Genomic DNA, 51,924 nt, shown 5'->3' on the forward strand with positions numbered 1-51,924 from the left:
GGTCTTGCCGTCTACGACACCTACCAGGCCAGCGGCTGGAACGAGTACGGCGGCACCAGCGCCTCCTCACCCTTCATCGCCGGCGTCTACGCCCTTGCGGGCACCCCGGCCGCTGGCGACGTCCCAGCCTCCTACCCCTATGCCCACCCGGACAAGCTGAACGACGTCACCGACGGAACCAACGGCTCCTGCAACGACTACCAGTGCAAGGCCGGCAAGGGCTACGACGGCCCGACGGGCCTCGGCACCCCGAACGGCGTCGCGGCCTTCACCAAGTAGACCCGGCAGGAAACAACACCACTGCGGTGCCAAGCCGGAGCGGCTTCGGCTTCGGCACCGCAGTGCTTCAACCTGCCCGCGCCGGCGGCCGGTCACGCGGCGCGCGCCTGACGCTCGGGGGCCAGGAGAGGACGGGAGGCGTTCGCGCTCGGTCGGTGGCTGCGCAGCGTCCGTCGCCGTCGAAGCTGAGGTCGAGGGACTACGTCGCGGTGGCCGACTGCTGATTCCGCCGCTTGTGCACGAGGCTGTTGATCTCAGCTGTCCGAGATCTCGGTGACGTGGAAACGACCGGGGGGCCGGGGCGAGCTGAGCCTCTCTATTGCTGGACCGAAGTCGCTATGCGAGGGCCATAAACCCACACCACATTGAGGTGGCCACAAGAGGCAGGAGGTAGACGACCACCACTTTGCGTCAGCGAAGTTGTTTGCTCCCTTTCCTCAGGTAGCGGTTTTCGGTACCGCCTCGTCGTACCACGCTTTGAAGAACGGAATGGTAGTCGCCGCCGTCCGACGGCGTTGATGTCAACCGTGGACGTCAGAACATGCTGGTACACACGGATCCGGAGGGCGATTCAGTACGGAGCGTATGCGCAGGTCACTGACTTCTCAGTGCATCGCAGGGCGAGACTCGTCCGCAAATAGTCTACGTTCTCGGCCGTGACGAGCTGGCGAGGATCAGCCGTCAGCTGTGGCGTTTTGTGCCCACGGTTCATTCGCCTTGCGGCGGTTCTCCTCGCAGCGCTTGAAGAGGTAGTAGCCGACCGTTTCCCCCTTGATCGCGACGTTCTGACCGGAGGACATGAACTTGTCGCGGCTCTGTTGCCCCTGCTCGACAAACACGAACGAGCCGTTGACCAGTTCCCACCCCTCATGGCAGACCGCGTTGAGGACGACCACCGGATCGCTGGTCCTCTGCGCTGTGGTGCTGCCAACCATGGCGACGATGATGGCTTGTTGACTCATTACGTCTATTGAGCACTGGAACACAAGATCCCCGCGCTCGAACGACTGGCGAGCCTGCCCCACCGGCGTGCTCATGAACGCCTGTCGTTCGCGTTCAAGCTGATCAGCGCGCCGTTTGTCTTCGGCCTCTTGCTGCTTCCGTGCCTTCTCCGCGGCTGCTTGAGCTTGCTGCTCAGGACTCTTCTTCGAGATCAGTGCCACGCCTACCCCCAGAGTGTGATGACAGTCACACTATCGCTCAAAGGCATGCCGCCCGAACCGCTCTATGGCCCAGCCCGACGGCTCACCGCTGTTATCACCCAGGTCAGGCATGCAGAGTCCCCCTCGTCGAGACATCCCGTCCTAACTGTGTGACACATACATGAAGCGTCAACAAGGGCGCGGATCCGGCCATGCGGCGCGAAGGGGCCTGCTGGGGTCTACTGAGAGGCTTGGGCTGAGGGCTTAGAAGGCGCCTAGCGAGATCAATGACGCATCCTCTCTGACCTGGCGCTTCTCGGAGGCAAAGCGTGAAATCTCGACGCCTCTGACACGCATTCGACAGGGGGCGGGCAGCACGGGTCGGCTGAAGCCGCCCGCCCGGGGTATCCGCCTGGACATGCTTGCCTTAATCGCCTACCGCTCATACCACGGCGCAACGACCGTGTGGGCCTTCGTCGTTGCCATTCTCGTCGTGCTGGTGGCGGGTTGGTACATCCGGCATCGCAGGTAGGTGCTACGCCCGCTTTAGGAGCGAGGTGAGCAGTGTGCGACTCTGACCTGCGAGACGTCGGCGTGGACGGACAACGGATTAGGCAACCGCCGGCCACCGCCGTTCCCCGTGATTCCCCGCTAGATCTGGCACCGATGTGGCACGGGAAAGTCGGCGGGCGGGTCTGCGGCTCCACCCGCTCGGTCCGTGGTGACCGAGCCGCGCACCTGATCTATCTATCTCCTTCTCGTGCGATTTTGAAGATTGCCATCGGGAAGCGAATCGCCCAGCGGTTGCCGCTGTCGCCAGTGCCTGCGTACAGGGCAAGTCCCTTACCTTGCAGCTCGCTCAGGAGTTCGTCGATACCTCGCTGAGCGTCGCGGACCCCTGCTCTCGACACTTCCACGTCTTCGGAGATCTCCAGCCAGTCTGTGAACGTCTGGATCACACTGTCTATGAGGTCTTGCTCGTCCCGGGTGCAGTCGTCCGGCTCGTCGGCCGGCATCCAGGCTTGAGAGATGGAGAGGATCGGCCACAGGGCACGCCCCGACTTGATGTGACTTAGCATCACCACTTGCGCCGAGTTTGGTTTGGGTTGTGCTTCATCGAAGATGACGTCGATGATCCTCTCAATGCCCCTCTGAGGGAACTTGCAGATCTCTTCGGCCAGGATCTTTAGGCTCCATACCTCGATCGTGATATCGCGGTGAGCAGGGCGAAGTTCATTGTCAATGAACTGGTCAACTTCACCCGGTAGCGTGTCGTTGGTGAGGAAGCGCCACACCTTGACGTCGCGGTGCTCCCTGAGACAGCCGTCTAAGTCACTCCGGATCTTCGACTTGGTCTTGTCCATCCGTTCGCCGCGCGTTGCGTGGGCTGCGAAGAACACCCGCGCCTTCGGGCAGTAGCCATCGTTCTTCGTGTCGCCCTTTGGGCCAGCGGCGCGAACGGGCTGGTAGTCGCCCGGGTGGAGGGCCTGGCCGAGTCGATCCATGCAGTCCTGGAAGGCGTTGCCCTCGAGGCGGAGGAGCTGGCCTTCGACGAGCTTGCGCAGCGAGTTGTGATCCACAGAAGCCATTACGGCACAGCTCAAGTGCCCCGTACAGCTAGGTGGCTCGGATCAAATGCCCTTTTCCCGTGCGGAGTTAGTCAAGGCGGTGGCGCGTTCATGCTGGACATCCGTACGAGCGTTGTGTCCTCAACTTACCTTCAGGGATTGGCGCCTGCGACGGTACCCAGCGTGCCCTCACTGAGCAGGCGGAGAGCGGTCTGCAACTGTCGTCATTGGCTGCCCTCGGACGGCCCCGGCCGCACAGTGCGCCAATTGCGCTAGCTCCGTTGCCGGACGCGGGCCAGGTACCGGTTGGCCCACCCTCGCCGTCTTGGACTCGGAGGTGTGTGTATCTCTTGGCGAGCGGCACTGAAGAACTCTGTGCGTGCTTCATCGGCTCGGTCTCGCAGCTCGTCCAGCTCCTCGATGGCGGCCTCGTTCAATGGGAAATGAACCCGACGAACCCTTTGGACTACCGCCTCCGCAGTATCGGCGAGGGTGGCACACGCGGCATCGACGGTGTCGGGGCCCAATAGCTGTACCCGCTCAAGGTGCTGTTTGAGGTCCTCCTTGATCTGGAGGGACTCGTTCCAGATCTTCTCTTCCATGGCCTCGACTGGATCTCCCTGGTATGTGGCCTCCAGGTGAGCCCAGTATTCTCCATCCGGGGGCAGATCGACGAGCTTCAAGACGCTCGCGTCCCAGGCAGCGAGAAGCGCTGTATACGCCTCCCGCCGTTGTCCTCGGAGCCACTGCTCGTGCTCCACTACCGCCTCGGCCCGAACTTGCCAACGCCCGATGTAGACGCCGGCAAGGCCACCCACGACACCTATAAAGGCGGCGACCACAGTCGCCTGCTCGGCAGTCATGCCTGAAGTGTGCCGGGCGCTCAGTAGATGGGTGGAACTTCTGAGACTCGCCCTGCGGGTTCTCGTCCGCGCAAGGTTCATGACCCCGGAGACGCGCCGCTTGAGTCGCTGCCGCGTTAGGTGCGTGGCGGTCACCACGAACGCAGCTTGGAAGATCGCGTATGCGGATGTCGGCCTACCTGCAGAGACGTTGAACTGCGCGTTTTCCGGGTCCAAGCCGATGCTCCCCGTTCTTCCCTGTCACTCCCCGCCCGTACGGGTACGTGCAGGGCATGTCGTTACGGCTTCGGCTCGATGTGTGTCAACAGGGTGCATCCAAGGCCGTGTTAAGCTCTGCGGTGGACAGTGTGGCGAGCCCAGGTGGCTTGCCCCGTCCCCCACCTGAGGGGACTCGGCCAGGCGTCGAGTCAATCAGGATGGTGGTCCCATAGCGCTGTAACCGACAGTGATCAGTTCTTTGATGGGAACAACCACCAGACAAGGAAGGGTGTGCTCCCCGGAGGAGCAACATCATAAGCTTGAGGAGTTTGGGCTCCTCGTACTGCTCAACGCGCGTTGTTGAGTGCGATCAAACGCAGGTCTTCGCGATCTGCTGCTGAGCCCCCGACTGTCGGGCAGGGACTCGGCTCTAACCATGTTGGTACGTGGTTGAGCTGAGCCTGCCTACGACCGGTCCGGTTCAACCACCTTCAGAGAGGTGATTGAGCCGGTGGCGCTCATCTTCATCATTGGGATCCTCGTCTCCATGGTTGTTGGTCTTGGAGCCGTCATCCTGGAAGCGACTGATGTACCCGTAGCTCCTGCCATTCGGACTTGCTCGGCGGCCTTTGGTGCCTCGATGCTGATCTGGATTGCAGCGATGGGTCTCTGGAGCGGTCACTGACGTCCTGGATCTTCCACGCGGTGATGCCACGTCTGTGTACGGTCGGCGGAGTCTCGAATGGGCGCGCAAGTGCGATCAGTAGCCGAAGAAGTGAAAGGCCGGGTCCCTGACCTGCGGCTGTGTAATCGATCAACGCTGCGACCTGCGGCTTGGCTGTCGATGGTTGTCAGCATTGGTTGTCGTTGAGCACCCTTCAACGGCCCAGAGACGGCCCCAGGGAACCCTGCGGGCCGCTAGTCATCCTTCAGCGACCCTATGCTCGCGGCACGATATGCGCTGTGTGCAGCTATGGTTGCGATATGGACGATTTGACGCCACCGGCTAAGGTGACTGGGGCATCCGGCGAACTGCTCTCACGGCTTCGTCAGGCATTGACGGCCGAATTGAACAGCCAGTCCTTCCTTGTGGATGCTGGCGTCGTTCTTGGCGTGAAACTTGGATTGCCGGACTATGGGCTGCAAGACGCTGAAAGATTTCTGACAGTGTTGAGAAAAAAGGCGGAGAAGTTGATTTCGCTGGGGCTCTTGGAGAGCTTCCTGGTAATCAGTATTCGAGATGAGCTCGGGCGCTGGTTTAAGCATTCTTCCGATGAAGCTAATGCGAAAAGGGCTGGCATCAGGAGTAATCTTCAGTCTCTCCTGGATGACGACGACAGGTTTCGTGCTTATCGGCGTGAGCTTGAGGAAGTGGACCCGACCAGGGGCAGTGCCTCAGATGACGAGATCAGGCAGGGTATTCGGAAGATGATGGATACTGCACGGCCTGTCGATTTCAACGAGGACGTGCGAGCTTTGATGCTTGAGGAGAGCTGGCGCACGGTGTCCGCCGAATATTTGAGCGATCGCGACATTTCGGCTTGGGAGGGTCTTCATCTCCACCCGAAGAAAACCTAGTTGCGCTGGCGACAGTGAAACGCTTCCGCCTGATTTTCCGCGAGGTCGGTGGAGAGAGTTTGAGGTCTGGTGATCTGTGGGGCGAGAGCATGAAAGGGGGCCATTACACTTGTACCAATGGAGAGGGTCATTGATCCTCACCGTGCGAAGCAGGCACTCGGCCCCCTTTCATGCTCTCGGAGGGGCCCCGCAGGTCGGCAGACCTTAAAGTCTTGGAGCCGACCGTCCCGGCCACGACGGGGTTCTCCCCACTCATGGTCGCATCCGCCGTCCGGCCGGCGGCTAGGTGCGGGATCAGCGGGCCGTATGGACGCCCGCGCATCTGGCAGCGTCGGCCCGCATGCCAACGCCACCACGATCCGGCCTCTTTCGGTAACACAAAGCGTCTTTGACCTGCCCGTTAGGAATCACATCCGCCCCTTGCCCGTGTTGGAATTTGGCCGCTGCGGGCGGCGACGGGCGGGCGGCGACGTGCGCCGGTGGCGAAGACATGGAGGCGGCGCGGCGGCGACCGGCCGGCGCCGCCGCGCTTGGCGCGGCCCTCGGTTTGATCCGACCTACTGGTGTAGGCAACCGGGTGGAAAGTGGTGCGACGTGGCCCCGGAAGCGGGGCGTTGGGGTCGAGCTGCTGTTGCGTCTTTCCTCTCCTGAGGCCGGATCGTGGTGGCGGTGGTGTGTGGGCCGGTGCGGCCGTTGATGCGCTGGGGCGGAGTGTGCGGCGGTCGGGTTGGCGATGATCGACAAGTGCCGTCGGCCACCGGACGCGCGAGCGCAGCGAGCCTTGATGATGTAGAGAAAGTTCTACCGCACAGGGCTTCGAGGGCATTGTCGTGTCTCGGTTGATGCTTGACGCAGTGGCTTCACCTGATGCTTGACACCGCTTGCCTCGGTTTGGCTGTGCGCCTGGATTGGGCGCATGGGGAGGGCCGGGGCCGTGCTGGTGGAGTTGAGCGTGGTCGAGCAGCGGTATCACGCGGTGATGGAGGTTGCCGCGGGGGTTCCGGTCACTCAAGTCGCGGCCCGGTATGGGGTCTCCAGGCAGTCGGTGCATGCCTGGGTGCGCAAGTACGAGCAGTCGGGCCTGCCGGGGCTGGCGGACCGTTCGCACCGTCCGGTCTCGTGTCCGCACCGGATCGCCGGGGAGGTGGAGGCGGTGGTCTGCGAACTGCGGCGCCGGCATCCCGGCTGGGGTCCGCGCCGCCTGGTGCACGAGCTGGAGCGGCGGGGCATCGCGCCGGTCCCGTCGCGGGCGACCATCTACCGGGTCCTGGTCCGCAACGGTCTGGTCGAGCCCGGGGTCCGTAAGCGGCGCCGGTCGGATTACCGCAGGTGGGAACGGTCTGCGGCGATGGAACTGTGGCAGATGGACATCGTCGGCGGCATCCTGCTCGCCGGTGGCGGCGAGTGCAAGATGGTCACCGGGATCGACGACCACTCACGGTTCATGGTGATCGCCAAGGTGGTCGAGCGGGCCACCGCCCGCGCGGTGTGTCGGGCCTTCGGGGAAGCCCTGATCCGGTTCGGGGTGCCCGAGGAGGTCCTGACGGACAACGGCAAGCAGTTCACCGCCCGGTTCGGCTCCGGACGGCCCGGAGAGACGATGTTCGACCGGATCTGCCGGGAGAACGGCATCGCCCACCGGCTCACCAAGCCGCAGTCCCCGACCACCACCGGAAAGATCGAGCGGTTTCATCAGACGCTGAGGCGCGAACTCCTCGACGGCTGCGACCCGTTCGCAGATTTCGCGGCCGCGCAGGCAGCGGTGGACGGGTGGTTGGAGGACTACAACCAGCGGCGGCCGCACCAGGCACTGGACATGGCTGTCCCGGCGAGCCGGTTCATTCCCCGGTCGCGGGCCGAGCAGGACGCGTTGCCGGTGGTCCTGCCCGCCCGCCTCGACCTGGTCACTCCCGCGGCTCCACCGGATCCCCTGCCGCCGGAACCGGCGCCGGTGGCCTGGCCGTTGGCCGAGGGCGAGATCGGTGCGATCGAGCTGGAACGGCAGGTTCCTGCTTCGGGAAATCTGAGCCTGCGCGGGCAGCAGATCTGGTTCGGCCCGGCTCTGGCCGGCACCACGGTCACGTTGCGGATCGACGTGAACCGGCTGCATGTGCTGATCGGTGGGGCACGGCACAAGACGCTGCCCTCGAAGCTGTCCGGCCGGGACCTCAAAGCTTTGCTGGCCAGCGGGGACGCTCGTCCGGCCAGGCCCTGGTCGGACGATCCCGGCCCGGTCGACGACTCCGCGAAGGCGGTGGAGGTGGACCGGACCGTCAATGCGGTCGGCTACGTCGGTCTGGGCGGCGACAAGGTCCTGATCGGCTGGCCGTTCGCCGGACAACGGGTCACCCTGCGGCTGGACGGGCGGACCCTTCAGGTCCTCGACGAACAGCGGGTCCTCAAGGCCACCCTGCCCAGCCCGCTGCCGCCGTCGGCCTGCAACCGTCTGCAGGGTGGCCGTCCGGCTGGCCCTTCACCGCTGCTGCCACCGCCCGGCGAACAGGTCGCCGAGCGCACCGTCAGCAGCACCGGGGGGTTCGTGGTCGCCGGACAGCGCATCCAGCTCGGCCGTGGCCATGCCCGCCAGGTCGTCACCGCCCACCTGGACGAGACCAGCATCCGCATCTTCCAGGGCACCGAGCTGATCACCACCGTTCCCCGCACCACCAGGAAGGAGGTGGTCGTCCGCAACTCCGGCGAACACAACCGCCGGAAGATCGTGTGACCGCCGCGTCAGGAGGGCTCGGACGACTCCGTGGACGGCCACTTGGCCAGCCTGGCACGGGCTTCATCCGCAATGATCGGCCACGGGTCGTCAACCAAACGCGCAACTGCTGAACGCGGCGAGCGTGGATGACCTGCAACGAGCCTGCGCACAGAGTCATGCGGATCGTCGACCAACTGTTCCAACAGCTCAGACGGACAATTGCGCTTGCTGGCCACCCGGTCCCGGACCCGCCAGTCGGAATCCTTGATCAGAGCGGCCAGAATCTCCGGCGGCACAGTTCTGTTATGCGCAGCCCAAAACCGCATGTCGGGATGGTTGCGCACCAGGTCCCACCAGACTGCCAGCGGCAAGGTTGCCCATGCCGAGCGGTTGTACTCCGCTGGCTCCTCGCTCTGCCGCAGCCGGATGAACTCCTCCACGGAGGTGATCTCAGAGAAACGGTCCGCCATGGCAGACAGTAAGTCACGATGTCTAGGACAGACGTCAAGCATCACCCGACGCCAACCCGTCAACCATCAACTGAGACTCGACAGGGCTTCGAGGGCATTGTCTTGTCTCGCGCCGACGCTCGTGCCGTCACCAGCACAAGCTTGGCGGGGACGCCCCCAACGCGGGATCAGCGCGGCGTATCACAGCACCAACAGGGCGCCATCGAACTTTCTGCCTGACGGACCCGTTTTGGATCGCAGTGTCGCTCTGGGCTATCCCGACGTCTCGCCGGGCGTCGGGATGACACCGAGCTGCTGAAGGAAGCCGAAGAGATCCCTGTCAGACCACTTTTCGACGACCTTGCCCTTCTCGATGCGGTGAATCACCGTCGCGGTCATCGTGACCGGCTTGCCAGTGGCAGGGATGCCCGGGAGGTCTCCCTCATGCACGCCGTGGGCCGTCAGCCGGGTCGCGACTTTGTCGCCTTCCGCGACCTGGTCTTCGATCGTATGAGTCCCATCGGGTGCAGCTTCCGAGAACAGACGGAACACCTGCTTGAGACCTTCGCGACCGGGTGCGAGTCCCGGAAAGGCTGGCGGTGAGTGGTCCTGGTAGTTCTCGGCCACGAGATCGGCCATGGCCTCCACGTTGCCCTCGTCGATCTCCTGGTAGAACCGGCGAATTAGCCTCTTGTTCTCCTCGGTGGACATGGGCACCCCTCTGCGTGATCATTTGTGCCGCCGAAGCGATACATACAGCCCGAATCGTCACGCATCGGCCCACCTCGCCACGTCCTCGGCACACCAGGCCGCTGTGGAGGTCACCCAGATGCAGCCCGCGGTGACTCAGCGAAGCGCTGGCGGACGGACGTTGCCTGATGCGGGCCTAGATGACGGCACTTCGCTCGGCCAAGTTGCGCAGCGACTCGGGAATCCGAGGGTCCGAGAGCTGGATCAAGTCGCGGATGACCTCGCGGGCCAAGTGGTGGTCGTGGATCTGCTCGGGTGCTAGGTCCTCGGCCTCCACGAGTGCGGCTGTGGCCTCGCCGACGTGTCGCCGCTGCGCGTGTGCCCGCGCCACGTCAAGCAGGAAACGTGACTGGCGCTCAGGCGAGAGGCCCGATGCGTCAACGTGCTCGGCCACCTCTAGCGCAAGCCCCGCGTCCCCCAATTCCACCGCCGTGCTTACGGCATGGATCTCGACGTTCGTGGGCCCGAACTCCGTGTCGAAGTCATTGCGGTCACCGCCCAACCGCGCTGCGATACCGCGCGCTCGGTCGATGTGCTCGTGAGTCTGCCCCCGGTTGCCCTCCCTCGCGTTGATCACTGCAAGGACGAGGTTCATGGCGCCGAAGAGCGACAGTTCTTCCGGCGGGCAGGTGGGGGCTTCTGTCCTCGGGCCCATGACTGTTGCAGCGGACTGCGCGGCCTGCTCGGCCTGGTCCATGTGCTGTTGCCGCATGAAGGCGTGCGCCATTCGGAACAAGCTCGCGACGACTTCCAACGGCTGCCCTGCGAGTTCCGCTGCCTGTAGTGCTCGGTCGGCCGCGATCCATGCCGCATCCGCCTGGTCTTGGCGAGTGAAGCTGGCTGCGGCCACCTGGTACGCCTTGGCGCGTAGGGCGTGAAGCTCAGTGCGCTCACCCGCCGGCGCGTGGCGTACAGCGGCCTCGATGCTCGGAAGCAGCTTGGCGAGGTGATCGCTCAGGGCGGCGTAGCTCGAGGCGTGCACGAGAGTCCATGCCTCGTCTACTTGCTGACGGAAGGCGGCGAGCGATGGAGTCGGTTCGGCCGGGGGTTGCTGGAAGAGGCTTCCCAGTGCGGGGTGTCCGGTAAGGGCTACCCGCAGACCGTCGAGGTCGTTGCTGTACGCCTGCTCCTCCGGCTCGACTACCTCTGCTGGGGCAGCGGCGTCCGGCCGTAGGTCGCGCACGGGCACATTGAGCGCATCGGCGAGAGCCTGAAGGACCGACAACCGCTCTACAGGCTGCACACCTCTTTCGACCTGCGAAACCCAGCTCTCGGAGCGTCCCATCGCGGCGGCAAGATCGCTCTGGGACATACCTGCGGCGCGGCGCAGCTCCTTAACCCTCTGGCCGACAGTCATGGTGTCTGAACTGGTCACTTCTCGGCTCCGGGTCGGCGGCGGCACCGCAGTGGTCCTGGTCGTCGGCGCCGTCCTGGTCTCGCTGCTGCTCGCGATCGCCATCACCGGCGCCTCGGTCGCCGTGGTCGCTGTAGTCGTCCGCTCGATCCTCGCCAGCGACACCCGACGCTGACCGGCCCCCGGAGCGGCCTCAACCGCCAAGTCTCGTCCGCTCCGGGCGCCGTCCCACTCCGAACCAACGATCCGGAAGGAACCACCATCATGTACGGCCCCACCCTGGCCACACTCACCCGTACGCGGATCTGCCCCAACTGCGACGGCTTCGCCACCGCCACCATCACCTGCGGCCCCCGCCACGACGACGGCACCCGCCTCGTGCTCCACGTCGACTGCCGCACCTGCCACGGCACCGGCACCGTGCCCATGCGCCCCCGCCTGACCACCGCGGACGTGGAGGTGGTCGCATGAGCGAGCTTCGGACCTTCAGTTTCGGAGGCGGTTGGCAGTCCACCGCCGCCCTGGTCCTCGCGGCCCAAGAACGGATCGACTTCCGCACCTTCCTCTTCGCCAACGTCGGGGCCGATAGCGAAAACCCGCACACCCTGCGCTACATCACGCGGTACGCCGCCCCCTACGCCGCCGCTCATGGCCTCGACTTGATCGAACTGCATCGCGAGGCCAAGGGCACGACGGAAACGATCCGTCAGCGGATCATGACTAGCAAGGGCAGCCGGCAGACCATCCCGGTCTTCCTCGCCAACGGCAAGCCCGGCTCCCGGGTCTGCACCAAAGAATTCAAGATCCTCGTCACTGGTGCCTGGTTACGGGCACATGGCGCCACCGCCGACAATCGCGCCACCGTCGCCGTGGGTATCAGCCTGGACGTGATCGGTCGCGCCAACGAGTCCAAGGCGATACCCTACGAGCGGCTGGTCTATCCCCTCCTGGAACTCGGCATTCGCCGCGCCGACTGCCCGCGCATCATCCGCTCGGCCGGCTTGCCGGTGCCGCCCAAGAGCTCCTGTGACTTCTGCCCGATGCGCAAGATCCCCGAATGGCAGGCCATGCACGAGCACGAACCAGCGCGATTCGCCCGCGCCTGCGGGGTCGAAGACACCATCAACGCTCACCTCGCGGTCAAGGGCAAGCGTCCGGTCTACCTCACGCGCACCGGCCGCCCGTTGCGCGAGCTCTTCATGGCGGGCAGCCAACTGCCGCTGTTCGACACCGATGACGAAGGCTGCGACAACGGGTGGTGCTGGACATGACCCATACCGCACGCGAAGTCCGGGCCCTGACCCTGTGGCAGCCCTGGGCGTCTTGCATCGTCTACGCCACCAAGCGGGTCGAGAACCGGCGCTGGGCCACCGACTACCGCGGCTGGCTGCTCATCCACGCCGGCGCCACCTCGACCCGGCCGCCCGGTACGCGGTCATGGCCCGCCCCTTCCTGACCCGCCCGCAGCCGACCGGCGCCGTGCTGGGCTGGGCACGCCTCGACGACTGCCATCCGGACGACGGCATGTGCACACTGTGGTCCGCCCCCGGCCAGTGGCACTGGCACCGAAGTCCACCACCTGGCCCGCCCCGTCTCCTGGCCCGGCGCTCGCGGTCTGTGGACCCCGCCTTCCGGCCTGCTGGACCTGGTGCGGGAGGCTGCTCGTGCCTGACCTTGACCCCAGCGTCCTGGGCGACCTGCTGCGGGTGGCCTCCGCCCCGGACTTCGAGCGCTGGCAGCACCAGGTCCACCGCACCGGCGGCTGCGCGGATCCCATCCACCTGCGCGGCTGGACCACCCGCCACGATAAGAGCACCGGCGAGACCCTGCGCCACTACAGCACCCACGCCGAACCCGGCGGCCGGCTGCGGATCGCGTGCGGCAACCGGCGCGCCTCCCGCTGTCCGTCCTGCGCCTGGACCTACGCCGGAGACACCTACCACCTCATCCGAGCCGGCCTCGCCGGTGACGACCGCCGCGACATCACCGCCACGGTCCGCGATCACCCGCGGGTGTTCGCCACCCTGACCGCCCCGTCGTTCGGTGCGGTGCACAACCGGCCCGACCATGGACGCTGCCGCTGCGGCCGGAGCCACCGCGAGGATGATCCCGCCCTCGGCACCGCCCTCGATGCGGATACCTACGACTACGCGGGCGCGGCGCTGTTCAACAACCATGCCGGTGATTTGTGGCAGCGCTTCACCAACCGGCGGCGCCGCGAGATCGCCGCCCGCGCCGGGATCACTCAACGGGAACTCAAGGAGGTCTGCCGCATCTCCTTCGGCAAGGTCGCCGAGTTCCAGAAGCGCGGTGCCATCCACTTCCATGCCGTGATCCGCCTCGACGGACCGGACGGACCGGAAGACGCCCCGCCCGCCTGGGCGAGCGTCACCGACGCCATCCACGCCGCCGTCCGGCACCCCTATACGAGCCTTCGCCTGGACGAAACGGGCGACCAACCCGCCCGCACCCTCTGCTGGGGCCGCGAACTCGACGTGCGCCCCGTGAAGGCCTTCGGGGACGGCTCCGACCTGACCGAACAGGCCGTGGCCTCCTACGTCGCCAAGTACGCCACCAAGGCCGCCGAGACCACCGGCACCCTCGACCGTCGCGTCGCCGAACTCGCCGACCTCGACCGCCACCACGTGCCCGACCACGCCCGCCGCCTGATCGAAGCCTGCAAGCGGCTCGACCCGCTCTACCCGGACCGCCGGTTGTGGGCCTGGGCGCACATGCTCGGCTTCCGCGGCCACTTCTCCACCAAGTCCCGCAGCTACTCCACCACCCTCGGCGCCCTGCGCCAGACCCGCGCCGACTACCGCGCCGCCCAGGAACGCGCCGCCCTCGGCCTCGATGAGCGCGAGCCGGACACCGTCCTCGTCCTGGCCGACTGGCAATACGCCGGACACGGAGCTCTTTCAGCGTTGCCGCTCCAGGATGAGGACGGCCGCGGCGATTGACGTCATTCGATTCGGGCTGCACCGGGATCTGCGGAAGATGCGCCAGGACTTCAGTCGTGCCACGCCGCGTTCGACCGGTGCCCGTGCCGCGGACAGCGCGCGGTTGACGGTTTGCTGGGTTGGCGTGAGCTCGCGGCCCGGCGGACGTCTGAGGGGTGTCGTCACCCACGAACCGGCTCCCGTATAGGCCCGGTCGGCGAGGATCGGGACGCCCTGGCGCTCACAGATACGGATGATCCGGTGGGTGCGGGCCGCGGTCAGGTCGTGGGCGCGGCCGGGCAGGGCGGGTGAGATCCACAGCAACCGCCCGGCCGGGTCGGTCACCACCTGCACGTTCACCCCGTGCCGACGGTGCTTGTGGGAGTAGTCGGGGCGGCTGTCGCCGACCCGGTCGCACTCGGCGAGGGTGCCGTCCAGCAGGACGTAGTCGGGGTCGGCTTCGCGCAGCGCGCGCAGCAGGCCGGGCGCGCGATCGGCGAGCAGGCCGATCACCGCAGCCGTGTAGGCGTGGGCGGTGCCGGCGCAGGTACACCAGACCGACGAGAGCACGCTGGTGCGGCGGGAGTTTGCAGCGGCGGTCACCCTCGCGGGTGACGATGAGCATGGTGACCCACTCGACCAGGGCATGGGGCAGGTCGAGTGCGGCAGGATAGAAAACCAACAAGGCTCCTGTGCCAGCGAGTTGAGACGTCGAACACCTCTCTCAACGGCACGGGAGCCTTGTCCGTTGCGGACGGCTACGTCGTCACCCGATCAGTGGCCACGCTGAAAAACCTCACGGCCACACCCCCGGCGAATCCGCCCTCGCCGCCACCATCGCCCACGACATCCAACTCAACCGAGAAACCGCCCGCGAAGCCCTGGAAGGAGAACCGACGTGAGGGATGAGCTGATGACAACCGACGAGATCCTTGCAGAGCTCAAGGGAATCTCACGCCGGACCTTCTACCGGTGGCGTGAATTGGGTAAGGCTCCGCGGGCCTTCAAGCTGCCCAATGGTGAACTGAGGGTGTGGCGCAGTGACTTCACCGCGTGGTTGAACAGCCAGGAAAGGGCGGCGGTGTGAAGTCGCTCGACGTGAAGGTCTGGGGCGTACGGAAGAGGAACACCAAGAAGCCGTCGTACGACGTCAGATGGATCGTTGCCGGGAACGTGTTCTCCGATCACTTCCGCACCAAGGGACTTGCCGACAATCACCGTTCGAAGCTGATCCGCGCCATGCGCGACGGGGAAGAATTCGACACGGTGACCGGGCTGCCTGACTCGTTGATCGAAAAGGCGCCGTCGGTGACGTGGTACGCCTTCGCCTTGAAGTACCTTGCTATGAAGTGGCCGCATGCTGCGCCGAACACGCGGAACTCGATCAATGACTCGCTGACCTCCGTACGGTGGCTCTCCTCGACGACCGCCCGGGGCGACCCGCGGATGACCTGATCAGGAAGGCGCTTCGCAACTGGGCTTTCGTGCTGCCCGGCCCTGATGATCGTGACTTGCCGACAGAGATTGCGAACACGCTCTATTGGGTGGCCAAGGCCTCGCGACCTCTCGCGGATCTCGGCGACGCTGCGATCGGAAGAGCCGTGCTGGACTCGTTGAAGCTCAAGCTCGACGGGACGGCTGCTGCGGCGGAAACCGTACGACGCAAGCGGCGGACACTGGTCAACGCCATGCACTATGCGGTGGACCTGGGCGAGTTCAAAGAGAACCCGAACACTGCCATGCGTTGGAAGAAGCCGAAGGTGGTCAAGCAAGTTGATCCCCGAGTGGTCGCCAATCCTGAACAGGCTCGCGCGTTGCTGACCGCAGTCTCATAGATCGGTGGACACCGCCGGGCCCGCGGGCGTCGACTCGTCGGACTGTTCGCCTGCATGTACTACGGCGCCTTTCGCCCGGCCGAAGTGGTGGCCCTCAAGGCAGCCGACCTGAAGCTGCCGGAAAGGGGCTGGGGAACGGCTCTGCTCAATCGGACCCGGCCGAGTGCCGGTAAGCGCTGGACTGATTCCGGCGAGACGCACGACGACCGCGGCCTCAAGAATCGAGCTGTTGAAGAGGTCCGGCCGGTGCCGATCCCACCTCAGCTCGTCACGATCTTGCGAGAACACCTCGACACGTTCGGAACAGCCGAGGACGCGCGGCTGTTCACCAACGAGCGCGGGGGAGTGGTCGGCTCGTCCACCTACTTCCGCATCTGGCAGGAGGCTCGCACGCTGGCGCTCCCGCCGGCCGCCGCTGCCTCGCCGCTCGCGGCCCGCCCGTACGACCTTCGGCACTCGGCGCTGTCGACCTGGCTCAACTCCGGCGTCGACGCGACCGAGGTTGCCGAGCGGGCGGGCAACAGCGTTGAGGTCCTGCTGGGCCGCTACGCCAAGTGCATCGACGGCCGGCAGGAGGTCGCCAATCGCAAGATCGAAGAGTTGCTGCGGGAATACGAATGATCGCGCGTGAGCAGCGTGTGTGAGCCACGCTAGGCTCCAGGCCCCTGGATTTGTCCGGGGGCCTTCGCCGTTTCCCAGGCTGACCAGGAACGATGCCTCAAGATCTTGCCCACGGATAGTCCACGGAGCCCGACGTAAGGCCGCTCAGAGCGGCATACGGCTGCGGCCGGGCCTACGGCGTACCGCCCTGCTGACGACTCATCCATTCCTCGATAGCCCGCTCGGTGCTGGCGAGTTCCTCGGTTGGGCTGAACTGCAGCAGCTCGGTGCCGGAGTCCACATACGGCCGGTGTCCCGGCGGCTGATAGAACGCGTCACCGGCCTCGTACACCTCCTCCTGGCCCCCGGAGGCGAAGCGCACGCGTCCGGCGATGACGTAGCCCCAGTGCGGACACTGGCACGCCCCACCGGGCAGCGCCTGCAGCGGCCCGACAAGGTCGGCGTCGGCTGAGAAGGACACGAATTCGACGGTGTACCCGTTCATATCCTCGCGGCGGTCGGTCACCGGCCCGAATTCCTGGACGTTCGTCGCGGACAGTTTGGATACCTTTGGCATCGCTGTGGCTCCTCTCCGTGATGACTCCGAGACTTGCCTCGTTTCGAGTCGACCACTTCGCGCAACGGGGCGCATCCGGGGAGGACGGCCGAGCACCTCGGGGTGTGGGATCGGCCTCCCACCTGACGGGCGGCTGTTCACCAACGAGCGCGGGGGAGTGGTCGGTTCGTCCACTTACTTCCGCGTCTGGCGGGAAGCACGCACGCTGGCGCTCCCGCCGGACGCCGTCGCCTCACCGCTCGCCCTCCGGCACGCGGCCTTGTCTACCTGGCTCAACTCCAGGCCCCTGGATTCGTCCGGGGGTCTTCGCCGTTTCCGGGGCTGACCTGGAACGATGCGTCAAGATCCTGTCCACAAATAGTCCACAGAGCCCGACATAGGGCCGCTCAGGGCGGCATACGGCTGCACACGGCTGTAGATACGCGAAGACCCCGGCCTCAGCGTTTCCGCTGCTGACGGGGTCTTTGGGCACCTCGTACTGGGTGCCCCCGGCAGGATTCGAACCTGCGCATACGGCTCCGGAGGACCCCTTCGGTTGCGCGCGAAGTGGCTGGTCCCAGTCTTGCATCGGCGTAGGCGGCTTGGGCGTGTCCACGGATGGTCCCCAGGTGGAGACTGCTGCTTAGCCTCGGGCTTTCGTGAGGTGGTCTGTCCGAGGCTTGATCACAAACGCGAGAAGTGCTCCTGACCTGGAATGATAGGACTTGTCGAGGGTCCAGATCGTGCCGTGGAAAGAAGCACTTCTCAGGTGAAGAAGCGTATCGGGTCGTACCCGCGTGTCCACGGTGAGGGCAGCGGTCGTGGAGTGGTCTCGCAGGCCGGGGCCGTGCTGCTGGTCAAGACGGTCCGCAAGGTGGGTCTGGATACTGCGATATCTGCGGCTCTGGCGCCCTGGCGCCCTGGCGCAAGCCGCGGGCGGTGCACGATCCCGGCAAGATCCTGCTGGATGTGGCGCTCGCGGTCGCGCTCGGCGGCGACTGCCTGGCCGACGTCGGCATGCTGCGGGCCGAGCCGGCCGTGTTCGGGCCGGTGGCCTCGGACCCGACAGTCTCCCGGCTGATCGACACGCTCGCGGCGGGCGGCGAACGCGCCTTGAACGCGATCCGCGGTGCCCGGTCCCAAGTGCGGCAACGTGTGTGGAAGCTGGCCGGGCAGACTGCGCCGGATGCGACCGGCTCGGTGACCGTGGACCTGGACGGCGTCCTGGTGATCGCGCACTCCGAGAAGGAAGACACGGCTGCGACCTGGAAGAAGACCTTCGGCCACCACCCGCTGATGGCCTTCGTCGACCACGGGACGGGCGGGTCCGGCGAGCCGGTGGCCGCTCTGCTGCGGCCCGGGAACGCGGGTAGCAACACCGCCGCCGATCACATCGCCACCACCCAACTGGCCCTGGCCCAGCTGGCCAAGTCCTACCGTCGCGGGCGCCGGACGCTGATCCGCACCGACTCCGCGGGCGGCACCCACGAGTTCGTGGCCTGGCTCGCGAAACGCGGGCGGTGGCTGTCGTATTCGGTCGGCATGACCATCACCGACACCATTCACCAGGCCGTACTCAAGGTGCCGCCCGCGGCATGGACGCCGGCCGTCGAGCCCGACGGAGAGATCCGCGACGGGGCCTGGGTCGCCGAACTCACCGGCGGCATGCTCGAGGGCTGGCCCAGGGGCATGCGGCTGATCGTCCGGAAGGAACGACCGCACCCCGGTGCCCAGTTGAGGATCACGGACGCCGACGGCATGCGGATCACATGCTTCGCCACCAGCACCACCGGCCTGCCCATCGCCGGGCTCGAACTCCGCCACCGCCTGCGGGCACGGGCCGAGGACCGCATTCGGGCTGCCCGCGCGACCGGCCTGCGGAACCTGCCCCTGCACGACACCGCGCAAAACCGGGTCTGGCTGGAGATCGTCCAGATCGTACTCGACCTGCTGGCCTGGATGCCGATGCTTGCACTGAACGGCCAGGCCCGGCTCTGGGAACCCCGCCGCCTGCGGCTCCGCCTGTTCAGCCCGGCCAGCCAACTCGTCACCACCGGCCGTCGCCGGATTCTCCGCCTCGCCCGCCACTGGCCCTGGACCCATGTCATCATCGGCGCCCTGGAACGGCTCGACCAACTGGCCACTCCAGTCTGACCAGTAGCCTTGCCGTCCCTGCGAGCAGCACCACCGTCTCCGGAGCAGTGGAACCCGGCGCCCACCCGACACGCCAGTCGGGCTACCGGCCTACCCGCCAGCAGCCACGGAACGCCAAACGGTCCGCCGACTCCGTCGGCAGACCGTCACGAAAGATCGAGGTTAAGGGTTTGCTCGCGGCCCTACAACAAGCTCTTCGACCTTCTCGACGTCGCCCGCTGCCAGTGCCAACGCTCGAGGAATCCGAAATTGCATGAGCTGGACCGACCGCGACCCTACCCCTCTCGTACGCCATGCAGAGCGAAGATCACCCGCTACCGCACCGGCCTCAGCCCCCGACCAGGACAGAAGCAAGATCATCAAGACTTTGAGTTGGCTTCTGAGCGCCCTCCTGGGTACGCATACCCACGCATGATGCGCATACTGGATGAAAGGAGCGATGTCACGGAATAAAACGTCGGCGAATCCCTCTTCCCACCCGTTCGGGCGACGCCTCGACCGGCACCAGGCTCAAGGAGTTCGATCATGGCCACTCCTCCCGGGGAAGACCGAGAGTCCGCACCCCGCGCCGACACTGAGAGCACCACCCCCGCCAGGGAGACTCCACGCCAGCAACCTCCACCACCAACTCCAACTCCCATCACTCAGCCGTCCGCCCCCCCTACTAGCCCGTCCTCCCTCCCGACACCGAAGGTAGACGCTCCAACTCCCAGCTTCGATTTCCATTACCCAACCACCGATGTACCGCAGATTCGACAAGCGGTATCAGATGTCTTCACCGCTGAACTTCAAAGCATTTCCGAAATTGAGTTTGCCAAGCTCAGTGTGATGCGCCGGACATGGCAGACATACTGCGAAGAACACGGACGGGAGAACGTAATACCGGCCACGACGCGGCCGCCGGAGTATGTGGAGTATGACAAGCTGACATCCGAAGAAAAGGCGCGTGTGACGCTCAGCGAAGAGAAGCGAAGGGCAGGCGTTGTCAGATCGGCCGCCGAAAGCGCAGGCGAATTCGCAAAATCCTCTCCATATGCATGTCAGTTCTGCGGAAAACTCATCAAGAATACGGACTCCCTCGTTGTATTTCGTCACACTGACGGGGGAACTCATCTCGGTCACGTTCGATGCTGCGAAGCAGTAATAGAGGGAGGGGAAGCGGTCTCTTGCGGCGAGTGCGCGGAGCTGCTTGCATCGCAGGAATACGGTACAAGCCCGTATGTATTTATGGAAGAGGCGCGGGCCTTCATGGGGCATGGGGCTGACTCGCCAGGCGAAAACACCTTCGTCCCGCTCGGTATGACCGTTTACACCTATGCCAATCCAGGATGGGTCGTGGGGATGGACGAGATCATGGCGATCTGCGCAAACCCACTAACGCATAAAACCCGAGCAACCTTCGAACAGGGGGCCGAAATCCCCAATATCCGAATTACTCCATACAAGTCGCACGAGCTGGAATTGGGAAAGAGGGCCTGGCTCAGCGGACGGCGTCGCCCGAGCGAGGCGGAGGAGCTTTCCCTTGACGAGCAAATGCAAAAGTACCCTCAAAGCGAAGACGTCACATTCATTGAGGAAGACACTGCACTCTGCACTACACCGGACAAGTGCCGGCGTCCTGTCCACACCTGTGCAGGACTATTGAATAACAATCGCGGCATTCCCAGAGTATACATTGGCAGCTGCTTCGGTAGCGGTGGTTTGGGTGCTGACCCCGACCCCATCAAAGCAGGATACTCGGCGCTAGTCGATAAGTTTATCGCAATCAAGAAGAAGAATGACGCATTGAAGGCATTGAACGTCTTCAATGATATGCACGAAGGAACACGATCGGCTCTATTGACATTTCCAGCTTTCGTGCACTGGTACGATGCGGCCCTGCGGACCGAGATCGAGGAAAAGATCCCCAGCAGGCCAAAGGAGGCGGATGGCACTCCAGCAGCGCCGGAGGAGGAGACGGGCGTCGTTGAGACGAAGGGTCTAGGTACGCGATTCGTTGGGCTTACTTTCGGCAGCGGCCGCCAGTGGAGGTTGGCACAGCTTGACGGTATCCACGGGGATGAGGAAAGCACTGTTTTCGACCGCGCCGACATACAACTCACGGCAACGGGGGGGCAACTTATCCTCTTTCAAGGGTCGGCGGCAATATTCCATCCCGAGGGTTCTCCCCAGGGCATGAGCATGATCCTCCGCCATGTCGTGGGTGGGGCAGAGACAACCGCGGCCTGGGCAGGCCAGGTTCCCTACCGCGATGAGCACGGCGCGGGATACGAGATCACCGCCACAGAAACGGAACGCGAGGGCGCATGGTTCGCCCCCTTCGGATCCACTCTTTCCCCCTCCGGACCCACGTACGTGTTCATCGGCCGTGACGGCCACGTCCGGTTCGTCGCGCCCACCACACTCATTACTGTCCGGACCACGACCGGGCTCGTCACTAGGCCCATCACCGACATCCTCGGAACGGCACTACCCCGTTCCATGCCACTCGACGCATTTGGCATCGACGTGGTCCACACCCCACAAGCAGGCACCGCAACCTTCACCATCGCTGGCAGTTGATCGACCAATGCCACGAAGTTAAGGCCCTGTTGGCGGTGTCAAGCGAGGCAGGAGACAGAAGGGGCCTCTGCTATCCAGGGGATCGACCAAGATCTTCCTGAGAAAGCAGAGGACCAGTGGCCAAGTCTGTCTTGGGCAGAACCGATGACGTGTTCGCGGCCTGGTCACATTGGTGAGTTAACGCAGGTCATCCCGCCCGAGTTGGTGGATGCGGTACTGGATGAGAGCGGGGCCCGCGAGCGACGACTTCGGAGCCTCCCCTCTCGCGTCGGCGTGTATTTCGTACTCGCGCTTGGGCTGTTCGAGCATCTGGGCATCGGACTGGTGTGGGGCAAACTCGGGGCCGGACTGGCTGCCCGGGTGCCGCAGCCCTCGGAGAAGGCACTTCGCGATCTGCGTCGGCGGGTCGGGGTGGCCCCGCTTAAGCGGCTGTTCCACGTGTTGGCCGGCCCGCTGGCCCAGCCGTCCACACCCGGAGTGCGCTACCGACGCTGGCGCACGGTCGCCTTCGACGGCTGCGGAAGCCTGTCCGTCCCCGACCACGAGCGCAATCAGTCCTGGCTCGGTCGCACCGAACGCCGCTACGGCCCGGCTGGCCACCCCCGGCTGATGCTCATGACCCTGTGCGAAACAGGCACCCCGCGGCCTGTCGCAGCGGTCTTCGGCCCCGCCTCCAAGGGCGAGACCGACTACGCCCACGACCTGATCGGCCACCTGACCCCGGACATGCTCCTCCTGGCGGACCGCGCCGTCGACAGCAACAGTCTGCTCGCAGACATCGCAGCTCAAGGGACTCAGTTCCTGCTACGCGCCACCAGCACACGACGACCGCCGGTGCTGGCGCTGCTGCCCGACGGCTCCTACCTGACCCGGATAGGGGGCCTCCCGTTGCGGGTGATCGAGGCCGAGATCCACTCCCGCACCGCCGACGGCGGCGACTTCGGCGGGACCTACCGCCTGCTGACCATGCTCAACGACCACCGCACCGATCCAGCCGATCACCTGGTGCGTCTCTGCCACGAGCGCTGGGAGATCGGATCACCTACCTGGCGCTCCGTCACACCCTGCTCAAAGGCCGAGTTCTACGTTGGAAGGACCTGGTGGGCCTCAACCAGGAGATGTGGGGACTGCTCACGCCTTACCAGGCCCTGCGCTCGGTCATGGTAACCGCGGTGGGGCACTGCCCGGCTGCGATCCCGACCGAGCCGGCTTCACAGTCGCTCTGAAAGCCGCCCGTGACACGGTGGTCAGCCTGGTCGGAACGACCGCGGCCTCAGGGCCGAGCAACCGCTCCGACCTGATGGGACACATCGGCGCCCGCGTTCTGCACGCGCTGCTTCCTGGGCGCCGGATGCGGCTGTCCGCCCGCATCGTCAAGTGCAGAACTCCCGCTACAACGTCTGGAACCGCGACGGCCGTCCACGATCTACTACTGCAACGGTGCTTGCCGTGACTGCTGGCCAGGTTGGTCGTTGGTCTGGATATGGGTGGGGACCTTGCTGATGTCAGGTTGTGGGCGGGTGAACTGACCGCTCTGCACGAGCGGTTCGTGCACAGGTTCAACCGGGAGGAGCCGCGTCAGTCGGCGCTGGCTTATATGCGGGGGCTGGTTGCGCCGCTGGAGCGGAAGAACGGCTGGACGCTGGCCGAGGAGGCCGGTCATGACGGACCGGACCGTATCCAGCGGATGCTGAACCGGATCGAGTGGGAGGCCGACGAGGTCCTCGACGACGTGCGCGAGTATGTGGTGGAACACCTCGGGGACCGGGACGCCGTCCTGATCGTCGATGACACCGGTTTCCTGAAGAAGGGCGTCCGGTCGGCCGGGGTGCAACGGCAATACTCCGGGACCGCGGGACGCACCGAGAACTGCCAGATCGGCGTGTTCCTCGCCTACGCCAGCGGCCGTGGACGCACTCTGATCGACCGTCGGCTGTATCTGCCCACCTCCTGGACGGACGACCGGGACCGCTGCCGCCGGGCCGGCATCGACGACAGCGTCGCCTTCGAGACGAAGGTGGCCATGGTCAAGACGATGGTCCGCAAGGCCATCGCCGACCAGGTCCCGTTCGGCTGGGTGACGGCGGACGCCGCCTACGGCTTCAGCAAGGGCTGGCGCTACGAGCTGGAGCAGGCGGACGTCTTCCACGTCATGGCCACCACCCGGCACGACACCGTCGTCACCCGCTGGGCACTCGACCACCCGGTCCACGACCTGTTCCCCGGTCTGCCGCGGCAGAAGTGGAAACGCCGTTCCTGCGGACAGGGAGCTCATGGCCGGCGGATCTTCGACTGGGCCCGCGTCGAGGTGCGGCCCTGGCACCGCGAGGACCGCCGGCACTGGGTTCTCGCCCGCCGCAGCGTCAGCAGGCCCGAGGAGATCTCCTACTACATCGCCTACTGCCCCGCCGACACGACGCTGGACGAGCTGATCCGCATCGCGGGCAGCCGATGGGATCCGAGAAACAGCGCATAGATCAGATCACCGGTTCTCATGCTGCCTGGTTGAGGGTGCCGCCGTTGTTGGTGGTGGCGGTGGCCTCGTCGCTGAGGTTCACGGTGCCGCCGGCGTTGAGGGTGACGACCGTGGCCGACTCCGCGGCGTTTACGACGCCGCCATTGACAGTGGTGACCTGAGAGGATCCCTCGGCGTTCACGGTGCCGCCGTTGACCGTTGTGACCCTGGCGTTCGCGTCGAGGTAGACCGTAGCGCCGACGTTGACGCTGGTCACAGTGGCCGAGCCATTGGCGCTCGCGGTGCCGCCGTCGGCGATGCCCACTGTTGAGAAGCCACTAGCGTTCACGATCCCACCGGTGAGTCTCCCGACTGTTGCCCTGCCACTGGTGCTCGCCATGCCGCCGGAGACGGTGGTGATGGTGGCTTCGCCGTCAGCCTCCACGTTGCCCCCAGACACGCTTACGGTGGCGGCTCCACGAATACCGTAGATGAATACGGGGTGCATCCCAGTACTGCTGATATTGAGCGTTAGGCCGAGAGTATCGGTGATGTGGATCTCGAAGTCGCCGGAGGCCGCGGAGAGGGCATCGAATTCGTCTTGGGTATTCGCCCGCCACGCCGATTTTCCTGACACACGGGGAGCGACGCGCGCGAAGGGGCGCTCGACGCCCGGGGCCATGATCCAGAGGTTCTCTGCGCGCTTGAGCAGCTCGCCGATTACAGGTAGGTTGACCTCCATTGCAGCCCTGGTTTCCCTGGGTAGTACGCGCCAAGAATCTCCCTCGCCCGCCGTGGCGCCACGCTCGAAGATTTGCACCCAGTGCTTAGCCGGGGCAAGGTTGCGTCCCAATTCTGGGTGTTCGTATAGCTGATCGGCTTCCCACGGCTTAAGCCATGCGGTGGTCGTCTCCTTGGTCTCGGGGTCGATACGAGTCCGCGGGGTTTCGCGCCTGGCTATGAATGAAGCACGGCGTTCAGCGCCACTCGGCGCGGTACACGCAGTTAGGATCACCTTGCCGGACAGACGGGCGAGCAATCCGTTGCAGTGGTGGATGCCGTCGAAAATGCTGCATGCGCCCGTTTTATCGTCACACAATTTGATGCCGGATTCGAGGGTGACGGGCCCGGGTGGCCCTCCGGGTGGCTTGGATGCTTTGTCGATGAGGGGTGTGGTTCCCACCGCGATCACCTTTCGTAGGATGGGCCGGGAGGTGCTCTCCAGGAACTTATTTAGGCGCAGGGTCTCATTTTCATGTCCTGCGGACAGCATGAAGTTCGGGACCATCTTTCTGGTCTTATGTCTGCGTAGTCCTGGGAGTTCTCCTACCGCTGCTTCCATTCCCATTCCTATGGCCACGTATGAATCCGACTCCGCCATAGTGAAAAGCTCGCAGCCCTCTGGTACGAACGTTTCTTCCCCCGGCATATAGGATCCGTGTCCGACCACCGCTATCTCATCGCGCAGTTTTCCCTTGGTGGTTTTAATCTCCTCGGGGCCAGCTTCCTTATAGCTCCTCAGTACGACTTCGGCCTGTCGAAGCAGGTCTGCCAGCCGTCGGGCCGGCTTGCGCCCAGCTTCCCATTCGCGGATTGCCTTGATCGCTGAGGCGAAAGTGATCTGCATTTGCCGCGATGCAGAACTTGTGCTCCCGCGGAGGGCAGACTGGTAGATTTCCAGTGCCTGGGTGAACTCGTGCTCGATTCCGGTGAGCTTATTCCATCCCGGACTGTCGGCCGCCTTTATCAGCTGCTCGACCTTCTTCCCGTGCTCACGGATGAGCTCTTGCGTCCAGCCGACGGCCTCTCGCACCTGTTCCATATCAGGCACCTCAGAGTCTCGGCGGGCACTGCCGCGCCGCAGCCATGCGCTTAGCATCTCGACTCTGCGCTGGTAAACCAAGACCTCCTCAGTGAGCAACTCCAGCTCGTCAGGTTCCATGACCTTCACCGTCTCGCGCATGGCAGCCACATCGCCGATCAGGCTGCTCGCCCGAGCCAAGAACTCGCGTTCGGCCTTCGGGGCACCGGTGAGCGGCGTGGCAGGGGATTGCGGCCTAGTGGGCGCAGTCGGATTCTTCTTCTCTTCCCGCCCGCTTGGCGTCACGTCTGTGGGGGTCCCAAGGTGAAGCGCGCCGCCGTCTACTCCCCACAAGGAGCCCTGAGCGAGCTGGACCGCATCGCGTGTGACGGTGGCCTTGCGGGCGTCTAGCACATATCTGATCTGTTCCGACCCTGTATGGACGTACAGGTCGCCGTCCGCGTCTTCGTGGACGCGATAGCGGTGCCCGTCACATTGGAAGATCAGTTCATCAGTGGGGGCGGGGGATTGAGTCGTTGGACGAGTGAAGGTTTTCTTCTTTTTCGTGAAATCGAGAAATTTAGTGAGTTGGGACTCTGTCACGCGACCACCGGTCACCTCTATTTCAAGATCCCCTGGCTTCCCCCGCGACAAGCGCTTACCTTTCCGCGTCTTAGTGATTTTTCCCGTCGCCACTGTTCTGAGATCGCGCGGCCACTTGGGCGGAGGCCTCAGTAGCACCATCACCGAATCCCGACTCCCGGGGATTTCCTGAATGGAGAAGTGAACGTTGCCACCCTCGGGGACACTTTTCAGTGTTCTTGTATTATGCGACCGCAATTCACGTATCGGCAGCTTGACGGGGGGCTTCTTCTCTTCCGTTCTCGGCGGGGCGATGCCCTCGAATCCCTGCTCCTCCCCGGATGGGGAGCGTGGCCCTGGGGAGATCGGCCCCGATGACACCCGATCGAAGGGTGTCCCAGGCTCTCCGGACGGAGGACTCTGGGATCCTGTTGCAGAGGGAGACCTCAGTTCCGGCGACAGAGGATCCCGTGATTGCCGTGATGTCAGGGACTGCAGCGATGGAAGCTCCGGCCCTGACGCCACCCGCTGATATAGCAGTGTTGCTTCGGGGCTGTCTGGTATCGGCGGAAGTGTGGCCACAATGCGTGCAATCGCTTCCCGGGACACGCGGCGGCTTGGAACCTCTGTCGGCGTATCACTCTCCTGAGCGGATTCCTCATCCCATGCCGGCTCCAGAGTGGGGATTTCGTCCTCGCTCTGCAGGTTAGGAGGCAGGCCACTCGCGGGAATTTGGTCGTCGGACATTCTTGGCCTTCCTGAAGGGGGCGGCCCCAACGAGATTAAGACGCGAACCCTGCTAGCACTTTTTCGATTCACCCCTGCACTGTATGCAATCGACTTGCCACGGGGGGCTACGCGACCGCAGCGCGGGACTCTCCTGTCGATGAGTATCCCACCCGTCGGCGGGGACGGGCCAGTTACGGAGAAGCGGTTGAATTCGTGGAAGCCGGTGATTCGATTGGCTGGTATCAGGTCGGCTACGAACTCCCGCCAGGAGCAAAGACTCCAGGTCCCGCCGGCCCAGCGCCAGACCATGCAGTCGGTTGTCGAGCCCCCACCTGAGCCCTCGGGAATTGGGTGCGCCGCCCACCCAACACGGCTGCCCGGCACGATGCCCTCTTGTGCCGGGCAGCGCGGTGCCGCGCGGTCGGCCGTTCGCGCTACGAAGCTTCCTGACGCACTGGCCGCAGGGCCCTGAAATGGGGGACCTACTCGTTCCCGTCCGTTCCCGTAGGTGCAGGGACCAGTCCTTGAGCTGGGCGAGTGCGGTGATCACCGGCCCTAGCCCGGCTTGCGGTGATCATGGTGGTGTGCTGGGTGGCGGCTCGGCGGTAGGCGGAGAGGCGGGGGCCGCTTCGATGGCCGGAGACGGGAAGAGGAGCGGAGTCTCGCTCTGCACACGGGCTAGGTAGCCGAGTCCGGTGCCGACGTCGGTGGCTCCGCTCAGGAGTCTGTCTTCCTGTCGGCGTCGCATCGAGACCGTGTAGAAGCGGGAGATGCCGTCGAGTACCTTGTTGAAGACCCGAGCCATGACCGTGAGGACGGGCGGGAGCGCGATCATGATCGCGACCCATGTGGGGGCCTTGCTTAGCGCCGTCAGTCCGGCGGCAGTCATGGTGAGAATGTCGGGGAGACGAGGTGTCGTCGGGCGGCAGCCAGGTTCATGGCCCACCGGTCGTCCTGCGAGCGCGTCACCGGACGCACCGGCCCACCCTCGTCCGGGTCGACGCCGACGGTCTCCAGAAGGAACTGCTGCGCCGGCACCAGCCGGCCCCACGCGGCGCGCTGCTGCGCGATCCAGGCTCCGAGGTCCTCGCCCTGCACCACCACCTCACGCAGCCCGGCAGGCAGCGCACCGCCGGCCTTCACATGGGCGCGAGCGAGCCGATACGCCCGCTGCCAAGAAACGTCCCACTCCGGGCACCACCCGGGGTCGACATCCTCCAACGCCTCCATACGGCTGGCAGAGAGCTCCCCGGCACTGGAGACACCCGTTTCCCCGGCGGCGCGCCGCGCGGCGTTCTCGAGAGTCTTCCGGGCCGCAGCCCGCATGTTCTTGGCCCAGACCCCAATCGCCATGTCCTGCCACACCGCGGACGTCGGCGGCAGAAAATGATCATGTGTGGCGGCCTAGGAGCGGGCACCTCGAGCCCGGCGTCCCAGGCGGAGGCGTGGACGGACCAGACCATGCCCAGCCGCTCGAACTCCGTCACACGCGAAGCCTCCAGACCCCCCGCGGCGTAGTAGCGGCGCTGATCAGCGATGAACACTCCCAGGGGATGGTCGCCGACCGCGCCCCAGTCCTCCGGGGGGACGTACGTGTACGGCACCCGCAGCTCCGTCGCCTTGGTTTCGCGCCGCCACCGGGTGGCGGCCTCGATCCCGCGCCGCCAATACACGCCCTCCGGGTCGATCACCCGCAGCTGCACGAACTGCGCCAGCGCCGCCGGGTCGCGCTCCTCGCTGAAGCGCAGCACCTCCGCAGCCCGAGCAGACACCAACGCCCGGCCGTCGTCGACGTCGTCCAGGCCCTGCTCCGCACCGTCCTCAACGCCCTCCTCACCGTTCTCCGCCGCGCCCGAACGGGCATTGCGCAGACGGGGATCAGCGAGCCCTTCGATCGTCTCCGTATCGTGCGCTCGCAGGGCTCCAAGGATCTTGCTGAGGGTCCCATAGGCATCCGAAGTGAGCAATTCATTCGCGTCCTCACCCGGCCCAAGGAAGACAGGAACCACCAACGTCGCCAGTTTCCCCCGCTCCGGCTTCAACCGCAGAGCACGCCCAACCATCTGCACAATGTCCACCATCGACCCACGCGCATCAGCGAAAAGAACCGCATCACACTCAGCGGTATCAACGCCCCTCCCCAAGCACCCGAACAGAGGAAAGAATCTGCAATTCCGCACGCACATCCCGACCCTCGAACCCAGAACCACCAAGGAAATCAGACGCGAATTCATCCAGCACCGCACGGCGATGTCCAGGCGCGTGCTCGCCATACAACCACTCCGCCCACACCTGCTCCGCCGGCGGGAACGTGTCGGGGTCGTCCTCGGCGAGCCGGCCCGCCGTCACCGGCACCGCGGCCGCCATCACCTCCGCCTCACCCACCCGACTGTGAAACGACAACACCCGGCGGAAACGCTCCTGTTGGGCAGCCTGCATCAGACCCGTCTGCATCGCCGCCAACGGCGCTCCACGCGCCGCGACCGAACCCGGCGCCTCACTGGACAACGCCGCGTACAAGTCCGGGTCGCGGATATCGAGGCACAGCATCTGATACGGCGCCACGATGCCCCGCCGAATCGCCTCCGACAACGTGAGCTTGTAGGCCACCGGACCGAAGACCGGGCTGAAGTCCTCCATCGACGCCACCAGGCGAGGCCTTTCGCCCTCCGCCTCCCACACCCGCGCCGTGGCGGTCATGTAGAGCCGCCGCTCCGCGGGCAGCAGCGTCTGGTCGTGCACGGCCGCCCACGGCTTCAGACCATCACCACTCGTCCTGTGGGCCTCATCCACGACCATCAGGCTCCACACCCCCAGACCCGCGGCATTGGCCCGCTGCAGGACACCTAGTACTCCAGTCTGACTTCGCGATCTTGTCGCGGACCCGGCTGGGAACGGGTACGGCCACCGCGTGATCATCGGGGGTTGTGTGGACTCCTGAAGATCGTGCGGTGGCCGCAGGCCATAGCGTAGACCCTGCCCGCTGGCGGGCGATGTTCGACCAGGTCATGGCCCGGATCGCGGGCAGGTTCGGGCGAGTTGAGCCCCGCGCCGCGGCCCGCGCCTATCTGCTCGGGCTGCTGTCGAGCGTCGAGCGGAAGAACTGCCGGCAGCTGGCCGAACAGGCGGGCCATACGCGGCCTGGGCCGATGCAGCGTCTGCTGCGCTACGCCCGCTGGGACGCCGATGCGGTCCGCGACGACCTGCGTGCCTACGCCGCCGAACACCTCGGCGCTGACGGCGGCGTTCTCGTGGTCGACGAGACGGGTTTTGTGAAGAAGGGCCGGTCCTCGGCCGGCGTGCAACGGCAGTACACCGGCACCGCGGGGCGCATCGAGAACGCCCAGGTCGGCGTGTTCCTCGCCCTGACCACCAGTCGCGGACGGGCCCTGATCGACCGACGGCTCTACCTCCCCGAACACTCCTGGTCCACTGATCCCGAACGCCGCACCGCGGCCGGGATACCCGAGACGGTGCAGTTCGCCACCAAGCCCCGTCTGGCCTTCGAGATGGTCGCCGCCGCGGTGGACGCCGGGGTCGCCGCCTCCTGGGTGACCGGCGACGAAGCCTACGGCCAGGACCCCCAGCTCCGCGCCGCCCTCGAGGCACGCGGCACCGGCTATGTCCTGGCTGTCGCCTGCTCGATGCGGGTGAGCATCAACCACGGCCGCACCCTTGTCCGCGCGGACACCGTCGCCGGCCGCCTGCCCGCCACAGCCTGGCACCGTCAGAGCGCCGGAAACGGCGCGAAGGGACCGCGGTACTACGACTGGGCCTGGATCCACATCGGTCCCGGCAGCCATCGCCACCTGCTGATCCGCCGCAACCGAAACACCGGCGAACTCGCCTTCTACCTGTGCTGGTCCCTCACCGACGTGCCCCTGTCGGAGCTGGTCCGCGTCGCCGGTGTCCGCTGGAGCGTCGAGGAGTGCTTCCAGGCCGCCAAGGGCCAGGTCGGTCTGGATCACTACCAGGTGAGGCACTGGACCTCCTGGCACCGGCACATCACGCTCGCCATGCTCGCCCTGGCCTTCCTGACCGCCCTCGCCGCCGACGCGACCCCCGACCGGCCCGCCGACGCGCACCATCTCGCCCGCAGCCGGGATCCCATCACGCTGGCCGTCCCGGAAATCCGCCACCTACTCGCCGCCGTCGTCAGCCCACCAGCCGTGACCGCGACCAGGCTGCTGCACTGGTCCAACAGGCGTCGGCGCCACCAGGCAACAGCCCGACGCAGCCACTACCGACGACGAACCGCCGGCGAACCCGCTGGATAGATTGCGAAACCGTGGACGAAGCTGCGGAAGCTCACGTACCGTGTGGCTCTACGCCCTGAGATGGACGGAAGGAGGCGAGTGCCGTGCGGTTCACACCTTTCCAGCGCTCCCTATTTCCGCTGTCCCGGCGTGGTTCGTAACTTCTGACCGGGAGCGCTTCAAGCAGCCTGTATCCCGGAGGAATCCATGACCGATCCGGTCATCCGCGCGCTCTCCGCGAGCGACGCCCATCTCTTCGACGCTCTCCCCGACCCACTGGGAGCCCGTGAAGGCCATCGGCGTACCCGGTTCCGCCCCGACTGGCAGCGCGTCGCCTTGCGCGACGGCGAGGTCGTCGCACGCGGCGCATGGTGGGGCGGCCCCGACGACTCGGAGCCCGTCAACATCAACTGGTTCGATGTGGCCGAGGGCGAGGAGGAGGCGGGGGCCGAACTCCTGCGCTCTGCCCCCTGGCAAGTCGAACTCGAGATCAACCTGCCTGGCGGCTGGCGGGACAAGCCCGACCTGCGCCCCGCCGCCGAGGCACGCTTCGCCGCCGCACGAGCCGCCGGATACGAACTTTTGGTGGAACGCTTCCTGTACCGCTGGACCCCGGAGCGAGGTCTGCCCGAACGGCCCGGACGCCTGCGCTTCAGCGCCGAACCCGACGACACCGTGTTCTTCGACGCATTGCGCCGCATCCACTCCGTCACCCTGGACACCCACGCGCTCAAGGCCATCAAGGAGGGCGGCCTCGATCAGGCCGCGCAGGAGGAACTCGACTTCTTCCACTGGTGCCCCTCCCCGCGGGAGTGGTGGCAGATCGCGCACACGCCGGAGGGCGACCTGGCCGGCATCCACATCCCGGCTCACAACCCCTCCGGACCGACCATCGGCTTCATCGGAGTCATCCCGGAACAGCGCGGTCACGGCTTCGCCTACGACCTCCTCGTGGAATGCACCCACTTCCTCGTCGGACAGGGCGCGGAGTTCGTCAGCGGAGCGACGGACCGGGGCAACTTCCCCATGGCCGCGAACTTCACCAAGGCCGGCTTCCCCGTCGTCAGCGAACGCATCAACTTCCACCCGGGGGGCAAACGGCCTAGCGAGAAGTAGCACGCGGTGAGCAGTCCGGCCCAATGACAGGTCCGGACTGCTCGTCAGTGCCCGCTAGCAGGCTGGCCGACAGTGTGATCACAGCGGGCGATGGAGGCGGAGTTGGGCTTCCGGAAATCCGCCACCTACTCGCCGCCGTCTTCAGCCCACCAGCCGTGACCGCGACCAGGCTGCTGCACTGGTCCAACTGGCGTCGGCGCCACCAGGCAACAGCCCGACGCAGCCACTACCGACGACGAACCGTCGTCGAACCCGCTCGATGGGTCACGAAACCGCACTGGAGTACTAGCCCGACCGAGGCATATGTGGCGAAGACCGTCACGATCTCCAACCCGGCCATCCAGGCCATCAATTTTGCGGGCGGAGGAGAGTCAGGGTCTGCCGTGTACGACCGATCCGGATGACCCCTCGAACTCCGAGTCCTTCGACCGGGTCCAGGACCGCGTGCGGCGCCGGCGCACCCCGTCGGACGGCAGGATTCGGCGGGCTTGGCTGCGAGGGACCTCGATTCCCGCCGCCGGGCCTTCGGCGGCCATGCGTCAAGGGCGCATTCCGCCCGTCCGGACTCATCCGCCGCGGCCAGTTGGTCGTCCGCCTGCAAGGGTCTCAAGACCCAGTGCCGGTGTCTGACCAAGCCGATGATTCTTGAGCGTTCCGTGTCGGTGATCACTGCCTGCGGCCTTGACCGCCCAGATTCCCCAGCCCGTCAAGGACTAAGCGGTTGAAACGATGCAGCCACCGGCGCACCGTCTCGGTTGCACCTCAACCCGTTTGCCAGAGCCCGGACTTGCTGCCGACCAGCTCAGCTCGACCATGCGCGCACGCAGTACCAGATCACTCGGTGCCTTGCGGACCGGTGGAGACTCAGGGCTTGATCAAGTTTCGGGTAGGGCCGGGTTGTTGGTGATGCCCAGGAGTAGGAGGGCTCGTTGCGGGCCGTCCCGGATGGCGCGGGTGGTTTTGGCGAATGTTGGCGCCTCCTGCGGCTTTGAGGGTGCCGATCGCGAGGTTGGGCAAGGCGGCCATCGCGCGGGGTGCGGTGTGGTCTTGATGATGGCGATGTAGTCAGCCTGCTTGGCTTCGACGAGCCAGGTGACGTGGGCCTTCACCGAGTGCAGGGCGTCGAAGGTGATCACCGCCCCGACCAAGCCCAGTGGGGCCAGCAAGGGCTTGAAGTGCGTGGTCTCGTTGGTCTTGCGGCCGATCTCGGCCTGGGCCAGCGTAAGGGGCCGCTCGTGAGTGACGACGGACAGCAGGTGCCTGCAGGGCTGTTCGAGCCAGCCGAGCCACGCAGGGCTTTGCCGTCGACCGCGACCGCACGCCGCTTGGGACGCCCCGTGCCGGGCTCGGCTGCCCGAGCCGTCTCACCATGACGCTCGGCCAGCCAGGCGCCAACAGCCGCGTCCAGAGCATCACCGTCGAGACGCTCGAGGACCCGGCCGATCGCTGAGCGCGAGGGGGCATGCCGCCACCGCAGCAGATGCCGGCGCACGCCCAACTGCTGCAGCACCCCGGTGTCAGCACGGGCTCCCCACTCGGCGAGCTCATCGATGCTCCGGGCCCCCGACTCCGCCGCGGCCGCGCAGACCAACAGGATCGACTCCAGTGGATACCACCGGCCCCGCCTGGAGCGCGCATCGGGCACCGCTTCGAGGTACGGACGCAGATCGGTGACATCGTCCGGGCCGAGCGGACCCAGCTTCATCAGCACGGCAGGCATCGGAGAGGATGGAGCAGCGGACACGGGAACCCTCATGATCGTTTGGCTTCGTCACCACAATGATCACGAACCCCGAGTCCGCTCGGCTGTCCACCCCAACCCGCCACGACCCGGGCTACCTGCGCACTCCGGGAACTTGCGCAGGCCCTGGGGGGACTGCCGCCACGCGGTCCTCCGCACAGGGCGGGGAACCAGTCGGCCGGAGGACTGCAGAGCGAAGGCGGACACCTATCTACTCTGGGGTAAGGACTTCCCAGCAATCAGGCGTTAGCGTCACCAATCCCTCCAGAGGGATCTCGATCGGTATGGGTATGGGGCCCTCCATCGCAATGGGCGGGACTATCGGTATGAGTATTGCGGGAGACTCTCCGGCTGTGGTCACTGGGCCGCCCGGCCCTTCTATGGTAGGGCACATGAAAATCTCCGGGGCGAGTATCTCAATTTTACCGACACCGGGAGTGGAATTGGGGAATTCAATGAGCTCATACCCTACCTCTAGCCCCGCTTCAATAAGTACCAAAAATTCCGAGTAAGGGATGATGGGGAGTCCGTTGATGAGAACATTGTTTACGGATTCCAGCGGCCAGACCGGCGGGATCAGTATCGCCTCTTCTTCAAAGTTCAACTCCAGCAACGCGCCGGTGGCTGCTAGCGGTCCAGGCACTGTGCACCCCGCGTGATAGATCATTTACCTGATGGCTGCGCACCCCGCCCCTCCTGCAAGTGCAGCAGGGCAAGATGTCCGATTATGTCAGGCTACAATCTCTTGACCGGGGGGCAAAGTCCGGCTCAATGGCTCGATCGAGTTCGTCTCGTCAGGCACCCCCACCCGTTGGTAGAGGCCGCGCCGTAGCCGGTTGCGGTTCTGGTAGCGCGCCGACAGCCCCTCGACCCGCCCGGCGAACGTTCGCCTACCACAGGTCGGACCGTCACAGAACAAGCGTCGCATCGACAGCCCGATCACCACCGGGTGCCCGCCGCCAGCGAACTCGGCCAGCGCGCGGCCGTAGCGGCTGTGCACGCGCGCAGATCCGCAACCGCAGTCCAGACACGCCACCGTCACCTCGCGGGTGCGGGCAGCCATGCGGACTGCACCGCCCGCCGCGCGCACTCGTTCGACCCGCAGCGCATCAAGGTGCGGAGACATGATCCCTGTGAGGTTCACACTCGTCTACAGTGGCGCTACCCATGACGTAGCGTCGCCGGCGGACTGCCACCCCCCGCTTTGCGGAAACCTTGCCAGGGCCACGTTCACGTGTACGCCGACACGGGCCACCGATCGGGCGACGGGTTCGCACGAGGTTTCCCTGCCACTGGAGGAGGTGTTCGAGTCTCAACCAACTGGCGGAAGTGTGTCTGCTGATCCCATGGGGGTCGGTGCGCCGACCTGGTGGTGCGCGCTGCCGCTCCTCGCTGCCCGCCAGGACCGGGCCACAGCCGCCCGAGCCCTGCGGCCGCGGCTTCACCGCGAGCGCGCCGAACCTGCACTGGACCCCGGACATCAGTCGGGAGGGCTTGCAACCTATTGACATATTGCATATATAGTGCAATATTTCCTAAATCGGACCTTCTCTCCGGAAGTAGTGCGAAGGTAAGCCGTCGCGTGGGCCTCCAAGTTGCGCTGTGAAGTCCGGACATGCCAGCCGTCCTCGGGAGCACTGGCTTGTGTGCGATGAGGTGCGGTGTACAGCTGGCCTGCCGTGACAGGCAGGCTCCCGTGCCGAAGGAACTCTCTGGAAGGCGCCATGACCATCGCAGCAGTGATCGCTACTCGGGCCGCTATCGGAGCCCTCACCATTGCGGTCACAGTGGTGGCGTGCATGACTCACGGAGGGGCACGCGAGGCCAGTCCGACGTACGGGGACTGCGAGGTATCTGGCCGCTACGGGCAGTTCAAGATCGCTCCGACGTCGAGGGGAGTGCTGACTGTCGACGCAAGTCTCCCGGCGCCGGGCTGGTGGAATGGCAAATCCCCCGGTTTGATCCGGGATGGGTATGAGTACTGCATGGCGGCGAACATTGCCTACCGTGCAGGGCTCGATCGTGTGAAGGTCAAGAACGAGCCGATCGCCGAGATCGTGACGGGCAAGACGAAAGATTTCGACCTTGCATTGTCGGAAATCACGATCACTCGACAGCGCGAGAAGGTGGTCGACTTCTCCCCGCCCTACCTCTCTGCCAGCCAAGGGGTGCTCACGAAGAGGGGCACGGCCATCGACTCGCGCACGATGCATCACATCCGCATCGGAGTGCTCGCGGGAACAACGGGTGAGAAGTTCGTCGAGAGCCGATTGAAGCCGGCCGGACCGGTGACAGCGTTTCATAGCGCCCCGGACATGATCTCCGCGCTGGCCCACGGGCACGTGGACGCCATCGTGCACGACACGACGATCTTGCTGGCGTATGCCCAGAAATCGGGCGGCACACTGACGGTCGTTGGCCAGTACCGAACTGGCGAGCACTACGGTGCCCTTTATCCAAAGGGGTCTCCGAACGAAGCGTCGATGGATCGGATCATTCGGCAAATGATCGAAGATGGGACCCTCGCCAAATTCTCGGCGATTTATCTGGGACAGGCCTACGGTCGTGATCCTGCCGGGATTCCATACTTTCCGATCAGGCCGGCGTCTGGATGATCACCGCGGGCGGTGAGGATCTTCAGGTCCACCGCGATGTCACTGGTCCCGGCCAGGGGCTGGAGGTCGCGGCGCATCCTGGCCTGGTCGGCGATGACAAAGGCGTCCTTCGCATCGCTCTTCCCGTCGCCATTGTAGGCGGCAGAGGCGTGATGGATGGTGCGTCCGGGGATGTAGACCAGCCGCTGCCCATGGCTGACCAGCAGAGTGAGCCACAAGGTAGCCCCGCCCGCGTTGAGATCTACCGCCAAGGTCACCGGACCGCCATTGGCCAAATCCAGGACATCGCCGAGCAGTTGCAGCAAAACCGCGTCATCGTTCCGGACTCGACGGGAGAGGAGCTTCCTCGCCTCAGCATCGATTGCCGTGCAGTGGTGCTCGCCCTTGCCCGCGTCCGTCCCCGCCCACAGTTCCGGCACCCGGTCCTCCTTTGTCGTGGGGCGTGTTCCCAGCACACGACCTCGCCGACGCATCCATACGAGCGGTTCAGTTCGCGCATCCCAATCAGCAGCCGAGTCGTCGCGGGGTGCTGGGCGGCCAATCAGTGAGCGTTTTCAGCGTGGCAACTGATCGGGTGACGCCGGTGAGGTTGAGGTGAGGGCCGCAACGTACAAAGCCCCCGTGCCGTTGGGGGAGGTGTTCGAAGTCTCAACCCACCGGCACAGGAGCCTCGTTGGTTCCCTATCCTGCCGCACTCGACCTTCCGCATGCCCTCGTCGAGTGGGTCACGATGCTCATCGTCACCCGTGAGGGTGACCGACGGTGCAAACTCCCGCCGCACCAGCGGGCGCTCGTCGCTCTGGTGTACTTACGCCGCCACGACACCCTCACCCGGATCGCATCCGGCTTCGGGATATCCGTCGGCACCGCCCACGCGTATGTCACCGCCGTGACCGGCCTGCTCGCCGAACGGGCCCCTGGCCTGCTCAAGACTCTGCGCGAGCACGATCCGGAGTTCGTCCTGCTGGACGGGACTCTGGCCGAGTGCGACCGCGTCGGCGACAGCCGAGCCGACTACTCGGCCAAGCACCGCCGGCACGGAGTGAACGTCCAGGTCGTCACCGACCCCACCGGTGAGGTCCTGTGGATCTCGCCCGCGCTGCCGGGCCGCATCCATGACCTGACCGCAGCCCGCACCCACCGCATCATCCGGATCTGCGAGCGTCAGGGCGTCCCGATCCTCGCCGACCGCGCCTACCAGGGCGCCGGTCGCTGGGTCACCACCGGACTCAAACGGCCGCCAGGCGGTGAACTCACCCTCACCCAGCGCACCGTCAACCGAGCCCTGGCTGTGGCGAGGGCACCGGTCGAACGCGGCATGGCACGGCTGAAGTCCTGGCAGATCTTCCGCAGGTCACGCATCAGCCCCAACCGCATGACCGTCATCGCCAAGGCCGTCCTCACCCTGGAGAGGCAACGCTGAAAATGCTCAGTGGAAGCCACAACCACGGCTATCGAGTGACAGCCATACCCAGCACCCCTGGGTGTCCCGATCGTACGAATGACCCGGATCAGCCCACGAAGAAAGGTATGGATCGGGTGACGTGAGGCCGGCTGTGAAACGGGCAGAGCCTCAAGCCTGTTGAGCAAGGTGTCTTACAGACCACCCCGAGGGAGTCACCTTCATCCGGAAGTAGCGAATCTGCGGCTCCTGCTCACTGCGCGAGCCCGTGCGGGGACCCTTTTTGTGAGACCTCGGACGCCAAGTATGACAGGCTGTCAGTCCGTCGGGAAACGATCGTGCCGGTCGCGGCCGTCACGCTTGGCGGCGAGGCCAGTTCCGCTACAGGCCCGGGTCGCCGTCGTGTACGGAGGCGAGTCCATTGAAGACGCCCACGTACGCGGTGCCGTCAGGGCCGATCGTGACCGGTGCCCAGTTGTTGTCGTAGAGAAAGCCGGTCCCGACGAGTCGTTTCCACCTCGTGACACCTGTGCGGAAGTCGACGGCTGTCAGGTACCAGGCGGCGACTCCAACGGGGTTCGGGTCCTTGGTGTACCGGTAGGTGAGAGCCGCTGGAAGTAGCTGGTTGGCCGCGGCGGCGATGCTGGTGTAGTGCCTGGTGGGAAGTGTTCGCTCAGGCGGATGATATTGGCCCCGGCAGCGGTGAGCACGTGCTGGACGTGTGTTTTCGCCAGGCCGCGTTAGCGGCGGTGCCGCAGGCCGTGCGCGTGGACGGTTTCGGAGACGGTGGCCTCGCAGCCCGCGCAGATCGCATAGTGCCTCTGCCAGTTGATGGTCTTCTGGTCTTTCTCACCTGCGTCTGGATCTTCTGCTGGGGCTCGGGCAGCAGGACGATGTGGCGTCCCTTACCGCCGAGGTTGCCTGTGCATTTCATCCGGTCCTCGCATTCCCTGCATGCCCTGCGGGGAAAGAGGACGGACAGCCCGGAGGTGTCCGTCGCCCAAGGTGGCTTTCCAGGGCGGCCTGGTGTCCCGTGCGGCAGGTCAGGGTGCGGGCCTCCCAGGCGATGGCGATGTCCTTTTTCGTGAACCCCCCCGGCCGCCGGGCGGCCTGCGGGTCAGCGCGGACCGGACCGAGCAGGGGGATGTCCCACTTCTGGAATGTCTGGTGAATGCTGTCTGGGGTAACATCGCCGCCGCCGCCGTCGACGACGTGCTCGAGAGGCTGAAAGCCCTGGTGGGTCAGCCTTTGACGGATGTCATCGACGGTACCGATGTCCTGCTGCGGCGCTGGGCGAGTGACCGCCTGGACGATGACATGCGGACTCGTCTCATCACAGGTCCCGGTCTGATGGTCTCGATAGCTGGTCCAGTCGCGCTGGCCGGCTGCAATGACCTTCTGGCTGTAGCGGGCCGCGGGATCATGCAGGGTGACGATCTCCATCGTCGACCACGGCACCCGTGCCGAGGCAGGATCCGCCGGCCGCCAGCTGACGACTTGCCAGTATTCCTATCCTCGGTCGCCTCCGGCTGGCCCGGTCCCGGGTCGACTTCGCTCCCGGCCAACGCAGTTGACCGGACTGGTGAACCGGCCGGCCATAGCGGTCCGCCCAGTCAGAGGTGACGAAAAAGGCGACCAGCCACCGCTCGCCCTGCAGGGCGAGCTCTTCCATAGCACATCGCAGGGTCTCGGCGACCAGCTCACCCCGGTTCAGGCGCCGAACTGCGGCCAAGACGTGAGACCTCCGGCAGACTCGGCATCCCCGTCCTGGCCGACCTCGGCTACCTCGGCGCCGAGCGCGCGATCGTCACTCCGATCCGGCGTCGACCCGGCAAAGAACTCAATCCCCGGCAGACGTCGTTGAACAGGGCCCATGCCCGCATGCGCTACCCGGTCGAACGCGGCATGGCCCGATTGAAGACCTGGCGGATCTTCCGCAAAGCTCGCTGCAGCCCCACATGGCTCACCACAGCGGCCAAGGCCGTCCTCACCCTTGAGAGCCACCGCTGAAAGTCCTCAGTACTTCCAGTCCAGACGACAGCTCCAACTGGGCAGGCGACAGCCCGCGCCGTCCATCAGCCGGATACGAGTCAGCGAAGTCGCCATCCGTGAAAGGGCCGTCCAACCGATCGCGCACCCACATGGCGGCCGGGACCGTCGGCCATCGCGGAGCAAGGCCGGTCCGAACGCCTGTCGGACCGCATCCGGAGCACCACGCCCTCGTCCAGCTCCCCTAGATGACGGCCTCGGAGTGCGAACCATCGCCCGTCAGCTCGGTCTGGCCCGCAACACCGTCCGCCGACTGGCAGGCACGAAAGATCCCGACGAGCTACTGGTCGGCCGCTGGACCGGCCGCCCCAGCATCCTCGAGCCGTTCCTACGACATCCAGCGGACGCCGAGGTGGTCCGACGCCGGGAGACTGGGCGGCCGTCGGAGTCGTCCGCGCCGGTGTCGTAGACATGCAGTCCACTCCCGTCGCACAGCTCCAGATCAGCCTCCTGCCCCGGCCAGACACTCACCTGGCTTGACGCATGCCAGGCCAGCCGGATGAACCAGCGCGGTGGAAGTCGCGGTGCCTTCTTCTCCTGCTCGGCCGACATGACAGCCTCCTGACGCCATGCACGTTCAGGGCAATCCAAAGAACATTAAAGGAATTTGACTACTCGTCAATTGCACAATCAACTACAACTTTACCGGTTCTTGGTGTAGCCGGGCCATCATTTACGTGACCCTCATGGGCATCAAGCGTGACCACAGCCCCGCCCCAATCAGGGTGCTCCGTGGTCACCGTCCCCCCACGTACGGTTGAAAGGCACCACAGATGAAAATGAACCGCGCACTGCGGTACGGCGGCCGGGTCCTGGCGCTGACGGCTACCGCGCTCGGCACCGTCGCGGCGGCCGTGCCCGCTGCGGCCGAGGACCAGCCCACCGCCGAGCAGATCATGGCCGACTGCGCGTCCGGAGACGGCAAGTGCAGCTTCAACTCGCCGCAGCTCGGCGAGGCTTACCTCGGACAGCCCCGCCAGGTCTCCGAACTGCTCTACAACTGCACCTCGTCGCCCGCCTCCCAGTCGCTGTCGTGGGCCGACACCGTGGGCTCCTCCCACTCGGTGGGCGGGTCGATCACCGTCGGCGGCGGCATCGAGGGCATCATCACGGCCAGCGTGACCGCGACGTACAACTACACCTGGCAGAGCTCGCACACGGAGACCAGTTCCTACACGGTGACCGTGCAGCCGGGAGAGGTCGGCTGGATCTCCCGCGCCCAGGTCATGCAGCAGATATCCGGCACCTGGCAGACCCACTACGACGACCGCAAGTGGGGCCACTACTACTGGTTCGTGCCCGACGTGGTCACCGGCCCCGCTCCGGACGGCACGGACGGCAAGCACAACGCGGTCGTGGCCGACGCCCGCAAGATGACGGCCGCCGAGAAGAAGCTCTGCTCCTCCGGCTCCACCAAGCGCAAGCTCTTCGCCCGCAACAGCTGATCCGGCCCATCGGCGTCAGACGGTCGAGTCGGGGCTTGCACAGCTCACGGGGGATCACTTTCCAGTGGGTGGTGTAGACCGACCGATAGATCGTCTCGTGGCTGATCTCCATTCCCGGGTCGTCACCGTGATGCTGACGCGGGTGCCCGACGATCTGTTCCGGCGACCACCCGCGGGTCGTCACCGTGATGCTGACGCGGGTGCCCGACGATCTGTTCCGGCGACCACCCCCCTCAGCAGGGTCAGCACCGTTTACCTCAGCGCGGGTCTGGGGGTGAGCAGGCAGTGCTTCGGGCGCCGGGCGCGGTCAAATGCCTGATCCTGCAGGTGATCGCCCGGTAGACGTCGCGTCCGCCGTTGTTGCTGACGTCACGACTGATCGTCGACACCGAACGCCCCAGGAGGCCGACGATGGCTCGGTAGGACCCTCCAGCACAAAGATCACGTGAGATCTCCTGCCGCTCGTCCGTGGTCAGGTTCCGGAGCGCACGGGGGCCGGGAGTGATCCCTGCGTTGTGCTTGAGGACGGTGAACACCGAGCCGGGCGGCTTGCGGCTCCGCCGTGAACGGCATGAACATTCAGGTCGTCACCGACCCCGCCGGAAGAGTCCTCTGGTTTTCGCCCGCCCTGCCGGGCCGCGCGCATGACCTCACCGCGGCCCGGCACGCACCCCATCATCACCACCCGCGTCCGCCTCGGCTGCCGGTCCTGGCCGACAAGGGCCACCCACGGCTGAAGACCTGGAGGATCTTCCGCCACGCCCGCTGCAACCCCAACCAGCTCACGTTAACGGTCAAGGCCGTACCCACCCTGGAGATTCACTGAGCCGACATGTCACCCGATCGGTGGCCAACTCGAAGAAGCTCACTGTTCAAAATGCTGAGGATCTACTTGCAGTAGTTCGGTCGTTTATGTGTCCTCAGGGGCTTCGCGTGCGTCGAAGAATTCGGACTCCTCCTCATCGCTCTCTGTGTCCGGGCTCTCGGGCACTGGGCTCTCGGGCACTGGGCTCTCGGGCACTGGGCTCTCGGGCACTGGGCTCTCGGGCACTCGGCTCTCGCGCCCTAGGCTCTCGCGTGCGTCGAAGAACTTGGGCTCCTCTTCGTCTTCAGCCTGGGAGCCGCCGGCAGCTCCCAGGAAGCCGTCGTCTCTGACCGAGCCGTCGCGGAGATCGAGGGGGGAGCTCGGACCAGCCGGAGCTCTGCGGGCAGACTTCGTTTCAACGATGAAGTACTCACGAGGAAGAAAGGCTTCTTTGAGCCCCTTGAGGCTCTCGTCCAGGTCTTGTCCGGTGACGATTTGACCGGGCGTAAAATTGAACGTCCTTATCACCATGCGGGTGATCGTGCCGTACACCGCCTTCTCGAATGCTCCGGTAAACCAGCGCGGGTCAATTCCTTCCTCAGGCGCTTCGGGTCTGGCCACCTGGATCGCCCCTTTAGGGTTGATGAGCTGCTTTTTGAGGTCTTTCATCCATTCTTCGAATTCCTCCTTTACTTCCTTGTGGACCGTGTCCCTGAAGTCTTGAACTTGCCGCCGTGTCGCCGAGGTAAGCGCCTCGGCGCGTGAAATTTTTTCTTTCGCGATCTTGGATATTGCTACAGAAATCTGCGGAGAAATTACGCCCCAGCCGGGGATATCGGACCCGATGATCCCGATCGACTTGACGAGAAGCGCCGTATTAGCCTTCATGGTGTCCGCAAGAGCCTTGGCTATCGCCGCCGGCTCCCTGTTCAAGTCCGCGATTATTCTCTCCGCACCTTGGAGTTGATACTCGCGCACTTGCTGGGTGATTTTGCGCTCCCCGTAATACCTGTCTGCAGCATTCTTCAGAAGATCGACGGTGGATACAATCCACTTGAATCCTGTCGGTGCTATCTCTTTCGCCCACTGAATCGAAGCCTGCAGCACCTCTCCCAGCTTCCCCAGTTTCTCACCGCCCTTGTCCTTTGACTTCAAGTAGTTGTAGACAGCCCCTTCGGTTATCTTGAGGCTCCCTTCGCTGAGGGCGTCGTGGAGATCGCGGGAGACTCTCGCGAAGGTTGCAAACACCTCATTGGACCCCTCCTCATACCGTTGGATGACCTCCCGAAGGTGCGCACCTTGGTCGCGACCGCTGTCCTCTTCGGTTTCCGATCTGGAGGGCAGATTGATGGCGGTGAAAAGCTCGCCAGCCCAGGTGTGGATGAGCCCGCTCGTCTCTTGCAGCTCTTTGGCATCTTCGTCGAGTTTATCCAGCAGGCTAGCGATCCACAGCTTGGAGGTGCCTGCGCTGAGCGCGCTGAGAAACTCGAAGCTCTCAACCTCTTCGAGCTGCCTGCGCATGCCACGCACCTGAGCTGCTTTTAGATCACACGTCTCCTTGAGGCTTTTTAGGCCTTCGAGGATCTTCTCTGCTCTTTCCTTGGCGACGTCATCGTATGCGGTAGCCATGGCAAGCTCCACGGCTTCATCGCTCACGGATTCCATCGAGGAACGAAGTTCCCGTTCGGCCTTTTCGTGGAAGGCCTGCTGACTCATTTTTCTCCAGCCGGCCGTCGACCATTCGCTCTTGTCGATGTATGTGGCCAGAGCTTCCTTGTAGCGGGAAATGATCCTTTCTCGGTCGGATCCATCAGTGCCTGCGGTACCATCCGGTGGTAGGCTCACAGCCCCTCCTTTCTAGGACTGAGCTCAAATGAGTACCCAGAAGGTCGCGGATCGCCCCTACGTTTCCTGGCCCGAGATGCGGGCGGCTTCCTCCAATACCTCGAGTGTCGCCTTCCTGATGTCGTCGGGGGTGAGGACGCTGGCAGCCTCCGACGTCACGAGGGCGCAGACGGCCCAGCGTGCAATTTGATCGCGTTCCTCACCACTGAAAAGCGCGCCCGAACCGTCGCCGGCGACCGCCTGGCCCTCCTCCGCGTCCGAAGGGCCTGTCACCTTCTCCTCGTGGACGTCCTCATGTTGGCCGGGGACGGGTGGTGGAGCCAGTTCGGCCAAGAGGGCCGGGAGAGCGTCCCCCTCGGGAAGCGGGTTGTCTTGCAAGAAGGCTTGGACCGCCTGGCCAATAGTGCTCTGAGCCCCCCGGTTTCCGCTTGCCGGGGATGTCATCACTCCGCCCTCCTCAAAATGCGCCAGTCTCCCGCGCCAGGAACCCGATTCACGTCCCGTCAGCGTCCTTTGCCCGTTGAGGGTGTGAGGTGCTCGTCCCACTGCGCCGAAACCTTCGCGGAAACCGCCCGGGCAACAGCCCAGGACCCGCTGCGAAGCCTCCTCACATCTTTCATGGTCACAGTCATGCGAGGGCCTGTCCAGCCACCGGAGGGCCCGTACGGTGGCTGGACTGATCCTTGATGCGGGGTGGAGTGAGTTCGAGGCCGGTTCCGGCTAGGAATGCCGGGTGGAGTACGGGGCGGCGTTATGCAAGGCGTAGGGGCATCCCTCCACGCCCGACGGTGCCCCGCAAGTGGCGCCGGACGTAGGCCGGGCGGGAATCCCCCGCTTGCAGGACTCCGTTGGGAAAGGGAGAAACTACCGGCCGGGAAGATCGCCTCGGGGCGTGAAACTGCAGGTCGATTGATCCACTTCCGGTCGGCAGTCGAGCTTCGCTGCCCGCCTTGCCCTTTTGCCAACGGAGTCTTGCAGACGGAGGATTCTTTACAGTTCCGTGTCGTCCCACAGATCCAGCAGAGCGTCCGCAGACGCCACTGCCGCGTCGTCCTTCTCGCCGATGGCTTGTTCTGTCCAGATGGTTTTGCCTCGGTCCATGTAGCGGGTGCCCCAGCGTCGTGAGAATTGGGCGACGAGGTAGAGGCCGCGTCCTCCTTCGTCGGTGAGGGTGGCGCGGCGTAGGTGGGGTGCGGTGCTGCTGGCGTCGGTGACTTCGCAGATGAGGGCTTCTTGGTCGCGCAGCAGTCTGAGCCTGACCGGGGCGCAGCCGTAGCGGATGGCGTTGGTGACCAGCTCGCTGACGATGAGTTCGGTGGCGAAGGAGATGTCTTCAAGGCCCCAGGTTTCCAGGGTGTGGGTTACTTCGGCGCGGATGTTGGGGACGGCGGCGGGGTCGCTGGGGATGTCCCAGTCTTTGACCTGTTGTGGGTTTAGGCGGTGGGTGTGGGCGATGAGCAGGGCTACGTCGTCGGCGGGTCGGGTGGGGAGCATGGCGTCGATGACTGCTTGGCAGGTGTCTTGGGGGGTGTTGTGGGGGGAGGTGGCGGTGAGGGTTTGCCGTAGTAGGTCGAGGCGGGTGTCTAGGTCGTGGTGGCGGTCTTCGACGAGGCCGTCGGTGTAGAGGACCAGGCGGGTGCCCTCGGGGAGGTGGAGTTCGGCGGTTTCCACGGGTATGGCGCCGCCGACGCCGAGGGGCGGGGAGACGGGGATGTCGGGAAAGGTCACGGTGGCGTTGGTGGATACGAGAGCCGGCCCCGGGTGGCCTGCCGTGGCTATCTGGCAGGTGCCGGAGATGGGGTCGTAGATGGCGTACAGGCAGGTGGCGCCCGTCATGGCGGTGGATGTGCCGTCGGTGGCTGCGTCCTGGTCGGCGCGGGCGACGAGATCGTCGAGCAGTTGCACGATTTCGTCGGGTGGCAGGTCGAGCGCGGAGAAGTTGTGCACCGCGGTGCGCAGGCGTCCCATGGTGGCGGCGGCGTGCAGACCGTGGCCGACGACGTCGCCGACGACCAGGCCCACGCGCGCACCGGGCAGCGGGATGACATCGAACCAGTCCCCGCCCACGCCGGCTTGGGCGGGCAGGTAACGGTGTCCCACGTCCAGGGCGGACTGTTCGGGCAGTTTCCCGGGCAGCAGACTGCGCTGGAGAGCGACCGCTGTCGTGTGTTCCCGGGTATAGCGTCGTGCGTTGTCGATGCATACGGCCGCCCGGGCGGCCAGTTCCTCGGCGGACGCCAGGTCATCGGGATCGAAGGCTCCTTGCTCGGCGCGCCAGAACTCGGCCATGCCCAGTACCACGCCGCGGGCCTGCAGTGGGACCGAGAGCAGGGAGTGGATTCCGTAGTCCAGTACTTTCTGGGAACGTTCGAGGTCCTGGGAGCGCCAGCCCCCGGAGGCGGCGAGGTCGGGCACGAGCACCCCCTGGCCGCTGGCCACGGTGGAGGCCACGGGGTTGTCGGCGACGAACCGGATCAGTCGTCCCACCGGGTAGAGCGGGGGGTCGTCATGGACGCCGGCGGCAGCGATCCTGCGCATCTCGGTGCTTGCCGCATCCGGCTCTCCGCCGTTGAGGACCGGTTCCAGCAGCTCGACGGTGACGAAGTCGGCGAACTGCGGCACGGCCACCTCGGACAGTTCCTGGGCGGTGCGGGTGATGTCGAGTGTGGTGCCTATCCTGACGCTGGCCTGGTAGAGAAGTTGCAGGCGTCCCCGCGCCAGGTCGGCCCGGTCGGCGAGGGCGCGCAGTTCGGTGGTGTCCCGCAGCGTGGCCACGCTGCCCTGCGTTCCGCCCTGGAGGCTCACCGGCCGCAGGTTGACGGCCAGCAGGCGATTGCCGGCCGCATGCACCTCGTCGGAGGCCGTGCGCCCCGACACCAGCAGCGCAGCCATCGTCGGGCTCAGCGCGATATCGCTGACGCGGCGCCGCTCGACGTCCGGGGGCAGGTCCAGCAGCCACCGCGCCTCGTCGTTGGCGAGCAGCAGCCGTCCGTCCCTGTCAACGATCAGGATGCCTTCGCGTACCGCGTGCAGCACCGCGTCATGGTGTTCGTACATGCGCGTCATCTCCGCCGCGCCCAGTCCGTGGGTCTGGCGCCGCAGCCGCCCGCTCACCAGGGCGGATCCCCCCGCAGCCAGCAGGAGGGCAGCGCCGGCCGAACCGAAAAGCACCGGCATCTGGTGATTGACCGTGCTGCTCACCCGCTTCACCGTGACCCCGACGGTGACCAGGCCGACCACGGAACCCTTGTCGTTGAAGACGGCGACCGTGGAATCGACGGCCCGGCCCAGGCTGCTGTCGAAGGTCGTCTGGTAGGGCTCACCGTTCAGCGCCTGCTGGTAGGAACTGCTCACGTGCTTCCCGATCAACCGTGGGTCCGGGTGGGTCCACCGGAAGCCGTAGGGGCTCAGCACGACGATGTAGTCCACCCCGGATCGCTTGCGGGCCTTCTCCGTGCGCGGCTGCAGCACCGCGGTGGGGTCGGGGCTGGTCATTGCCTCGACGATGCCGGGGGAGTTGGCGAATGCCTCGGCGACAGCGAGTGAGCGATCACGTGCGTCAGCCGTCGCCTGGCGGCGGTCCTGCTGCACCAGCGCCGTCACGGCCACCGCGACGAGCAGCAGCACGAGCGCCAACTGCAGCAGGAAGACCTGGCCCGCCACGGTCCGCGGATTCAGCAAAGCGTGGAGCCGCCGCATTGCTTTGGGAAATGACCCACGAATGTCCATATGTGCATTATGTGCGGCATGGGGTCCCTCACGGTCAATGCCTGAACGGGCCCGGGCGCTCGGTGAACTGGCGGGGGCCTGCCCCCCTTACGCCCGGTGCCGACCACATCGCGGTCCGCGTCTGCATACCGGCGAGGGCAAAAGGGGGCATGGCGGGGATGACCTGCGCTGGGTGAGGGGTGGACCGGGATGGTTGGAAAAGGCGTGTATGGCGGGGCGGGCGTCGGCGGGGGATTGGCTCCGCCCGATGGCCGCCTTCTGCCGTTCGGGGCCCGCCGGGGCAGCACCTGAGCGGCATTGACCTCAATTGACGTCATCGGAGTGGGGGCGCGGGGCGCCCGCTGACGTCCTGGGGTTGTTGTCACGTCGCGGGTGAGGCTGAGCCCGGTGCCGGCACGACAGCCGTCGATGAGGTCGGGGCGGCGCTGAAGGGGGGCGAAGTCCCCGGCGAAGGGCGCGTGCGGGGGGTCGTCGCCGGCGAAGGGCGGTGTGGGTTCGAAAAGGGGGGGGCGCCGTAGTAGTGGCCGGCCACACGCTGCTGGGTTCAAGTCGGGTGCCTGTAAGGGAAGTGGGACGATGGTGAGCCGGTCGTGGTCGTCGGCTGGAGTACTAGGGGTGCGTCATCCATCGGACGTGTATGTTTCCGACGTCGGCTCCGTTTGCGGCCAGTAGGTTTATTGCGTCAAGCGTCGCGTCCTCTTTGCGGTCCCGGCCGAGTTGGATAAATGCCTGTCTCTTTGCGCCGGAGCCGTCTATGTAGTCAAGGCACCAGGCACCCGCAGTGGCCGAGTAGTGCATGCAGGGCGTGCTGGGTGTGGGGTCCGGCTGGCTGCCCCCGGGACTGTAGACGATCAGTTCCATGGACGGTAAGTGTGGCGCCAGCCGGGAGCGGCGGCCACCGGGAACGGCCTGGCCTCGCTGTGGGGAGAAGCGGGGGGTGGGAGGTGTCCGCGGGAAGGCCGGACCACGTGAGGCCCTGGATCGTTCGGCGCGCATCGCGAGGATCGGGGTCCGCTACCGGCCAGGAACCGGTAGCCGGCGAGGCCCGCAGTGCCGGATCCGGCATGGCCGGCCGGGCCGCGTGGCAGGGTCTGCCGGGACAGCCACGGACGGGTGGAGCGCGTCCGGCAGGAAGCGCGGCAGAATCACCAAGGCCGGCTGTGGCTCATCACGTCAACGCCTGCGAAGACAGAGCCTGCCGCCGGTCCAGTACGCGACCCAGTCGCCCAGGCCCGGCCGAAAGCAGTGCGCCGGGGGTTTCGGGGTGGGTGCAGGTGTGGCCGGCTGCTCGGTGCGGCCGTACAGGGCGGACCGGTAGACCTGGGACGACCTCAGGTTCTGCCGGCAACTCCAGACTCCGTGCGGGCAGTAGTCGGTCAGCGTGTTGTAGACGGGCTTGTGTTCGTCGATCCAGGCGAGCATGCGCCGCATGTATGCGGCGTTGTCACCGTTGCGGAAGAGGCCCCATTCCGGATAAGAGATGGGCTTGCCGTGGGCTTTCGCGAAATCCACCTGCTGCTGGAGGCCGTAGGGCTCCGTCACCTGTTCGTCGAACGGTAGTCCCGTCGGCTGGTCGTACGCATCCATGCCGATGATGTCGACGGTGTCGTCACCTGGATAGCATTGGGTCCACGCAATGGCGTCCCGGCCCCGGCTCGGCGCGAAGTCGAACCGGAACCTCTGGCCCGGCACCGCGCGCATGAGGGTAACGATCCGCTTCCAGTACGCCTTCCAGGCCTGCGGATCGGGTCCGCAGCGATGCGTGTATGTGGTGCCGTTCATCTCCCAGCCGAGCACGAGGACCGTGTCCGGCACCTTCAGATGCACCAGCCGTTCGGCCAGGACGCGGAAGTACTGGTCGAAGCGTCCGGCCACACCCTGGTGCAGCAGCGTTCGGACCTCGGCATCGGAGACGTGGTCCTCATTGTGCTCCTGCATCGGTACGTTGAGCACGAGCATCCGGTCGGCCTTCATGCGCCGCCAGTGCGCCCACACATGCAGGAAGCCGGGGGGGCCCGCGATGTCGCGCCAGTGGTTGCCGGGGAGATAGGTGTGCGCGACCTTCAGCTCGGTGCCGCCCAGCCATCGGCTGAGCTGGGCCATGCGGGCCACACCAAGGGGCCCGGAGTCGAGGAACGCGCCGAACGGCACAGGGCCATTCCCCGAAGAGGGCCCTGCCGCATTCAAGGGTGCAGAAGGCGTCGGTGTGGCCGGTGCCGGGGCGGCCCGGGACGCCGGTGCCGCAGCCGCCGTCGGAAAGGTGTGCGCGGGAGCCGGCTCGGCGGCGGTTGTCTTCGCGCCCGCGGCGGATCCGGGACCGACGGCCAGCGCCGTCGACGTGCCGACCACTGCAACGACCATGGCCAGTCGCCCGGACCGGGTATTGCCCCGCTGTGCCGTCATGCCCGCTCCGCTCTACTCGCATGTCGAGTTCCCGGATCCTTCCGGTCACTGACACTCAGTCATATCGGTATGAATTCCGCCAATTCGGTACCTGCTTTCGGGTCCCCTCGCCCGCGCGGGAGTGAACGACCGCCAAGACCTCGTCACACGATCTTGCCGAGTTGCCCTGATCGGGCGTGACCGGTCTGGTCCGGCCGCCTTTGATGGGGTGAGCACGCGGCCGTGGGCCGCGAACGACGACGGCGGGGCTGATCGGGCCGCCGCTGCCGCCCCGGCCGGAGCCGGCCGCCGGTAACGGACCGGCGCGGTCTGCGGGGAACCCGCTATGTCCTGTGCAACGACAAGGCCTGGCAACTCCTGCCGCTGGAGCTGAGGTTCGGCTCCGGGCAGACCTGCTGGCGGCGCATGGAGCGGCGGCTGAGGCCGGCGTCTTCGACCAGGTGCACCGCGCCCTGCCCGCCGAGCCGAACGCGGCCCGCGCACTCGACGGGGCACGGGCCTGCGGGCAGGGGGTGCGGCTCGTCCTCGGTCTTCCTGCCGCGATATTGCATGCCGTGCGGTTCAGGGGAGTGCTCATCGAACACTCCTCGTGATCTGGAGGGCCGGCCGGCGCAGGGCCGAGGCCTTTCAGGCGCGCGGGCGACGCAGCGGGGGCGTTCTTCCACTGGTCGGTTCGCCGGTGAGGCGCACGTCCCCCTCACCGGGACCGGCTCCCGATCGCGCCGATGAACTCGGCGCAAAGGCCAGCGAGCTGCTTCAGAGCGGTCAGCGACGGGTGATGGCTGTGGGGGCGTAACAGGCGAGGCCTCGGACTGTCTGAGCGCGCTGGCCTGCTTCGATGCGCTGTTTGTCGGATCCCCCTCCGTGAGCAGGGGTGTTGGGGGGCGGCTGACTGCAGGGGAGGTGGCGCGTGGCGACGCGCAAGGGGATCGGCCGGAGCCGTCTTGCTTCACGGTAGTGCCCGTGGGGGGGCCGGTAGAGCGGTCATCCCCGGCCGGCGGGCGGCACCTGGCAGGCGCTGCCGTCGAAGGTGCAGGCTGCCCAGGACACAGCGGGCCGGATCAAGGCGCGCGGCCGGCGCCGGAAAGCACCGCCTGCCGCAGTTCCCCAGAGGGGGGTCTGCCCACGGCATCGGCCGACACCTGGCCACCGAAGCGTTCGAGACAACCCCGCAGGGATACGGGCGGCTGCTGGCATGGCTCCGGTCGCACGGCGACGTCCTCGCGGTCGGCATCGAGGGAACAGGTGCCTACGGGGCGGAGATGGCCCGTTTCCTCACCGCGCACGACGTCACCGTGGCCAGGCCCGGCCGGCTTGTGGACCTGACGCCGGGGATGGGCCGCGCGGGCGACCGGGCGGTCCGCTGGCCTGCGTGTTCGGCCGATTCGGTGGAAAGATGCGGATCCGTCGGGCCTGT

General features: G+C 65.7%; 37 protein-coding genes and 11 pseudogenes. 23 read left to right on the forward strand and 25 right to left on the reverse strand.

Features of this window, described 5'->3' with window-relative positions; translation table 11 throughout:
• Positions 1-279, forward strand: a pseudogene (locus ACGFYN_RS43210) (peptidase S8); the annotation flags it as partial.
• A gap of 674 nt (positions 280-953) precedes the next feature.
• On the opposite strand, the gene ACGFYN_RS43215 reads toward ACGFYN_RS43210, so the two are convergent.
• From ACGFYN_RS43215 to ACGFYN_RS43225, 3 genes are all read right to left on the reverse strand, one after another.
• On the reverse strand, positions 954-1,442 hold the full coding sequence (locus ACGFYN_RS43215; RefSeq protein WP_393871501.1) for a hypothetical protein: 489 nt from the start codon (positions 1,440-1,442) through the stop codon (positions 954-956).
• 722 nt (positions 1,443-2,164) lie between these two features.
• The gene (locus tag ACGFYN_RS43220; protein WP_393871502.1) at positions 2,165-3,001 is read right to left on the reverse strand and encodes a hypothetical protein; all 837 of its coding nucleotides are present in this window, start codon (positions 2,999-3,001) and stop codon (positions 2,165-2,167) included.
• Positions 3,002-3,261: 260 nt separating this feature from the next.
• The gene (locus ACGFYN_RS43225; RefSeq protein WP_393871503.1) at positions 3,262-3,852 is read right to left on the reverse strand and encodes a hypothetical protein; all 591 of its coding nucleotides are present in this window, start codon (positions 3,850-3,852) and stop codon (positions 3,262-3,264) included.
• 697 nt (positions 3,853-4,549) lie between these two features.
• Here ACGFYN_RS43225 and ACGFYN_RS43230 point away from each other — a divergent pair.
• The 3 genes from ACGFYN_RS43230 to ACGFYN_RS43240 all read left to right on the forward strand — a co-directional run bounded on the left by ACGFYN_RS43230 (position 4,550) and on the right by ACGFYN_RS43240 (position 8,353).
• Positions 4,550-4,735 (forward strand): hypothetical protein, encoded by a 186-nt coding sequence (locus ACGFYN_RS43230; protein WP_393871504.1) that lies wholly within the window; start codon positions 4,550-4,552, stop codon positions 4,733-4,735.
• Positions 4,736-5,034: 299 nt separating this feature from the next.
• Complete coding sequence (locus ACGFYN_RS43235; RefSeq protein WP_393871505.1) at positions 5,035-5,628, forward strand: hypothetical protein; 594 nt, start codon at positions 5,035-5,037, stop codon at positions 5,626-5,628.
• Between the two features lie 946 nt (positions 5,629-6,574).
• Complete coding sequence (locus ACGFYN_RS43240) at positions 6,575-8,353, forward strand: IS481 family transposase (protein WP_393871533.1); 1,779 nt, start codon at positions 6,575-6,577, stop codon at positions 8,351-8,353.
• A gap of 8 nt (positions 8,354-8,361) precedes the next feature.
• Here ACGFYN_RS43240 and ACGFYN_RS43245 read toward each other — a convergent pair whose 3' ends face one another.
• From ACGFYN_RS43245 to ACGFYN_RS43255, 3 genes are all read right to left on the reverse strand, one after another.
• The gene (locus tag ACGFYN_RS43245; protein WP_393871506.1) at positions 8,362-8,805 is read right to left on the reverse strand and encodes a hypothetical protein; all 444 of its coding nucleotides are present in this window, start codon (positions 8,803-8,805) and stop codon (positions 8,362-8,364) included.
• 252 nt (positions 8,806-9,057) lie between these two features.
• Positions 9,058-9,495: an ester cyclase gene (locus ACGFYN_RS43250; RefSeq protein WP_393871507.1), complete on the reverse strand. Its 438-nt coding sequence runs from the start codon at positions 9,493-9,495 to the stop codon at positions 9,058-9,060.
• A 175-nt stretch (positions 9,496-9,670) separates the two neighbouring features.
• A complete protein-coding gene (locus tag ACGFYN_RS43255; RefSeq protein ID WP_393871508.1) occupies positions 9,671-10,909 on the reverse strand; it encodes a helix-turn-helix domain-containing protein in 1,239 nt (412 codons plus the stop codon).
• Between the two features lie 10 nt (positions 10,910-10,919).
• On the opposite strand from ACGFYN_RS43255, the pseudogene ACGFYN_RS43260 reads away from it, so the two are divergent.
• The 5 genes and pseudogenes from ACGFYN_RS43260 to repSA form a co-directional block, all read left to right on the forward strand.
• A pseudogene (locus tag ACGFYN_RS43260) lies at positions 10,920-11,063 on the forward strand (SpdD-like protein); the annotation flags it as partial.
• A gap of 89 nt (positions 11,064-11,152) precedes the next feature.
• Positions 11,153-11,359, forward strand: a complete 207-nt coding sequence (locus tag ACGFYN_RS43265) for a hypothetical protein (RefSeq protein WP_393871509.1) — start codon at positions 11,153-11,155, stop codon at positions 11,357-11,359.
• A complete protein-coding gene (locus ACGFYN_RS43270; RefSeq protein ID WP_393871510.1) occupies positions 11,356-12,159 on the forward strand; it encodes a phosphoadenosine phosphosulfate reductase in 804 nt (267 codons plus the stop codon). The genes ACGFYN_RS43265 and ACGFYN_RS43270 overlap by 4 nt, the downstream gene beginning before the upstream one ends.
• Positions 12,156-12,344, forward strand: a complete 189-nt coding sequence (locus ACGFYN_RS43275; RefSeq protein WP_393871511.1) for a hypothetical protein — start codon at positions 12,156-12,158, stop codon at positions 12,342-12,344. Before ACGFYN_RS43270 ends, ACGFYN_RS43275 begins: the two co-directional genes overlap by 4 nt.
• A 208-nt stretch (positions 12,345-12,552) precedes the next feature.
• Positions 12,553-13,848 carry a replication initiator protein RepSA gene (gene repSA / locus ACGFYN_RS43280; protein ID WP_393871512.1) on the forward strand — a complete coding sequence of 432 codons (1,296 nt, stop codon included), beginning with the start codon at positions 12,553-12,555 and terminating at the stop codon, positions 13,846-13,848.
• Here the strand turns inward: repSA and ACGFYN_RS43285 are convergent.
• A pseudogene (locus tag ACGFYN_RS43285) lies at positions 13,807-14,509 on the reverse strand (transposase family protein). The gene repSA and the pseudogene ACGFYN_RS43285 sit on opposite strands and share 42 nt — an antisense overlap.
• Before the next feature lie 231 nt (positions 14,510-14,740).
• On the opposite strand from ACGFYN_RS43285, the gene ACGFYN_RS43290 reads away from it, so the two are divergent.
• Both ACGFYN_RS43290 and ACGFYN_RS43295 read left to right on the forward strand, forming a co-directional pair.
• Positions 14,741-14,914: a helix-turn-helix transcriptional regulator gene (locus ACGFYN_RS43290; protein ID WP_393871534.1), complete on the forward strand. Its 174-nt coding sequence runs from the start codon at positions 14,741-14,743 to the stop codon at positions 14,912-14,914.
• Positions 14,911-16,283: pseudogene (locus ACGFYN_RS43295) on the forward strand (tyrosine-type recombinase/integrase). Before ACGFYN_RS43290 ends, ACGFYN_RS43295 begins: the two are co-directional and overlap by 4 nt.
• Before the next feature lie 172 nt (positions 16,284-16,455).
• Here ACGFYN_RS43295 and ACGFYN_RS43300 read toward each other — a convergent pair.
• Positions 16,456-16,839: a hypothetical protein gene (locus ACGFYN_RS43300; RefSeq protein WP_393871513.1), complete on the reverse strand. Its 384-nt coding sequence runs from the start codon at positions 16,837-16,839 to the stop codon at positions 16,456-16,458.
• Between the two features lie 112 nt (positions 16,840-16,951).
• On the opposite strand from ACGFYN_RS43300, the pseudogene ACGFYN_RS43305 reads away from it, so the two are divergent.
• The 5 genes and pseudogenes from ACGFYN_RS43305 to ACGFYN_RS43325 form a co-directional block, all read left to right on the forward strand.
• Positions 16,952-17,119, forward strand: a pseudogene (locus ACGFYN_RS43305) (site-specific integrase); the annotation flags it as partial.
• 468 nt (positions 17,120-17,587) lie between these two features.
• Positions 17,588-18,972: pseudogene (locus ACGFYN_RS43310) on the forward strand (IS1380 family transposase).
• A 525-nt stretch (positions 18,973-19,497) separates the two neighbouring features.
• Positions 19,498-21,534 carry a putative adhesin gene (locus ACGFYN_RS43315; protein WP_393871514.1) on the forward strand — a complete coding sequence of 679 codons (2,037 nt, stop codon included), beginning with the start codon at positions 19,498-19,500 and terminating at the stop codon, positions 21,532-21,534.
• Positions 21,535-21,678: 144 nt separating this feature from the next.
• Positions 21,679-22,701: a transposase domain-containing protein gene (locus tag ACGFYN_RS43320; RefSeq protein WP_393871515.1), complete on the forward strand. Its 1,023-nt coding sequence runs from the start codon at positions 21,679-21,681 to the stop codon at positions 22,699-22,701.
• A gap of 316 nt (positions 22,702-23,017) precedes the next feature.
• Positions 23,018-23,989: pseudogene (locus tag ACGFYN_RS43325) on the forward strand (IS701 family transposase); the annotation flags it as partial.
• A gap of 37 nt (positions 23,990-24,026) precedes the next feature.
• Here ACGFYN_RS43325 and ACGFYN_RS43330 read toward each other — a convergent pair.
• From ACGFYN_RS43330 to ACGFYN_RS43350, 5 genes and pseudogenes are all read right to left on the reverse strand, one after another.
• Positions 24,027-26,393, reverse strand: coding sequence for a hypothetical protein (locus ACGFYN_RS43330; RefSeq protein WP_393871516.1), 2,367 nt, complete (start codon positions 26,391-26,393; stop codon positions 24,027-24,029).
• A 1,282-nt stretch (positions 26,394-27,675) separates the two neighbouring features.
• On the reverse strand, positions 27,676-27,990 hold the full coding sequence (locus ACGFYN_RS43335) for a hypothetical protein (protein ID WP_393871517.1): 315 nt from the start codon (positions 27,988-27,990) through the stop codon (positions 27,676-27,678).
• Positions 27,987-28,454 (reverse strand): helicase associated domain-containing protein, encoded by a 468-nt coding sequence (locus ACGFYN_RS43340; protein WP_393871518.1) that lies wholly within the window; start codon positions 28,452-28,454, stop codon positions 27,987-27,989. The genes ACGFYN_RS43335 and ACGFYN_RS43340 overlap by 4 nt, the downstream gene beginning before the upstream one ends.
• A 167-nt stretch (positions 28,455-28,621) precedes the next feature.
• Positions 28,622-29,335: pseudogene (locus tag ACGFYN_RS43345) on the reverse strand (helicase); the annotation flags it as partial.
• The gene (locus ACGFYN_RS43350; RefSeq protein ID WP_393871519.1) at positions 29,229-29,900 is read right to left on the reverse strand and encodes a hypothetical protein; all 672 of its coding nucleotides are present in this window, start codon (positions 29,898-29,900) and stop codon (positions 29,229-29,231) included. The gene ACGFYN_RS43350 and the pseudogene ACGFYN_RS43345, both read right to left, overlap by 107 nt.
• A gap of 209 nt (positions 29,901-30,109) precedes the next feature.
• Between ACGFYN_RS43350 and ACGFYN_RS43355 the strand changes: the two genes are divergently transcribed.
• Positions 30,110-31,378, forward strand: a complete 1,269-nt coding sequence (locus ACGFYN_RS43355) for an IS701 family transposase (RefSeq protein WP_393871535.1) — start codon at positions 30,110-30,112, stop codon at positions 31,376-31,378.
• 186 nt (positions 31,379-31,564) lie between these two features.
• Positions 31,565-32,473 carry a GNAT family N-acetyltransferase gene (locus tag ACGFYN_RS43360; protein ID WP_393871520.1) on the forward strand — a complete coding sequence of 303 codons (909 nt, stop codon included), beginning with the start codon at positions 31,565-31,567 and terminating at the stop codon, positions 32,471-32,473.
• Between the two features lie 875 nt (positions 32,474-33,348).
• On the opposite strand, the gene ACGFYN_RS43365 is transcribed toward ACGFYN_RS43360, so the two are convergent.
• The 4 genes from ACGFYN_RS43365 to ACGFYN_RS43380 all read right to left on the reverse strand — a co-directional run bounded on the left by ACGFYN_RS43365 (position 33,349) and on the right by ACGFYN_RS43380 (position 35,277).
• Entirely contained in the window at positions 33,349-33,609 is a 261-nt protein-coding gene (locus tag ACGFYN_RS43365) for a hypothetical protein (protein ID WP_393871521.1), read from the reverse strand.
• The gene (locus ACGFYN_RS43370; RefSeq protein WP_393871522.1) at positions 33,606-34,229 is read right to left on the reverse strand and encodes a transposase family protein; all 624 of its coding nucleotides are present in this window, start codon (positions 34,227-34,229) and stop codon (positions 33,606-33,608) included. The genes ACGFYN_RS43365 and ACGFYN_RS43370 overlap by 4 nt, the downstream gene beginning before the upstream one ends.
• Positions 34,230-34,425: 196 nt before the next feature.
• Complete coding sequence (locus ACGFYN_RS43375; protein ID WP_393871523.1) at positions 34,426-34,881, reverse strand: hypothetical protein; 456 nt, start codon at positions 34,879-34,881, stop codon at positions 34,426-34,428.
• Positions 34,882-34,944: 63 nt separating this feature from the next.
• Positions 34,945-35,277, reverse strand: coding sequence for a hypothetical protein (locus ACGFYN_RS43380; RefSeq protein WP_393871524.1), 333 nt, complete (start codon positions 35,275-35,277; stop codon positions 34,945-34,947).
• A gap of 661 nt (positions 35,278-35,938) precedes the next feature.
• Here ACGFYN_RS43380 and ACGFYN_RS43385 point away from each other — a divergent pair.
• Positions 35,939-36,829 (forward strand): ABC transporter substrate-binding protein, encoded by an 891-nt coding sequence (locus ACGFYN_RS43385; RefSeq protein WP_393871525.1) that lies wholly within the window; start codon positions 35,939-35,941, stop codon positions 36,827-36,829.
• Positions 36,830-36,834: 5 nt separating this feature from the next.
• On the opposite strand, the pseudogene ACGFYN_RS43390 reads toward ACGFYN_RS43385, so the two are convergent.
• A pseudogene (locus ACGFYN_RS43390) lies at positions 36,835-37,248 on the reverse strand (IS110 family transposase); the annotation flags it as partial.
• Between the two features lie 254 nt (positions 37,249-37,502).
• On the opposite strand from ACGFYN_RS43390, the gene ACGFYN_RS43395 reads away from it, so the two are divergent.
• Entirely contained in the window at positions 37,503-38,252 is a 750-nt protein-coding gene (locus ACGFYN_RS43395) for a transposase family protein (RefSeq protein WP_393871526.1), read from the forward strand.
• A 360-nt stretch (positions 38,253-38,612) separates the two neighbouring features.
• Here the strand turns inward: ACGFYN_RS43395 and ACGFYN_RS43400 are convergent.
• Positions 38,613-38,837 (reverse strand): annotated as a pseudogene (locus ACGFYN_RS43400) (hypothetical protein); the annotation flags it as partial.
• Positions 38,838-39,161: 324 nt separating this feature from the next.
• Positions 39,162-39,674 (reverse strand): hypothetical protein, encoded by a 513-nt coding sequence (locus ACGFYN_RS43405; protein ID WP_393871527.1) that lies wholly within the window; start codon positions 39,672-39,674, stop codon positions 39,162-39,164.
• A 324-nt stretch (positions 39,675-39,998) separates the two neighbouring features.
• Between ACGFYN_RS43405 and ACGFYN_RS43410 the strand changes: the two genes are divergently transcribed.
• Positions 39,999-40,241 (forward strand): transposase family protein, encoded by a 243-nt coding sequence (locus tag ACGFYN_RS43410; protein ID WP_393871536.1) that lies wholly within the window; start codon positions 39,999-40,001, stop codon positions 40,239-40,241.
• Between the two features lie 812 nt (positions 40,242-41,053).
• Positions 41,054-41,725, forward strand: coding sequence for a hypothetical protein (locus tag ACGFYN_RS43415; protein WP_393871528.1), 672 nt, complete (start codon positions 41,054-41,056; stop codon positions 41,723-41,725).
• Between the two features lie 257 nt (positions 41,726-41,982).
• Here the strand turns inward: ACGFYN_RS43415 and ACGFYN_RS43420 are convergent, their stop codons facing one another.
• On the reverse strand, positions 41,983-42,261 hold the full coding sequence (locus ACGFYN_RS43420) for a helix-turn-helix domain-containing protein (protein ID WP_393871529.1): 279 nt from the start codon (positions 42,259-42,261) through the stop codon (positions 41,983-41,985).
• 29 nt (positions 42,262-42,290) lie between these two features.
• On the opposite strand from ACGFYN_RS43420, the pseudogene ACGFYN_RS43425 reads away from it, so the two are divergent.
• Positions 42,291-42,551: pseudogene (locus ACGFYN_RS43425) on the forward strand (transposase family protein); the annotation flags it as partial.
• An 84-nt stretch (positions 42,552-42,635) separates the two neighbouring features.
• On the opposite strand, the gene ACGFYN_RS43430 reads toward ACGFYN_RS43425, so the two are convergent.
• The 4 genes from ACGFYN_RS43430 to ACGFYN_RS43445 all read right to left on the reverse strand — a co-directional run bounded on the left by ACGFYN_RS43430 (position 42,636) and on the right by ACGFYN_RS43445 (position 50,507).
• The gene (locus ACGFYN_RS43430) at positions 42,636-44,375 is read right to left on the reverse strand and encodes a hypothetical protein (RefSeq protein ID WP_393871530.1); all 1,740 of its coding nucleotides are present in this window, start codon (positions 44,373-44,375) and stop codon (positions 42,636-42,638) included.
• Between the two features lie 57 nt (positions 44,376-44,432).
• Positions 44,433-44,819, reverse strand: coding sequence for a hypothetical protein (locus tag ACGFYN_RS43435; RefSeq protein ID WP_393871531.1), 387 nt, complete (start codon positions 44,817-44,819; stop codon positions 44,433-44,435).
• Between the two features lie 546 nt (positions 44,820-45,365).
• Positions 45,366-48,074: a SpoIIE family protein phosphatase gene (locus ACGFYN_RS43440; RefSeq protein WP_393871537.1), complete on the reverse strand. Its 2,709-nt coding sequence runs from the start codon at positions 48,072-48,074 to the stop codon at positions 45,366-45,368.
• Positions 48,075-49,277: 1,203 nt separating this feature from the next.
• Positions 49,278-50,507, reverse strand: a complete 1,230-nt coding sequence (locus ACGFYN_RS43445) for a glycoside hydrolase family 26 protein (protein WP_393871532.1) — start codon at positions 50,505-50,507, stop codon at positions 49,278-49,280.
• Between the last annotated feature and the right edge of the window lie 1,417 nt (positions 50,508-51,924).

The sequence above is a fragment of the Streptomyces sp. NPDC048419 genome (genome assembly GCF_043200415.1).
Classification (GTDB): Bacteria; Actinomycetota; Actinomycetes; order Streptomycetales; family Streptomycetaceae; genus Streptomyces.

Coding starts and splice junctions, on each gene's coding strand:
- ACGFYN_RS43375 (WP_393871523.1), bottom strand. CDS start 34,881: ATGATCTATCACGCGGGGTGCACAGTGCCTGGACCGCTAGCAGCCACC.
- ACGFYN_RS43250 (WP_393871507.1), bottom strand. CDS start 9,495: ATGTCCACCGAGGAGAACAAGAGGCTAATTCGCCGGTTCTACCAGGAG.
- ACGFYN_RS43300 (WP_393871513.1), bottom strand. CDS start 16,839: ATGCCAAAGGTATCCAAACTGTCCGCGACGAACGTCCAGGAATTCGGG.
- ACGFYN_RS43290 (WP_393871534.1), top strand. CDS start 14,741: ATGACAACCGACGAGATCCTTGCAGAGCTCAAGGGAATCTCACGCCGG.
- ACGFYN_RS43275 (WP_393871511.1), top strand. CDS start 12,156: ATGACCCATACCGCACGCGAAGTCCGGGCCCTGACCCTGTGGCAGCCC.
- ACGFYN_RS43235 (WP_393871505.1), top strand. CDS start 5,035: ATGGACGATTTGACGCCACCGGCTAAGGTGACTGGGGCATCCGGCGAA.
- ACGFYN_RS43415 (WP_393871528.1), top strand. CDS start 41,054: ATGAAAATGAACCGCGCACTGCGGTACGGCGGCCGGGTCCTGGCGCTG.
- ACGFYN_RS43360 (WP_393871520.1), top strand. CDS start 31,565: ATGACCGATCCGGTCATCCGCGCGCTCTCCGCGAGCGACGCCCATCTC.
- ACGFYN_RS43265 (WP_393871509.1), top strand. CDS start 11,153: ATGTACGGCCCCACCCTGGCCACACTCACCCGTACGCGGATCTGCCCC.
- ACGFYN_RS43335 (WP_393871517.1), bottom strand. CDS start 27,990: ATGACTGCCGCCGGACTGACGGCGCTAAGCAAGGCCCCCACATGGGTC.
- ACGFYN_RS43440 (WP_393871537.1), bottom strand. CDS start 48,074: ATGCGGCGGCTCCACGCTTTGCTGAATCCGCGGACCGTGGCGGGCCAG.
- ACGFYN_RS43270 (WP_393871510.1), top strand. CDS start 11,356: ATGAGCGAGCTTCGGACCTTCAGTTTCGGAGGCGGTTGGCAGTCCACC.
- ACGFYN_RS43445 (WP_393871532.1), bottom strand. CDS start 50,507: ATGACGGCACAGCGGGGCAATACCCGGTCCGGGCGACTGGCCATGGTC.
- ACGFYN_RS43350 (WP_393871519.1), bottom strand. CDS start 29,900: ATGGTCGTGGATGAGGCCCACAGGACGAGTGGTGATGGTCTGAAGCCG.
- ACGFYN_RS43355 (WP_393871535.1), top strand. CDS start 30,110: ATGGCCCGGATCGCGGGCAGGTTCGGGCGAGTTGAGCCCCGCGCCGCG.
- ACGFYN_RS43435 (WP_393871531.1), bottom strand. CDS start 44,819: ATGACATCCCCGGCAAGCGGAAACCGGGGGGCTCAGAGCACTATTGGC.
- ACGFYN_RS43380 (WP_393871524.1), bottom strand. CDS start 35,277: ATGGCTGCCCGCACCCGCGAGGTGACGGTGGCGTGTCTGGACTGCGGT.
- ACGFYN_RS43320 (WP_393871515.1), top strand. CDS start 21,679: ATGACGTGTTCGCGGCCTGGTCACATTGGTGAGTTAACGCAGGTCATC.
- ACGFYN_RS43245 (WP_393871506.1), bottom strand. CDS start 8,805: ATGGCGGACCGTTTCTCTGAGATCACCTCCGTGGAGGAGTTCATCCGG.
- ACGFYN_RS43225 (WP_393871503.1), bottom strand. CDS start 3,852: ATGACTGCCGAGCAGGCGACTGTGGTCGCCGCCTTTATAGGTGTCGTG.
- ACGFYN_RS43385 (WP_393871525.1), top strand. CDS start 35,939: ATGACCATCGCAGCAGTGATCGCTACTCGGGCCGCTATCGGAGCCCTC.
- ACGFYN_RS43370 (WP_393871522.1), bottom strand. CDS start 34,229: ATGAGGGTTCCCGTGTCCGCTGCTCCATCCTCTCCGATGCCTGCCGTG.
- ACGFYN_RS43405 (WP_393871527.1), bottom strand. CDS start 39,674: ATGGAGATCGTCACCCTGCATGATCCCGCGGCCCGCTACAGCCAGAAG.
- ACGFYN_RS43340 (WP_393871518.1), bottom strand. CDS start 28,454: ATGGCGATTGGGGTCTGGGCCAAGAACATGCGGGCTGCGGCCCGGAAG.
- ACGFYN_RS43315 (WP_393871514.1), top strand. CDS start 19,498: ATGGCCACTCCTCCCGGGGAAGACCGAGAGTCCGCACCCCGCGCCGAC.